Origin of the sequence: Bowmanella yangjiangensis (assembly GCF_017255015.1) — a bacterium.
Taxonomy (GTDB): domain Bacteria; phylum Pseudomonadota; class Gammaproteobacteria; order Enterobacterales; family Alteromonadaceae; genus Bowmanella; species Bowmanella yangjiangensis.
Genome location: NZ_JAFKCS010000005.1, coordinates 122859 through 180529, shown reverse-complemented (window position 1 = coordinate 180529; position 57671 = coordinate 122859). Strand labels below are relative to the sequence as shown.

The 57671-nt window shown below is 47.4% G+C and carries 49 protein-coding genes, 1 tRNA gene and 1 pseudogene (1 of these 51 only partly in view); 30 read left to right on the top strand and 21 right to left on the bottom strand.

The annotated features are described in order from the left end of the window. From J0A65_RS07725 to J0A65_RS07700, 6 genes are all read left to right on the top strand, one after another. Positions 1–372, top strand: the final stretch of a protein-coding gene (locus J0A65_RS07725; protein WP_206593573.1) for an NAD(P)/FAD-dependent oxidoreductase. Its footprint begins 870 nt before the window's first position; 372 of the gene's 1242 nt are visible here — the last part of the coding sequence; its start codon lies off the left edge, out of view; its stop codon occupies positions 370–372. Between the two features lie 12 nt (positions 373–384). Further along, a complete protein-coding gene (locus J0A65_RS07720; protein ID WP_206593571.1) occupies positions 385–1608 on the top strand; it encodes a M24 family metallopeptidase in 1224 nt (407 codons plus the stop codon). Between the two features lie 588 nt (positions 1609–2196). Further along, the gene (locus J0A65_RS07715) at positions 2197–3348 is read left to right on the top strand and encodes a hypothetical protein (protein ID WP_206593566.1); all 1152 of its coding nucleotides are present in this window, start codon (positions 2197–2199) and stop codon (positions 3346–3348) included. Positions 3349–3361: 13 nt separating this feature from the next. Next, positions 3362–5152 (top strand): hypothetical protein, encoded by a 1791-nt coding sequence (locus tag J0A65_RS07710; RefSeq protein ID WP_206593564.1) that lies wholly within the window; start codon positions 3362–3364, stop codon positions 5150–5152. A gap of 18 nt (positions 5153–5170) precedes the next feature. Continuing rightward, positions 5171–6013 carry a hypothetical protein gene (locus J0A65_RS07705; protein ID WP_206593563.1) on the top strand — a complete coding sequence of 281 codons (843 nt, stop codon included), beginning with the start codon at positions 5171–5173 and terminating at the stop codon, positions 6011–6013. A 717-nt stretch (positions 6014–6730) separates the two neighbouring features. After that, complete coding sequence (locus J0A65_RS07700; protein ID WP_206593562.1) at positions 6731–12730, top strand: nSTAND1 domain-containing NTPase; 6000 nt, start codon at positions 6731–6733, stop codon at positions 12728–12730. A 233-nt stretch (positions 12731–12963) separates the two neighbouring features. Here J0A65_RS07700 and J0A65_RS27310 read toward each other — a convergent pair. Continuing rightward, a pseudogene (locus J0A65_RS27310) lies at positions 12964–13394 on the bottom strand (DDE-type integrase/transposase/recombinase); the annotation flags it as partial. Positions 13395–13760: 366 nt separating this feature from the next. On the opposite strand from J0A65_RS27310, the gene J0A65_RS07690 reads away from it, so the two are divergent. The 4 genes from J0A65_RS07690 (at position 13761) to J0A65_RS07675 (ending at position 17346) form a co-directional block, all read left to right on the top strand. Next, complete coding sequence (locus tag J0A65_RS07690) at positions 13761–14387, top strand: NAD(P)H-dependent oxidoreductase (protein ID WP_206593558.1); 627 nt, start codon at positions 13761–13763, stop codon at positions 14385–14387. Between the two features lie 225 nt (positions 14388–14612). Further along, positions 14613–15485 (top strand): LysR family transcriptional regulator, encoded by an 873-nt coding sequence (locus tag J0A65_RS07685; protein ID WP_206593557.1) that lies wholly within the window; start codon positions 14613–14615, stop codon positions 15483–15485. After that, a complete protein-coding gene (gene yjeH, locus J0A65_RS07680) occupies positions 15482–16717 on the top strand; it encodes an L-methionine/branched-chain amino acid transporter (protein WP_206593555.1) in 1236 nt (411 codons plus the stop codon). The genes J0A65_RS07685 and yjeH overlap by 4 nt, the downstream gene beginning before the upstream one ends. After that, positions 16714–17346: a flavodoxin family protein gene (locus J0A65_RS07675; RefSeq protein WP_206593551.1), complete on the top strand. Its 633-nt coding sequence runs from the start codon at positions 16714–16716 to the stop codon at positions 17344–17346. The genes yjeH and J0A65_RS07675 overlap by 4 nt, the downstream gene beginning before the upstream one ends. A gap of 58 nt (positions 17347–17404) precedes the next feature. On the opposite strand, the gene J0A65_RS07670 is transcribed toward J0A65_RS07675, so the two are convergent. From J0A65_RS07670 to J0A65_RS07655, 4 genes are read right to left on the bottom strand one after another with little or no spacing between them, the layout of a single operon-like run. After that, a complete protein-coding gene (locus J0A65_RS07670; RefSeq protein WP_206593550.1) occupies positions 17405–18292 on the bottom strand; it encodes an MBL fold metallo-hydrolase in 888 nt (295 codons plus the stop codon). A gap of 37 nt (positions 18293–18329) precedes the next feature. Continuing rightward, positions 18330–19355, bottom strand: a complete 1026-nt coding sequence (locus J0A65_RS07665; RefSeq protein ID WP_206593548.1) for an alpha/beta hydrolase-fold protein — start codon at positions 19353–19355, stop codon at positions 18330–18332. 1 nt (position 19356) lies between these two features. Next, complete coding sequence (locus J0A65_RS07660; RefSeq protein ID WP_206593546.1) at positions 19357–20187, bottom strand: PhzF family phenazine biosynthesis protein; 831 nt, start codon at positions 20185–20187, stop codon at positions 19357–19359. After that, positions 20147–21010: a DMT family transporter gene (locus J0A65_RS07655; protein WP_206593545.1), complete on the bottom strand. Its 864-nt coding sequence runs from the start codon at positions 21008–21010 to the stop codon at positions 20147–20149. The genes J0A65_RS07660 and J0A65_RS07655 overlap by 41 nt, the downstream gene beginning before the upstream one ends. 144 nt (positions 21011–21154) lie before the next feature. Here J0A65_RS07655 and J0A65_RS07650 point away from each other — a divergent pair, with 144 nt between their 5' ends. Beyond that, positions 21155–22030, top strand: coding sequence for a LysR family transcriptional regulator (locus J0A65_RS07650; protein WP_206593543.1), 876 nt, complete (start codon positions 21155–21157; stop codon positions 22028–22030). A gap of 12 nt (positions 22031–22042) precedes the next feature. Here the strand turns inward: J0A65_RS07650 and J0A65_RS07645 are convergent, their stop codons facing one another. The 5 genes from J0A65_RS07645 to J0A65_RS07625 are packed head-to-tail and all read right to left on the bottom strand — an operon-like array spanning position 22043 to position 26204. Then, entirely contained in the window at positions 22043–22603 is a 561-nt protein-coding gene (locus tag J0A65_RS07645) for a hypothetical protein (protein ID WP_206593541.1), read from the bottom strand. 1 nt (position 22604) lies between these two features. Continuing rightward, positions 22605–24098, bottom strand: coding sequence for a methyl-accepting chemotaxis protein (locus J0A65_RS07640; RefSeq protein ID WP_206593539.1), 1494 nt, complete (start codon positions 24096–24098; stop codon positions 22605–22607). 24 nt (positions 24099–24122) lie between these two features. Next, entirely contained in the window at positions 24123–24860 is a 738-nt protein-coding gene (locus tag J0A65_RS07635) for a substrate-binding periplasmic protein (RefSeq protein WP_206593538.1), read from the bottom strand. A gap of 13 nt (positions 24861–24873) precedes the next feature. Next, positions 24874–25671: a nucleoside-binding protein gene (locus J0A65_RS07630; protein WP_206593535.1), complete on the bottom strand. Its 798-nt coding sequence runs from the start codon at positions 25669–25671 to the stop codon at positions 24874–24876. Positions 25672–25703: 32 nt separating this feature from the next. Then, the gene (locus tag J0A65_RS07625) at positions 25704–26204 is read right to left on the bottom strand and encodes a hypothetical protein (RefSeq protein WP_206593534.1); all 501 of its coding nucleotides are present in this window, start codon (positions 26202–26204) and stop codon (positions 25704–25706) included. Positions 26205–27248: 1044 nt separating this feature from the next. On the opposite strand from J0A65_RS07625, the gene J0A65_RS07620 reads away from it, so the two are divergent. Both J0A65_RS07620 and J0A65_RS07615 read left to right on the top strand, forming a co-directional pair. Beyond that, positions 27249–27992: a substrate-binding periplasmic protein gene (locus tag J0A65_RS07620; protein ID WP_206593533.1), complete on the top strand. Its 744-nt coding sequence runs from the start codon at positions 27249–27251 to the stop codon at positions 27990–27992. A 24-nt stretch (positions 27993–28016) separates the two neighbouring features. After that, positions 28017–28883, top strand: coding sequence for a DMT family transporter (locus tag J0A65_RS07615; protein WP_206593532.1), 867 nt, complete (start codon positions 28017–28019; stop codon positions 28881–28883). A gap of 287 nt (positions 28884–29170) precedes the next feature. Here J0A65_RS07615 and J0A65_RS07610 read toward each other — a convergent pair. After that, a tRNA-Leu gene (locus J0A65_RS07610) sits at positions 29171–29257 on the bottom strand. A 486-nt stretch (positions 29258–29743) separates the two neighbouring features. Between J0A65_RS07610 and J0A65_RS07605 the strand changes: the two genes are divergently transcribed. From J0A65_RS07605 to J0A65_RS07595, 3 genes are all read left to right on the top strand, one after another. Then, positions 29744–30664: an SMP-30/gluconolactonase/LRE family protein gene (locus J0A65_RS07605; protein WP_206593531.1), complete on the top strand. Its 921-nt coding sequence runs from the start codon at positions 29744–29746 to the stop codon at positions 30662–30664. A 90-nt stretch (positions 30665–30754) separates the two neighbouring features. Continuing rightward, positions 30755–31261, top strand: coding sequence for an RDD family protein (locus J0A65_RS07600; RefSeq protein WP_206593530.1), 507 nt, complete (start codon positions 30755–30757; stop codon positions 31259–31261). A gap of 84 nt (positions 31262–31345) precedes the next feature. After that, entirely contained in the window at positions 31346–31795 is a 450-nt protein-coding gene (locus J0A65_RS07595) for a c-type cytochrome (protein ID WP_206593529.1), read from the top strand. A gap of 35 nt (positions 31796–31830) precedes the next feature. On the opposite strand, the gene lptG is transcribed toward J0A65_RS07595, so the two are convergent. Both lptG and lptF read right to left on the bottom strand, forming a co-directional pair. Then, entirely contained in the window at positions 31831–32892 is a 1062-nt protein-coding gene (gene lptG, locus J0A65_RS07590) for an LPS export ABC transporter permease LptG (RefSeq protein ID WP_206593528.1), read from the bottom strand. Continuing rightward, on the bottom strand, positions 32889–34001 hold the full coding sequence (gene lptF, locus J0A65_RS07585) for an LPS export ABC transporter permease LptF (RefSeq protein ID WP_206593527.1): 1113 nt from the start codon (positions 33999–34001) through the stop codon (positions 32889–32891). Before lptF ends, lptG begins: the two co-directional genes overlap by 4 nt. 242 nt (positions 34002–34243) lie before the next feature. On the opposite strand from lptF, the gene pepA reads away from it, so the two are divergent. The 6 genes from pepA (at position 34244) to J0A65_RS07555 (ending at position 42363) form a co-directional block, all read left to right on the top strand. After that, positions 34244–35752: a leucyl aminopeptidase gene (gene pepA, locus J0A65_RS07580; RefSeq protein WP_206593526.1), complete on the top strand. Its 1509-nt coding sequence runs from the start codon at positions 34244–34246 to the stop codon at positions 35750–35752. A gap of 4 nt (positions 35753–35756) precedes the next feature. Next, positions 35757–36209, top strand: a complete 453-nt coding sequence (locus J0A65_RS07575; RefSeq protein WP_206593525.1) for a DNA polymerase III subunit chi — start codon at positions 35757–35759, stop codon at positions 36207–36209. A 1-nt stretch (position 36210) separates the two neighbouring features. Beyond that, on the top strand, positions 36211–38985 hold the full coding sequence (locus J0A65_RS07570) for a valine--tRNA ligase (protein WP_206593524.1): 2775 nt from the start codon (positions 36211–36213) through the stop codon (positions 38983–38985). A 196-nt stretch (positions 38986–39181) separates the two neighbouring features. Further along, positions 39182–41590 (top strand): S9 family peptidase, encoded by a 2409-nt coding sequence (locus J0A65_RS07565; RefSeq protein WP_332874312.1) that lies wholly within the window; start codon positions 39182–39184, stop codon positions 41588–41590. Positions 41591–41683: 93 nt separating this feature from the next. Further along, positions 41684–42013, top strand: coding sequence for a hypothetical protein (locus tag J0A65_RS07560; RefSeq protein WP_206593523.1), 330 nt, complete (start codon positions 41684–41686; stop codon positions 42011–42013). After that, complete coding sequence (locus tag J0A65_RS07555; protein ID WP_206593522.1) at positions 42010–42363, top strand: RidA family protein; 354 nt, start codon at positions 42010–42012, stop codon at positions 42361–42363. Before J0A65_RS07560 ends, J0A65_RS07555 begins: the two co-directional genes overlap by 4 nt. A 41-nt stretch (positions 42364–42404) precedes the next feature. Here J0A65_RS07555 and J0A65_RS07550 read toward each other — a convergent pair whose 3' ends face one another. After that, on the bottom strand, positions 42405–43631 hold the full coding sequence (locus J0A65_RS07550; protein WP_206593521.1) for a threonine/serine exporter family protein: 1227 nt from the start codon (positions 43629–43631) through the stop codon (positions 42405–42407). 48 nt (positions 43632–43679) lie between these two features. Between J0A65_RS07550 and J0A65_RS07545 the strand changes: the two genes are divergently transcribed. The 3 genes from J0A65_RS07545 to J0A65_RS07535 all read left to right on the top strand — a co-directional run bounded on the left by J0A65_RS07545 (position 43680) and on the right by J0A65_RS07535 (position 46935). Further along, a complete protein-coding gene (locus tag J0A65_RS07545; RefSeq protein WP_206593520.1) occupies positions 43680–43991 on the top strand; it encodes a hypothetical protein in 312 nt (103 codons plus the stop codon). A gap of 285 nt (positions 43992–44276) precedes the next feature. Further along, positions 44277–45455, top strand: coding sequence for an outer membrane protein assembly factor BamB family protein (locus tag J0A65_RS07540; protein ID WP_206593519.1), 1179 nt, complete (start codon positions 44277–44279; stop codon positions 45453–45455). 4 nt (positions 45456–45459) lie between these two features. Then, the gene (locus J0A65_RS07535; RefSeq protein ID WP_206593518.1) at positions 45460–46935 is read left to right on the top strand and encodes a GGDEF domain-containing protein; all 1476 of its coding nucleotides are present in this window, start codon (positions 45460–45462) and stop codon (positions 46933–46935) included. A gap of 8 nt (positions 46936–46943) precedes the next feature. Here J0A65_RS07535 and J0A65_RS07530 read toward each other — a convergent pair whose 3' ends face one another. Continuing rightward, complete coding sequence (locus tag J0A65_RS07530; RefSeq protein ID WP_206593629.1) at positions 46944–47501, bottom strand: lipid-binding SYLF domain-containing protein; 558 nt, start codon at positions 47499–47501, stop codon at positions 46944–46946. 123 nt (positions 47502–47624) lie between these two features. On the opposite strand from J0A65_RS07530, the gene J0A65_RS07525 reads away from it, so the two are divergent. The 3 genes from J0A65_RS07525 to J0A65_RS07515 all read left to right on the top strand — a co-directional run bounded on the left by J0A65_RS07525 (position 47625) and on the right by J0A65_RS07515 (position 49169). Then, on the top strand, positions 47625–48476 hold the full coding sequence (locus J0A65_RS07525) for an SPFH domain-containing protein (protein ID WP_206593628.1): 852 nt from the start codon (positions 47625–47627) through the stop codon (positions 48474–48476). 251 nt (positions 48477–48727) lie between these two features. Then, on the top strand, positions 48728–48883 hold the full coding sequence (locus J0A65_RS07520; protein WP_463451314.1) for a type II toxin-antitoxin system antitoxin: 156 nt from the start codon (positions 48728–48730) through the stop codon (positions 48881–48883). A 94-nt stretch (positions 48884–48977) separates the two neighbouring features. After that, positions 48978–49169: a hypothetical protein gene (locus J0A65_RS07515; protein ID WP_206593516.1), complete on the top strand. Its 192-nt coding sequence runs from the start codon at positions 48978–48980 to the stop codon at positions 49167–49169. A gap of 23 nt (positions 49170–49192) precedes the next feature. Here J0A65_RS07515 and rraB read toward each other — a convergent pair whose 3' ends face one another. Both rraB and J0A65_RS07505 read right to left on the bottom strand, forming a co-directional pair. Continuing rightward, positions 49193–49540 (bottom strand): ribonuclease E inhibitor RraB, encoded by a 348-nt coding sequence (gene rraB / locus J0A65_RS07510; RefSeq protein WP_206593515.1) that lies wholly within the window; start codon positions 49538–49540, stop codon positions 49193–49195. 66 nt (positions 49541–49606) lie between these two features. Further along, positions 49607–50332, bottom strand: a complete 726-nt coding sequence (locus tag J0A65_RS07505; protein WP_206593514.1) for a 1-acylglycerol-3-phosphate O-acyltransferase — start codon at positions 50330–50332, stop codon at positions 49607–49609. Positions 50333–50537: 205 nt separating this feature from the next. Here J0A65_RS07505 and J0A65_RS07500 point away from each other — a divergent pair, with 205 nt between their 5' ends. Then, positions 50538–51686, top strand: coding sequence for an HD domain-containing phosphohydrolase (locus tag J0A65_RS07500; protein ID WP_206593513.1), 1149 nt, complete (start codon positions 50538–50540; stop codon positions 51684–51686). Positions 51687–51718: 32 nt separating this feature from the next. On the opposite strand, the gene J0A65_RS07495 is transcribed toward J0A65_RS07500, so the two are convergent. From J0A65_RS07495 to J0A65_RS07485, 3 genes are all read right to left on the bottom strand, one after another. Then, positions 51719–53008, bottom strand: coding sequence for an amidohydrolase family protein (locus J0A65_RS07495; RefSeq protein ID WP_206593512.1), 1290 nt, complete (start codon positions 53006–53008; stop codon positions 51719–51721). A 119-nt stretch (positions 53009–53127) separates the two neighbouring features. Next, on the bottom strand, positions 53128–53475 hold the full coding sequence (locus J0A65_RS07490) for a hypothetical protein (protein WP_206593511.1): 348 nt from the start codon (positions 53473–53475) through the stop codon (positions 53128–53130). Between the two features lie 182 nt (positions 53476–53657). Beyond that, positions 53658–54545 carry a LysR family transcriptional regulator gene (locus J0A65_RS07485; RefSeq protein WP_206593510.1) on the bottom strand — a complete coding sequence of 296 codons (888 nt, stop codon included), beginning with the start codon at positions 54543–54545 and terminating at the stop codon, positions 53658–53660. A 92-nt stretch (positions 54546–54637) separates the two neighbouring features. Between J0A65_RS07485 and J0A65_RS07480 the strand changes: the two genes are divergently transcribed. Then, complete coding sequence (locus tag J0A65_RS07480) at positions 54638–55636, top strand: YeiH family protein (RefSeq protein WP_206593509.1); 999 nt, start codon at positions 54638–54640, stop codon at positions 55634–55636. Here J0A65_RS07480 and parC read toward each other — a convergent pair. Further along, positions 55628–57671: DNA topoisomerase IV subunit A (gene parC, locus J0A65_RS07475; RefSeq protein WP_232849799.1), on the bottom strand; the 2044-nt coding region annotated here is incomplete at its 5' end. The two genes, J0A65_RS07480 and parC, sit on opposite strands and share 9 nt — an antisense overlap.

Sequence of the window (57671 nt, the reverse complement as noted above, 5' to 3'; positions counted from 1 at the left end):
GCGGAGCGTAAATTTATTATGACTCCCATGAGCGGCGGTTTGCGTCTGGCCGGCACGGTAGAATTTGCCGGTTTGGAGCGGGAAATGGATAATCGGCGGGCCGATTGCCTACTGCCGCACGCCAAGGCGCTATTGAAGGACTTGCCCGATACCCAGATGGGCAGCCGCTGGATGGGTATGCGTCCGTCGCTGCCGGACTCCTTGCCGGTGCTGGGTCAGGCACCCAACCACCCGCATTTGTACCTGGCCTTTGGTCACCAGCATTTAGGACTAACCCAGGGCGCCGTTACGGCCAGGTTACTCACGCAACTGGTGGCAGGCCAACAGCCCGACATTAATATGCAGCCTTATTGCATCAGTCGTTTTAACTGACAGGAGAAAAACATGTTTAATACACCAGGTATCGGTGGAAAAACGCCGGAACAAGCGCTGGCCACCTTATCGGATATGACCACCGACCTGCAGCCTATCGGCATCCAGGAATTTCATGCCCGTATCGCCAAGGCTCAGGCTTATATGCAGGCCAATGACATAGATGCCATTTATCTGAATGCCGGTACCAATCTGATGTATTTCACTGGCCTGCGCTGGTACGCCAGCGAACGCATGGTGGGCGCTATCCTGCCAGCCAAGGGCGAGCTGGAATTTATTGCCCCCTACTTTGAAATTGGCAGCCTGAATGACTTTATGCAGATACCCGGCAAGATTAACCCCTGGCATGAACATGAATCGCCTTATGCACTGTTTCTTCAGGTATTGGAGAACATGGGTATTCAGGCCCAAGCTACCATCAGTATCGATGAAAGCGCGCAGTTTTTTATTTTTGATGGTATCAACCAGTTACAGCAGGGCTTAACTCTGATCAACGCCAAAGCGGTGACGGCTCACTGTAGAATGCGTAAATCCCCGGCCGAGATTGCCCTGATGCAACGCGCCATGGATATGACACTTGCAGTGCATAAGGCCGCAGCCAGTATTCTGTGCGAAGGTATCAGTACCACAGAAGTCGAGCAGTTTATTCATCAGGCGCATAAGCAGGTTGGCGCGCCGGGCTCGTATTTCTGTATTGTGCTGTTTGGTGTGGCCACCTCCTTTCCTCATGGGGTAAAGCATGCCCAGCATCTGAAACAAGGCGATATGGTGCTAATTGATACCGGCTGTAAGGTGCATGACTACCTGTCGGACATTACCCGCACTTATGTGTTTGGCGAGGCCAGTGCCCGTCAGCGCGAGCTATGGCTTGCCGAGCAGCAGGCCCAGGCCGCCGCGTTTAACGCCGCCAAACTGGGCGTGGCTTGTGAAGAGGTAGACAAAGCAGCCAGACAGGCGCTGGCACAAAGTGGTCTGGGCCCGGACTACCAGTTGCCGGGTTTGCCCCATCGTACCGGCCATGGCATTGGCATGGATATTCATGAATGGCCTTATCTGGTCGGTGGTAACACCCTGCCGCTAGCACCGGGCATGTGCTTTTCCAATGAACCAATGATTGTCGCCCCCAATGAATTTGGAGTGCGCCTGGAAGATCATTTCTATATGACAGAACAAGGCCCACGCTGGTTTACAAAGCCCAGCCACAGCATAGATGACCCGTTTGGCCTGAATGGCTAATAGAGCCTCTGTACAGACGAAGATATCAGCAGGAGCAATGTATTCATGTGTTTAACGAATGTTGAGAAAAGAAACTAATTTCTTGCATGCAGGACAGAGCGGGAACTGGCCTTAATGCATGCCATTAGCAAACATTTTTCACACCCTGAACATGATGCCCAGTTAATATTGCAGTCACTTGAACAGGGTCGGTTAGAAAGGGCTAACGCGGCGTATGCGCAATTTATTGAACGCTCTCCAGAGCATAACTATGATAGCGAATTGAAAGGTAAATTAACCGAGTAAATCTGCTACCAAAGCAATTCTGCTGAACAAGACAAGTTAGGCAACTCGCTGGCCTTACAATGCCGGGCAAAAGATAACACTCAGGGACGGCGGTGATGCTTCTCGGCGCGACTTGTCTGTTCGCGCTGTGAAGATTTTCTACATCTTTTTCAGGTCGTTGCAAAAGGCACTTTACCTACGATAAACCGACACCGCTTTTGATAAACAGATCATCGGCAAACTCATCTCTTTCACTTCGCTTGCCCTGTGCAAAAAACACACTACCCTATTACTTTCGAGCAAAAAAGCAGGCTGAGATTGCACATGAGAGAAATGGAAGTCGCCCTGGCGATCGCCCTGTGTTTTCTGATTTTTTCTACTATCTCATCCATGATTCTGGAAGTGCTCTATCGGTTTAAGAAGACCCGATACAGAGGGCTCAAATTGATGTTGAAGGACTTTTATGAGTCTGAACTCACACCGTTACTGCACCACAAATTGACCAAAGCCGCTGATTTTTCAGACGATTTTGTCAAACATATACTTAGGTTGAACAAAGAAAACCACGCCTTATCTACCAGTCAGTTTATTCAGAGACTGGCTACCAGCGAGATCGCCGCACAAATAGCCAATAGAACCACCGCGGAAGTGCACATACTGATCAACGACATCGTCCGACGTTACGAGGATTACGGAAGCGCCTTTTCTCACAGATTCAAACAGTTCGCCGAGCGGGACAATCTGATTATCGGAGTAGCTGCCGCCATCTTGCTGAATGTCAATGTGATAGCCATGACTAAGACCTTTCTGGACAACAGAGGCCTCACAGAATCGCTGGTATCTCGATCTGAAGCGATTCTGGAAAGTGCTCAGGCCCAGCAAGAGAGAATGCAGCACCTCGATAAAGATGCAGAAGATGCAGAGGCATTCCAAGCAGCAGTGGAAAGGCTCAAACAAACCGTTGAGGAGTCAAAAGGATTGGACTTGCCTGTAGGCTGGTCAAGAAATGTCCTGCAATACTTTGAACAAACCGCGGCTGGATTGATGTGCTCGACACCAGACACAGAATCCCAAACGCCACCAACGCAACAACCTTCAGCCAATCCACCAGGCGATCGCTTAGCAGCTCCCCAGCCCTATACCAATTGCAAGTCTAGCGCACAAAAAGTCGGTTTTTGGGGATTTGCCGGGATGGCCTGGCTATTTTCAACAGTAATCACGGGGTTGCTTGTCGGCCTGGGCGGCCCGTTCTGGTTTGATGTGGTTAAACGCATCAGTCTGTTTCGCAACACACTCAGCAATTTTGCCACAGGAAAAAACACCACGACTGACAGCAAAACCGACGAGCAAGTTGCAAAGGACTACCTGGCATTGTTTACCAACGCCAATCTTGCGGCGAATATGATAAAAGACCCACCAACCACAGTTAAGCCACCCGCCCCAAGCAGTATCAGGTTAGGCAAAATCGTCAGATAAAGGGAGACAAAAAATGGATATCTTGTTAGTCACGTCGGGCATCAAAGCAGCACTTCGGGCTGCGCAGGTCGGTATCGACTTGTACGTGGAACGCGCCGAAGACAAGCCTATATTTCTGCCGAACATCAGATTGCCACGAGCGACCATCGCAGATGAAATCACGTCGTGGCTAAATGCCAACCAACAGTTCCGAACCACGCCCCCTTTCAGCCAGGGCTGGGATCCCGTTGATTTTGTCTGGAACTCACCATCTGAAGTGAACAAACAGGCCTGTATTGCCAGGATGATTGAGATTCGCTCAGCACAAGATTTCATAGACATCACGGAGGATGAGAAGCAACAGTTAGTTGGTGGCCGAATGATAGAGCAGTGGCGACATGACAACCAGCCACCAACGGCTTGGGCCCGTATTGCCCTGACCATTACCGATATTGGCCTGGAATTCGTTGCCGCCAATCCATCCATCATGGGGGAAAACAGTAGAGGGGAAGCCCTTATTTTGGCGTTTGCCACCAACTTAACCTTACTGATCCCAGATGATGTTAGTGATCTGGGTCGTCGCCATGATTTTGAAAGCCGCCTACTCGGCATGTTTCTAAGGGCTGGCCTCACTACCTTGCTTGAAGACGACGGCACTATCATTGAAGACGATAATGTTGAAGCGTTAGTGAAAGGCATAATCAAGCCAGTGAACGATAGCCTTCCTGACAGCTTTCAAGCGCAGATTGAATATAGAAAACTTACCGAAGCCTTGATGGGGCCATCCGCCGTGGCGGCACTCAGCATGCTTTCGTCGAATACCCAGGACTTTCTTGGCAACAAGTTTGCGAATGGTACCGCCTTGCAGGCAGTAACACAGGCTTTGCTGAATGCCAGTGTGAATACCACCGCAAGTTCAAGTATTGCCGCGGTATTTAGCAAACATGGGGTAACGGCGTTATTTAACTCAGCCTTAACGGTCGCAATAGAAAAACCCCAACTCTTCATTGATGAGCAGGGAAACCCCAAATCCGCCTTGCTGACGAGTTTATTGGTAAATACCGCCACAGCAGTGAAAACGGCAAACAACCAAGGCTTTGATAAGAATCTCGGCGTTACCCTTTGCGCCATGGTTATCGGTACTTTAGGCGAACAAGCCGAACTTCTGCTGGCCTTGGATCCGGACAAACCCTGGGAGAATGTCGCGCTGGAGGTCATTCAGCATATGACCACAGATCTAAGTGAAGCAATTTCCGAGAACCGCCGACTGCAATTGTTTAACCAGAAACAGCAGTTTGAATACGCGCGCATCATCCTGCAGCAAGTCGCCAACACTCCCGCGATGCTGGGAACAAACCACCCTGAGTATCAACGAATTATCAAAGGCATCGCGGAGGTCATGGCAAATGACAACAACTTGTTGCTTTCCAACGATGAATGGCTCCAGATCGCAGCCAGCGCAGCCGAGCTGGCCGCCGTCAATCCGCAGCGCTTATTCGGTTTAGACAACAGCAGCATACCCAACCAGCTGGCCACAACAGCATTAAAACAGCTACTCATACTCACCAACAATGCGCTGAGCGAGGCACCACAACTACCGCTGCGTGGTTACACCCTCTATTCAGCCATGCAATTGCTGCTGGAGGCCTTGTCTGGTGACATTAGTGAGCTGGTTCAAGACCCCACATTACTCGATAGCTATTTTGCCGAGTTAATTGCAGACATTAATGACTCACCCGCTAAATGGGGCAGCGAAACTATAGTTGCCTATATCCGGGCGACAGTCTTTGACGTTGTCGCCAATGGCTTACCTTTGGCAGACTGATATAAGGACGTTTTATCCATGAACATACTGTTAAAAAGCGCTGCAATAGCAGCCTCACTGTTAGTTATGCAGGGGTGTCTGTCCACTGAACGCTATGAGATGGCGAGTGACCTAAATACCACCGACAGTGAATTAGAAAGGCTGTTAATTGAGGCCAACGCCAAGGATGACAGAACGCCCAAGCCTGCCATAGAACTGCTCGCCATTTATGCATATGACGCCGCCACTGCCGCCGTGAAAAGTAACGAAGCCAAACTGGCACTGGGTTACTATCGCATTGCTGCCATTGGTTTCTGGCGGGATGACATAGCGGCCAATAACCAGAAATTATTTGATGTGGTCAATGCCGCTGAGCCTGTGTGTGATGCGATGACCGAAAAAGCGCCGGATCGGGATTGTTTTGTTATACGTTTCACACCATTACTGGCAAGCCTTGAAGAAGCGCTATCAGCACAACCACCTATTGAATTTTCTACCGCCACGACCGCACAGATTCAAAGCGGCTTAGCTACGCTGTTCAAGCTGGGCGGTGAAAGTACAGGCGGGATTGATTTTAACAATGGCGCTTTGCCCAACTTAATCAATCAGGCAATTGCCCAACAAAGCTTTCTCAGCCATCACACTACATTGAATCAGTATATATGCGACAACCTCTCCGCAGCCTTTGCTAAGTATGTCAGCGTCATCTCACCTTATCGCGACAATGCTAAGGGCACTGAGGCGGAAGCCCAACTGCTCGCAGACCATCCCCTATATAAGGCGTACAGGACAATCCCAGGTGATCTGGTCAATTCGCAGCAAGAGCGTGTTGAATACCTGATTGGCAGCAAAGTCGCCAGTTGCAAATCAAGGGGAGAGTAAAGATTCAAGTACGGCTGAATAAGACCTTAATTCACAGGCGTGTATACCCGAATCTTGGGAAAGTTATGGTGCTTGGGGGCGGACTCGAACTGACACAATGTTGCCATCGACGGATTTTGCCAACTTGGGCTAAAACTACGGTTTCACGTTTGAACTGTGGGAATACATTCTTCGCTTGGTCATAGACGCTCCCCTAAGACACAGTATGCCCCTTTGTAGATGTATCCACTGAATTTTGGTAGAAGCCGAGCTTATGAAACACCCATTTTTATTCTTAATAAATCCACTTGCGCTGGAATGGTTGATTTTTGTACCGCAAACTCATATAAGTGAACAAATAACAACCAGAAAGATTCCTGATTACCCACAATGCTTAGTCATGCTACCGATAACGTCCTGAAAGTAGCTATTTTTCTGGCATTGGAGGAAAGTTGTCTGTCCTTCGATTGCACGAACAATAAATGCAGATTCGCTACAAGCCTTAAGTGATAAGGCTTTCAGATTCGTTATCTAAGCGCTAACTGAGCATTGTGGGTAATCAGAAAAGGATTTAGCGTGATTCATCAACTACTCATATATTTCGCAAAAGTAACTCTCCCATCAGGCCTTCCAGCTAAATATGTATGTAATTTTTAATGGCGAGTAAGCTTACAGCACCCAGACATTTACTAGCGTTTCTCTATATAACTCCTGAGCTCAAAAACAAAAGGAATTGGCATGCAGATTGTAAGGATTTTCATCTCATCCCCAAGTGATGTAGCAGAGGAGAGAGAGAGAGCCAAAGAGGTCGTCCGTCGTTTACAAAGACGATACACCCACAAGCTAGAACTCGTACCTGTAATGTGGGAGGACATGTTTCTTGATGCTGAAGTTTCATTTCAGGAGGGAATTGAACAGATAATTGACAGTGACTGCAGCATAGATATCGCTGTGTTTATTTTGTGGTCGCGCCTTGGTTCACCGCTGGGTAGTAAGATATTGAGACCGGACGGGGGCCAATATAAATCAGGCACGGAGCGAGAGTTTGACCTCATGCTTCAGGCTAGAGAAAAAGCCAAAGAAAGAGGGCTTGGCAGCCGGCCATCAATCCTCGCCTATCGTCGGGAAGACGACAAAGCGTTCAATCGTCGTTTGCTCGAACAATCACACAACCAAATTGAAGAGGCGATTATTCAAAATCGTCTCGCTGAAGAATTTATACAAGAATATTTTTATGATGAGGTGGATGGTAGCAATAAAAGGGCATATACCAGCTATGATGGGCCCAGCAGCTTCGCCGCCAGGCTGCGGGTGCATTTGCAAACCAAACTGGATGAACTGCTTCAAAACGACCATTTACTAAAAGAAGGCTGGGATATTGCCGAACAAGGCTCTCCCTATCGAGGTTTGGAAAGCTTTGATGTTGAACATGAGCAGATATTTTTTGGTCGCGAGCAAGAAATTGCCGAGGTTCAAATACTCTTCGAAAAACAAAATGAAGCAGGATCTGCATTTGTTTTGCTCGTCGGCGCCAGCGGTAGCGGTAAGTCCTCCTTAGCAAAAGCCGGTATTATCCCGGCGATAAGACATTACGATTCGAACATAGCGCAGTGTCGCTATATGGTAATGACGCCGGGCGAATACGCCGATGACTTGATAACAGGTTTAGTTAAAACTCTTGCCTCAGCTACTGCCTTGCCAGAATTGTTCGACAGTGCGAACAACAGAATTACTCAGAATGACCTCATAGAGGCCCTGCGCGAGAATCCCACTACAGCCGTCAAACTCACCTTACTCCCTGAATTAAGGAGAATAGCTGAGACTGTCGGCGGTGCTGTTCGTCTGGTTGTACTTATCGATCAGCTGGAGGAATTGCTAAGCAATCCAACCATCACTGAAGATGAAATAAACGCATTTGCCCAGGTTATCAGCGTATTAGCAAGCAGTGGTTCAGTTTGGGTAATGGCAACGCTACGAAGCGATTTCTATGGAGACCTACAAAACTATGCCAAGTGGATGGCGCTAAAAGGACAAGGGAGTCAGTACGATGTTCTGCCACTTGGCGCTGCATACATGCATCGGGTGATTACCGAACCCGCCTGGCTGTCCGGCCTGCAATTTGAAAAACACCCCCAATCCGACGAGAGACTCGACCAATATCTGCTTAGCGATGCTCTCGAAGAGCCAGATGCGCTGCCGTTACTACAGTACACCTTACGGGAACTATATGAAAAAAGGGGCGATAGCCGTGTTTTGACGTTTGACTCATACCGAAATATTGGTGGTGTTACAGGTGCGTTGGGAAAACGTGCAGAGGCCGTATGGGAATCTTTGCCAACCACATCGCGAGATATCCTTGTCCCCAGGTTATTTCGTTCTCTGGTAACCATTGATCATGAGAGAAAACTTGGCGCCAAGGTATTAACCGTTGGTGTAGCTCAAGATGAAAGGATTCATGAAGCGTTCGTTCAAGCCAGGTTACTTGTCAAATCTCGCAGTGACAATGATTCAGGTACAATTATTCGGCTCGCACATGAAGCCATCATTCGATGTTGGCCCAGGTTGCAGCAATGGCTAGACGATTCACAAGAATTTCTGCAAGCCCGTTTTCGAATGGAAAACGCCTACAACCGATGGAACGAAGAGCGACAAAAAGAAGGTGATAAGAAAAAGGCCGACGATTATCTGCTCCCAGAGGGTAAACCTCTGGCAGAAGCTCAAGATATGTTGGTACATTGGCGAGCAGAGCTTCAACCTGAACTGCAAGAATACATCACTTTATCTGATGCGCACCACCAGTCACGCCGCCGAAAAAGACTGCGTCAATATCAGTTTGCAATTGGCCTCTTATTGGTGCTGTCTACACTTGCCATATTTAGCGGCGGCATTGCCTTTAATCAATCGGACAAAGCCTCTTCAGCATTAGATCTATCACTTAAATCGGTTGATAAACTCGCCATCGAAGTGATAGACCAACTCAAAGATACGTGGGACACCCCCGCTCCAGAAAAAATGGCACTAGCCGCCACAATTGACCATCGCTTAGGTACTTTGGCGACTGACATTACCGGGTCGAATTATCTTACGAGCAGCTATGGGCGTTTGCTCACCTCGACGTCTGAAATGGCGTTAGAACTTGGCCTGACAGACAAGGCTCATGCCTACGCAAAAAAATCCACCCAACTATACGCTAATCAACCCCAATTGGATGGCATTAGCAGCCTTATTGAATCGGCCGAAGCACAAATTACTATGGCTGAATCAGCCAGGATCTTTTTTGACAAGCCGCTGGCAATGATGAGTATTGAAAATGCTCAGTTAATTATTAGCCAAGTTAATTTCGACAGGCTTGATGATTTATTGCAACAAAAGACTCGCTTGCTGAATGCTCGAATTAAGCGTGTACAAGTTGATCTTGCTGCAGACAAGGGCAATCTTACCCAAGCATTAGATCTAAACCAGTCGCTATTAAATGAATTAAAAACACTACAAAACACTACAAATAACCCAGAAACAGGCAACAAAGTAACGCAGCTTTTAGTTACCGCCTATGAAAGAGAGAAATATCTAAGAGAGCGTATTGGTGAAAATTCATCTCTGAACCCAGAATGGAAAAATGGCATTGAGAAAGTTCAACAATATTTCAATGAAGCTGACCTGGGAAATTCTCCCCACTTAGCGAATCGGATTAAAGCTCTACGCGCAGCAATTTTGCAACAAGAAGACAACTTAGGCGCTGGTATTACGTTACTTGATGAGGTCATCGCTTACTACGATCAATTGCTTATCAGTGACCCTGACAATCGAGCTTGGAAAAAAAGTCTTATTGATAATCTGGCCAATCACCAACTGATTGCCGATCAAATTGGCTTAAAAGAAGTCACTGAAATAGACGCCCTCACACGAGGCGCCTTATTTGCTCGCCTGCGCGAAGACGGACCGATAGATGAACAGACATTGCTGGAGCAGTTCGCCTATCACTGGGCTGTTACTAAGCAAAAAATCAATGACGCCAAGCAAAAAAAGGAAAATGAGCAAGATCAAAAAGTTACACTGTTCAAAGAAGCTCAGGAGCAACTACTGCAACAGCAAATGTTAATTGACCTAGCCGCAGCATTAGGTGCGGAAAGTGAGCAATTGAATCGATTGCGTTTCTTGCATTCCAACGGTCGAATTGATTTTTATCGGGCCAACCAGCAATGGAAAGAGGCGGAGGCAGTGCTTCAACGTGCGTCCTTAACACTAGGTACACCTAAAAATGATTCAGAAAAAATACAAAACTTTTGGCTGCTTATTGATCAAGTGTCACTTATGTCCAGCCAAAGTAAAAACGTGCCTGACGCACTCTTTGATAACATTTTTGGTGCAGAAAAAACGCTTCAAACCTTAGGTATTAAGAACTATCACGCGAGTTTCAATTATCTGCATAGGGTTAGAGCAAACTTCTATCATAAGCTAGAAGATGGGAACAGAACTTTTGAGGAAACTTTACGTTCGTTAAATGTCATCGAACAAGCCTCTATTGAACGCCCCTTAACCTGTAATGACGTGCAAAACACCTTGTGGAGCTTAGAGTCAGCAATTTGGTTTCAGAAGAAATATAGCGGATGGAACAATCTACCCATTATCGAGCGTGCCAAAACTATCGTTCAGAAAATTCCAGACGGACTTCCATGCGCGAAACAAGAAACATTAATAAACGACTGGCGTTCAATGAGCAATATATTGGCCAGCAAATCCAACACCTGTGTGGGAGCGTCGGCAGCAAAAGCTGAACAGCAGTTATGCGCGGAGTATTCGCATTTGGAGCAAGCACTACGAGACGGCTTAACTCGTATGCGCAACTTCGACACAACGGTCAGCCGCTATACCACACCCAATATTGCACCTTTTCCGCAAGTTAGCGAAAAACAAGCCAGAGATATTCGCAATAGAATCGCGGCGCTAAAGCAAGACGGTTGGATAGGAAAACCATTGATGAGCGGTAATTGGCAAGACCTACACGGTGATGCCCTGAAAGATGCCATTAAGTATTTTGCCTCGTTAGAACAGTTCAAAAATACAAAATTGGAAGACAGCATTGCACACATTCGACAAACCAATCTGACCTCATTCCCTGAAGCTAAATTACTGGAAGCCGAATATGCCAGTGCCACAGGTTTAACCCCGATAGTGGCCATACTGGTTACCCCAAATAAGGTATATGAGCTAAACGATCACTATTCGAGTATTAGAGCCGCCGCCGACGAGCTGTCAATTCGAAACAAGGACACTGCGACAGACTACATTCGATTTTATTTTGCCTATATTATGGGCCGCCATGGTCGCTTTATCATCGTCGAAAATGAAGCGGACATAAACTGGTTGAATACAGCTAATAAAAGCCAGCGCGATAACATTCTCAAATTGTTGCGCCCCATTGAAATGACGCACAATCCAGCACGGGAAGGTTATTGGACGGGATCGGCGACAATGCTCCTTAACGATACTCTGTTCACCGTCACAATAGATCTTCTCCCGAGTGGAAGTGTAATTATGAGCGATCAGATTATATTGGCAGAGGTTATTCCGGTTGCAGAAGACTATCTGCGCTATACGTCGGCGGGTTATGTAGTTCAACAGGATTCGCATGATAAGCTCCCAAGCTTTTTGAATAGTGCTGAACCGAGTCTTACCAGTATGACTAGCTCAGTACCGAACATGAAGGGAGCCTGGCGAACACTCGTAGGTGATGAATATCGCCAAGCGCTGCGGCGTTTCTTCCAAGCGGCCACAGACGGCTTACCACCTGCACTTTTTGTATCATCTGAGGTTCAAATAAAAGCGTTAAACCTGCCGTTTTACCAAGACGGTCAGCTTCTAGAAGCAACTTATATGGATGGCTTAGGGGAAAGGGCCTTGGTTACCATTGTAACCCTACCCAATGGTGTAACTTTCTTAAATGGTACAAGCCCGCCCATTCATCATATCAACAAGGAACAAAAACTTTCTTTGAACAGTTCTGAATTTGTCGATATTTACATTCGTTTTTTTTGTTTATATGTACAAGGCGATGAAGGACCTTTTCGGCTTGTCGAATCTTTAGAAGAATTGCCCTGGGCTGAAAGTGTGAAAGCAGAGGACAGGTTGCAAGTCGAGGGTAAGATACGTCCGTTGACAGTAACGCCAGATCCTAAAAATAGCGGGCATTGGCTAGCAAAAGCAACCGTTCAGTATTCCAATACCTTGTTTGAAGCGAACTTTAGTATTGCACCATCAGGCATGGTAGAAATGCTAAGCGATGAACCATTAGCTGAAAATCTATTAATTAACCCGCCTAAGATGACCAAACGAGGACTAGTTAACGTAAAAGGAGTAAAACGCCTTCAGTCAATCATTCTGCAGTCGAATAAAGATATTTATCGAGAAACCATCAACATAACGCTGCAAAAACCTGAAACAGAGAGACCGTCGCATTGGCGCGAATTAATGGCGGAAAGTTTGTTCTACGAGATGCGTAATTTAAAGGCAGATGACAATGCCCCGGCTGTGTTAAATAAGGTGATCGATACCGCTATTAACTGGTGGCAGAGCACGACGCAAACTGCCGATGTTCAGGCACCATCAAATGTTAATAATAGCAGAACAGCTAAGCTAGCAATTGGCCTGCTGACGGTTGCACTGGAGATAGCAAAAGAACTGGCCCCAGAGCTAAATGAGAAGATAGAAACAGAGCGAGAGAAAATGCAAAAAGGATGAAAAAACGTTGTTACCCGTGAACTTTCCCAGAGATTAATAACAATGCCTCAATGAGATTTTCCAGCTTGTGACCTGCCCCCATTTTTAGTGCCTCTTGCTCGATGAGCTGAGCCGTCTAATTTTTAATGGATGCCGCGAACTGTATAGGCGACAAGTTGTTTAAAGCCTGGAGGGGTCGACAGACTCTTGTTGCAGTCCTCCCTCCAAGTTTCAATTTAGCATCTGGTAGCGATAAGACATTCGTTCCTGAATTTACTATTCAGGCTCTCTACGAAGGCATTTTTTTGTTGGTTTGCCAGGCTGGATAAAGCCTGAGGTGACACCCGCTTCCTTACTCCAGAAGAATAGACCTTGCTGGTAAATTCTGTACTGTTGTGGCAAACAACCTTGTTGGGATTTCCTCTGTGTTCAGTCAATTGGTCCAGGAATCTCTCTACCTGTCTGCCGCTGATGGAAACAGAAACCAACTGGCCAATCATTTCCTGAGAATAATCATCCACCACATTGAGCACACGAACACGCCTACCACTGCTGAACTGGTCAGACACAAAGTCCTTTGACCAGCATTGGGCTGTTGGCACCACCATTGGCTGCCATGGCAGCGTCAGCTTATAGCGTTTCTTGGTTCTGTGACCTGCAAACCACCCTCAATGTAGAGAGGATAGGCATGTATTCGGTCAATATGCGAGCTCATAAGCGACTACACAAATTCCTTAAGTAGGCATACATAAATATATGACCCATAACTTATCCAAATAAGATATTTTCTGTCGCCTGGCTCTTACAGTCGATCTACCGCGCTCTGAGCATGTCTTTTTCGTGTTTCAGTATCGGTTTTAATCATTTTTTGATAGCAGACATAGGGTCAAGCTTGTTGATGCAAGACTGAACGAATGGGGTTAGCGTTCACCGAATCCCTTCACTCGTTATTAACGGCCAGCTGGCCATATCCCAGACTTTATCACTCGAGCAGCTAGAACAGCTCGTTATCACTCATATAAAGCCGGAACATGCAAAAGAGGACTACATGATGGCAATTTTAGAAGCATTAAACTGGCGCTATGCCGTCCGTGAGTTTAGCAACACGAAACTATCTGATGATGTCATCGCAGAACTTGTAGAGGCCACACGCTTAAGTCCGTCTGCTTATGGCTTACAACCATACAAGCTAATCGTAATTAAGTCTCCCGAAATAAAAGCGTTGCTGCTTCCATATGCGATGGGGCAAAAAAAGGTAGGTGATTGCTCACACTTGTTTGTTCTGACAGTAAACACCCGGATTGATGCGAAGTTCATTGAACAACACTTTGCCCACGTTGAATATGAGCGAGGTCTTGCAGCCGGGACACTGGCAGGCTTCGAGCAGCACGTGAAAGAAGTGATGCTGTCGCTTTCGACGGAACAGCTTCACCAGTGGGCCGAGAATCAGGTACATATCGCGCTGGGAAATTTGTTAACAGCCGCTGCAATCAAGGGCGTGGACGCTTGCCCCATGGCCGGCTTCGAAAACCAAGGTTTTGACGAGGTGTTAGGACTTGCAGAGAAACAGCTTAGAACCTCTGTTATCTGTGCACTGGGAGAGCGCGCAAAAACTGATGCAAGTGCCGGACAACGCAAAGTACGCCTGCCTGTCAGCGACTTTAGCGTAGAAATATAAAATGTGTTGTTGCTAATGGCGACATCTTTTGGGGTACTACAAACGCCATTGAATAATCAGTTGAGAGGGCTGCCCCCTTGTTGTGAAGGGGTTAGCTTTTTCGTTGAACCTGTTAGCCATTAGATTTCCCATTTCTGGCCTAAATTAAGCGTCATTGAAGAACCTGAATTTACACCGATGTTTATGCTTTCAAGGAGTTGGCGCAATAACCTACTGGGGGAAGCAATGCACCGCATATCCTTAGAACAATGGAGCATGTTTATTGCGGTAGTCGATAACGGGGGATTCGCTCAAGCCGGTGACGCCCTGTTTAAGACGCAGTCGACCATCAGCCATAGTATAAAAAAGTTGGAAAGCACTGTAGGGAAGCAACTGTTTGAAGTAGTTGGGCGTAAAGCGGCACTCACACCCTACGGCGACAGCCTGCTCACGGCAGCAAGGACCTTAATTGGTCACGCTGACGCCCTTGAACATGATGCTATTTCACAACACCGAGAAATTCGTACGACCTTTAACCTGGCAGTGGATATTCTATTTCCCACCGCTCAGCTGTGGTCGGCTCTCTCCCGACTTAGCACAGACTTTCCGGAACTCAATATTCAATTACATGAAACAGTATTGTCACGCTGTGGTGAGCTATTAGATGACGGCACGGTAGATGTTGGCATTGCCAGCTCAATTCCCAAAGGCTACGTATCGCAATTGGTGACAACCGTTGATCTTTTCGCTGTTGCGCACGAGTCGCATTCAGTTATGAAGGATAAAGCGCATACACTCAACAAACTTGAGCAACATAGGCAGTTTGTCATTCGGGATGCTGGCTTGCGTAACAACGTAAATTCCGGCTGGCTGGGTTCAGCGAGTCGTTTGACAGTCAGTAATTTAGAACAAGCTTGGCAGGGTATCCAGCAACAAATTGGCTTTGCCTGGCTCCCCCTCTGGTTTCTAAGGCAAAAAAGTACCTCAGATGTGGTGAGACTCAAGCTAGAAAACGGTCATATGCGCACCGTTGCACTGCAGCTTGCTGTTCGCCCCGAGCTGGCCTCAAATCAGGTTGTGAGAAAGTTTGTTAACTATCTGATGGAATCGCAGGAATGAGTAGTAAAATTTCCCGTTGGCAAGGCGCGGGGCTGGTCGCGACGACACTATTAGGGACCGGTGTTTTTATCCTGCCGCAGCTAACGCTTAATAGTTCGGGGGTTGATAGCGTAGCTGTATGGTTGCTGCTCACATTGATGATCATCCCGGTGGCACTTGTCATGGGCAAGTTGGCCGCAAACTATCCTCATGCGGGGGGCCCCGCACACTTTGTCGAGCAGGCGTTTGGTGTCAGGTTAGGGCAGAGTTTAGGGCTATTATTTATTTGTGTTGTTCCCTTCGGCGCACCTGCCGCCATGTTGATTACGTTTACCTTTTTCAGTGATTTAACGGGCATATCGGGGATATGGCTATTGGTATGTGAGCTACTCACCCTGGCATTATTGTTCCTGATAAATCAACGCGGACTGAAACTATCTGCGGTTGTACAACTAGGGATCACTTTGGCTGTGGTAGCGCTAATTGTGGTTTTGCTTGCAGTGCCGACAGCGCAAGTAAGCGCCACATGGCAGCCCTCGGTGCCTGAGCTTGAAACTCTACTCAAAGGTATCGGAATTGCCTTTTGGAGCTTCCTTGGCTTAGAAGCCATCACGCATCTGGCCGAAGACTTTCGTCATCCACAGCGAGATGTAATGCCTGCAATGGTTTATGGGTGTTTGCTAGTCGGCGGTATCTATGTGGCGACAACATTAATGCTGGTGTTGTATCCCACCGCGGCAAAAGTCGCAATTATGGGGATTGCCAAACTCAAGCTCGGCAAAGCTGGAGTAATGTTAATTGGGGTTTTGGGGGTGGCTGGTGGTTTAGCAACGGTAAATGTTTACCTTGCCAGCTTGTCGCGCTTAGTGGCAAGTTTTGCGGATAAAAAGGTACTTCCGGCTGCCCTCGGCCAACGTAATAAACATAGCATGCCAACGACGGCAATGACCTTTATCTTGGCGATTAACGCCTTAATGCTTCTCCTCACCTTTGTTTCGAATCTTGATTTGGAAGCGCTAATTACCGCAGCCAATGGGGTATTCGTGCTCATTTATATGGCAACGATGTTTGCTGCATGGCGCTTATTAGCGATGAAATATCGCTTACTTATCGGCATCGGCTTACTACTACTTACAGGAATTATGTGGAGTATCGGTTTGCAGATGATTTATGCCGTGCTTTGCTTCTTCAGCATCTACATCGGATTAGAGTTCAAAGCGCACCGCACTTCTGCAGTTAAGGAGAGGCCATGACTAAACTCGGTATCGTCTATTTTAGCGCGACCGGCGCGACCGAAACGCTAGCTCAAGCAATTGAGCAAGGTGCTCTTGCAACCGAAGCAGTCGAAGTTCTGCGTTTTCGCATTGACAAAAATCAACTCGTTGAGGGTCGTTTTGTCGACCAAGAGGTACTTACGCAGTTGGGTTCATGCGACGCAATTATCTTTGGTTCTCCGACCTATATGGGTGGGGTTGCCAGCCAGTTTAAAGCCTTCGCCGATGCCACCAGCGAATTGTGGTGCGAGCAGTTATGGGCGAATAAGCTTGCGGCCGGCTTTACTTGCGGAAGCGCACCGAATGGCGATCAATCAGGCACCTTGCACTACTTTTTTACCCTCGCCTGCCAGCAGGGCATGTTGTGGGTCAGCATTGACGCAGCGCATGGCTACACCAAGCAGAACGTTAACCGATTAGGAAGTCAGCTTGGTGTGGTGGCACATGTGAATGACCAGGGTGTACATAAAGTAGACAAGGCTACAGCACAGTATCTAGGTCAGCGCGTTGCTGTGTTGGCCAAGAAATTGAATCTAAATGAAAACGTTATCGACAATAATACTGTTGACCGTGCCTTATGTGGCTTCAGCGCAGACGTCAATAATTGAGGTCGGCGGCCTTAGATATGAGTAAGCGACTTCCCTTAAAGTTATCATTTAAAGTCCTCTACAATGTGTCATGTTTTTTCAGCACGTCTTCGACATGGTGAACGGTGTAAGTTGAGAATTCGTCGTAACGCTCCAATCTTTGCAATAGAGTTTGGATTTCTTGATGATTGGCGGTCTCTTCAGCAGATAAACCCTCGCTTGCCAGCCTCTGAGACAATTTGCTGAAGCCTTCATAGATACCAATTATCTCGTTGAGCTCAGCGGCCGAGCTGCTGACCTTTTGCCCTCTGTTGCCAGGGACATACATTGTTGAGTCAGGCCGCTCAGCGACAATGCCTCGCAAGGCACTAATATGGGCAGGCCAGCCATTGGGTCCAGCGTAAATAAGCCAGTCGTTGCGTAGAGCATCTCCGGCGAAGACCAGGTTGCTTGACTCCAACGTAACGAACACATGGTCGAGCGTATGAGCTGCTGAATGGGTCATTCGAATGGTCTCGGTGCCAACATCGATCAGAAGCTCATCGGAAAAGCTAATATCTATCTTGACGCCCTGCGCAATGAGATTTTCATGCCCAATGATCGTGGCGCCGCGGTCACGAAAATAGGAGCTGCCATGATGATGGAAAGGATCTGAATCAATTACCAAAACTTTCTTGATTGGCTTGCCGCTGACATGTCGAACTAACTTTTCAACACTCTGCGTATTACGCCGCATCATAGATGAAATCAACACCACCTCATCCGAACCCACAACGATACCGAAATTGATCCGTGTTGTACCAAACGACTGGCTGGCAATGAGTACATGTTGATTAACGCGATTGACTTCGAATAACTCACCGTCGATTTCGATTTCTGCGCCAAGCGCAGGTGCTTGGAATGATAGCAAAAAGACAAATACAGTAGACGCTGCCTTCAACGATCTTAATAATCTACATATGCTCATTATTAATCCTCATAAATTAGCTTTCTACGATATAAAGCTATAAACCTAGTTTTTGACGCAGAGCGCGAGCTTTTTGAGCCAATTCAACTTGCTGACCACGTTCAAGCTCATCAATAATTTGCGCTATAAAGTACGACTTGTGTTCCGACTCAGTGAAGCGCCAGTGTTGCTCGGCCAATTCAAACTTGCCCATTTGGGTGTAGACCTTTGCTGCCTCGAGGAATAAGTCTGAAAGTGCCGAGGGTTCAGGTGCAACACCGTAGGCTACCGTTCGGTGTTTAAATAACTCCATTAACGTTTGGGGTGTATAGTCATGTTCAAGGAAGGACGAATAGCTCGGTAACTGGTAATCCGAAAAAGTGCGTAACAGTGATGCCCGTAACCCAGGAACCAAGACGGACTGATGGTTCTCTTGTGGCAGCGAGATAATGGATAACTCAGCCGTATCTGAGGACTTCAGCAGGGGTTGGTAGAATTGTATGAGTCGATGATTTTCATTACCAAACACAGCCAAGTTGCGTGGCACTAAGTCGACGTTAGATAGTGCTGCAGGTACATCACGGACCGACTCAAAAACCGGAGACAAACTGATAACCGTGCTAAATGAATTCTTCCGCAATGCAACGGAGTTCATCAGGCCGCCAGCAGTATATGAGAAGCCAACGATGACATTGCGCGTCTGAGTTCGGTACTGTTTCGCAATGAGAGGGCTAAGTTCCATACCGAGCCAATCGCTCAAGGTGTTTCGCTCACGTGTGACATATCGATACAGCTGTTTTACCTCCACCTCAACAATGATCGTTTCGGGGAAGTCGTGAAACTTCTCAAGGCGCCGAATCGTTTCAGTAGTTTCACCAAAGTAATCGCCTTTATAAAAAGGACTGCTATCGATGAGGAAAATAACAGGATAAGTCCGTGTTGACTCGTTATAGGATTGTGGGAGATTTACTGAGTAGTGAAAGGGATCATCTGCCGATTTTTCCCCGGCTGCACCTGGGTTTGATATTACGCTTAACACCAATAGAACCAAGGAATACATAAAACAGCTAACTGTATTTTTCATTTTAGTGTTTCTCGACTGGATGGGTAATTGAGGCAGACATTTCAATATTGTTGGTTCCTGTCTCAGCAATGCAACAGTTGGCTTTGACGAGAGCGTTATCTTTTTCGATAGTGATCTCGACACTACATTGGTGAGCTTGGCGCACCTTCAAGTCTTCCAAACCTTTAGTTCTCGCCTTCAAAATAGAAGCTAGCGCGATACAAGAATTGCCATTAACAGGATCTTCAGCGATGCCTAGCTGCGGTGCAAACATCCGCCCGACGTAGGTATTGGGTTCAGTTGTTAAGGCATAGACAAAGAATGATTCAACTTCGGGGAAAAAATGGGCGATGTTCGCAAAAGAGGAAGCATGAATCGCGTTTACTGCCTGCTCATCCGAGTATTCGATCATCAAACGCAATTTGTGACTGGCAGTTGCTACGGCCCAAAGCGATAAAGCGTTGGCGAATTGAATACGTAACCCGAGGCCAATCGCTTTCCCGGTGGCAGCGTCCGGTAGCAGTGGGACTCTAAGAGCCAACGCACCATTGACGTACTGCGGAGCAACCAGGTGCTCGTTAAAATACAGGTCGTAGGAAGGCGCCTCGTGTTGCATGACATAACAAGCCGCAAGGGTTGCGTGTAAGCAAGAGGTCATTTCACGCAACGGCGAAAAAATCCGCAGGATTGCTTTGTTATCCTGCAAGCATAAAAACGCCGTTTCAGACAGGCCGGCAGATGCAGCCATTGATTGCATTTCGTCAGTCGTGAGCTCGTCGCTTACAAGGTAGACAAGGCAATGATTCCCCCTGTTAGGGGCGCGTGAAAATACGGCGATACGATAACTTTTCAATATCTTTGTCTCTCAATAGCGAGGTAAATAAAATCAGAGCAGCGCCAATGTATGTACTCAAGGTCATCGATTGCCCCAAAAACAAAAGCCCTAAAACGCTTGAAAAAATGATTCTCGAATAGTCGACAGGTAGAACCTTTGCAGCGGGTGCTAATGAGAAAGCTTTGGCCATAAAAATTTGCGCCAGATAGAAAGCAGTGCCGATGGCGAGCAGCCAGAAGAGTTCTTGATAAGACGGGGTTGCCCATCCATCAACCGCCAACAATGCAGAAACAGGCAGCATAACGAGATATGAAATATATAAGATCGTCTGTGGTGACTCAGTGTCAGATAAGCTCTTGACTGAGACATAGGCCACACCTGTCATAAAGGCTCCAAATAATGCCGCCGCGTAACCAATGGCGTCACCGTCAGCGCTGAAACCTGTAATAATGAGCACGCCGGAAATGCCACCAACTAACTTAATAAGAGTTGAAGCTGTAAGTTTTTCTTTAAGGTAGCTGATGCTCAACAGCGTACCGAAAATTGGCGCAAGAAACGTTATGGCGACAGAATCTGCGACGGGTATCTTGGTAACTGAGTAAAATATACTCAGCCCGCCGAGAAGTGTTGCGCTTGCACGCACTAAATGTGCCCTCCAGCGGCGGAAGGATGCAAGTGGAACCCTTTTATTCGGAGCAAGAAGGAAGGTTAGGACAAAGCCGACTAGGTTACGAGCAAGGAACATGACCGTGACTGCAACTGACTGACTGAGGTATGACACCAAGATCCAAACAATGGTTTGGGAGAGCCCATAACCGATCATGAATAAATATGCTTTCATTTTATGGCCTGACTACGATATTTCGTCCGGTAACGACATGAATCCCATAATACCTGCGTGACATAGAACCATTCATTTTTTTGTGGTATCGGCCTGCTATACAGAAATGTATACTGGAGAGATGTTTTCATACAAAGAGATAACATGGACTTCGACTGGGATGATGCAAAAGCCTTTCTTTTAACCGCCGAAACCGGTTCGTTAACCGCTGCAGCAAAGCAACTGCGTACAAGCCAACCGACCATTGGTCGCCGTGTCGCGGCCTTAGAAGAAAGTCTAGGTATTGTTTTATTTGAGCGCAGCAAAAACAGCTTATTCCTAACACCGCAAGGTGAGCGTATCTTCCAAGCTTTGCAAGGTATGGAGCAGGTTGCTAACGATACTATCCTGGTTGCAAAAGGGGCGACGGAATCGCTTCCAGGAGTGGTGACAATAGCATCAAGTCAGATTGATGCAGTTTTCAGACTACCTGCACTAATTGCAGAACTTAAGAAGCTTGAACCTACACTTCAGATTAAGTTGGAGGTGTCTAACGACAGCGCAGATCTCATTCATCGCAATGCAGATATCGCTATTCGAAACTTTAGGCCTACTGAAGAAAACTTAATTATTCGCAAGCTGGGTGACGCACAAGTGAGTTTATTTGGTACGCCGCAATTATGCACCTCACTCAATTTGCAAAAGAAAACAATACCAACATTTCCAATCATTGGTTTTATCGGGACGGACTATCTTACACAGGTCTTAATTGATGGGGGCATAGCAAAAGATCAGATCAACTACGTTTGTTTAAGTGACTTTCAACTCACCCATATCGAGCTAGCGAAGCGAGGATTAGGCCTTGCGATACTACCAACGAACCTTGGCAAAGAAATTCCAGAGCTTGAATGCGCCCTGCCGGAAGAACATTCAGTTTATGATTATAGCACTTGGCTAGTCTGTCACTCAGAGCTTCGCCACAACCGCCGAATAAGGTTCGTCTACGAATTTTTAGCGGAGCGTTTGGCTAGAACAGTCTAGCCAATTTTGCGCCTAATCTATACGTTCTACTATGGTTCTGCAGTTCTCTGTAAACTTGACCAGGTAAGGTTTGGGGTAATTGACTTTAAGTTTTTCACAAAGGGAAGATACATAATTATCCATACTAATCAAACCTGTGGCTTCAGCTAATGAAAATGAAGAACTAATGAGATGAACAAATGCATCATGATTAAGATTAAAATATACCGTCATATACTCATTTGACTTTATACTAACCTCCACTTTTTCACTGACTAATGCGATGTAGTTTGATAATGAACCATCTTCTGTGGATAAAAAATGGAAGAAGTATGGCCATAAATCACTTAACTTCTTAATATACGAAGTTAATTTATAATCGCATGTTAAACTATCGATATCTTCACCGAAGTCAGAAAGATCAAGCGACATATTTCCTGCATACAATTCACATCTAGCTTCGGTGTCAGACTTTTTTGAAAGTTGTTCAAATATATTTGACATTTCATGTTTTTCAACGTCAATTTTATTTATTCTAATAGTCTGAACACGGCTATCCTGAAAAAATCTTTTGGTAGATATTGCTTTTTTCATTTTAGAAAACAAATTGGGACACTGTAGAGTTTAACTGTTCTGAGCTCTTCATTAATTTTTCGGCACTATTAAGCATCTCAGAAACTTTATCAAGACTACCTTGCCCAGAAATAAGTATCTTACTTACATTGTCATTGAGTGATTCAGAGACAGAGCTTTGCTCTGAAACTGCGGATTCAATCTGGGCCGCCATATCATTTATTCTAGCGGTCGAGGACAATATATTTGTTATGCTGGAACCTGATGTAGAAGCGTACTCCACAGACTTTCTGCATTTTTCCTGACATCCAACCATAGCCTGGACCGCAGATTTAGTGCCAACCTGTAATGATTCAATCGTTCTCTGTATTTCTGTCGTACTGACTTTTGTTCTACTTGCTAGTGCTCTGACCTCGTCAGCTACGACAGCAAAGCCGCGTCCTTGCTCACCGGCCCGAGCAGCCTCAATTGCAGCATTAAGAGCAAGTAAGTTCGTCTGCTCGGCTATTCCAACTATTACATCGAGAACCGAATAAATGTCTTCCACTTTCTTCTCCAAATGACTGATAGCAGTAGCGGCATTTTGCAATTCTTCTGTTAGCTGACTAATAGATTCTACTGACTTGCCGACAATACCTGATACCTCCTCTGTATCTCTTCTTACAACATTAGAGACGTTAACAGTCTCCTTAACATGCAATACTATCTCCTTGGCTGACTGGGACATTTCAGCAATAGCAGTTGCAACCATATCCGTTTCTTGCTGCAGACTAGATAAGTGCTCCTTACTCGTAATAGCGTCCTCTCTGACATTTGTTGCCGCGCTGTTAGTTTCACCAACGACACCATTCATTGACTTTACAAGCGCTTGAATCTTCTCCACAAACACATTGAACTCCTCAGACATCATTCCTATCTCATCATGACTTCTAACTTCAAGTCTTCGCGTTAAGTCACCCTCGCCACTTGCGATATCCGAGAAAGCGTCAACAGCCTTTTTAAGCGGTTTACTTACAATTTTAGAGATTATTAATTGAATGAATACAGAGAGAGCGACTAAGAGCACAAGATCCTGCACTAATATATCTACCAGCGTATCTGACAAAACTTCAATTATCTTTGAATCATCCACATATACTCTTGCGATGCCGACATTTTCTGCCTCTTCACCTTCGCCATAATTCAGCTCAACCTCACGATAAGCAGGTGTTGCATCCCCGTTTGATTCAAAAATAAGATCACCCGCAGCAGAATAAACCTCAATTTTTGCCACATTATCCAAAGTGGTTTCGGAGTTTAGAATCCTTAACACCTGATTTTCCTCAAAGTTCCAAATTGAGGCTGGTAAATTTATTGATAACCTACCTTCCAATAGCGCAAGTCCATTTTCGCTTTGTTCAAAGAGACCTCTCTTGGCATTTGAATAATTGATAATACCCAATACCACTACAATTAAAGCAACAATAGAAATCACTGATAAGACAGTTTTAAGGTAAACAGTTTTAGCAAAAAACAAACCAACCTCCAATTTGATTGGAACTTATTCTACATACTTACTAATTATTTGCTCGTAAGACTTCGTTTCTTTTATTTTCTTTAACCCCAAATCGAAATCGTTTCGCAAATTTTCATCTCTGAAAGCTACTCTCATATCATTTCTTGGGAATAGCTCATGAACGACTATATCCGCAGAGGTATCTACACGGCTTTCTTGCTTCCTTAAACTTTTAAAGATATTGATATCCAAAACAATTACATCCACCTTACCAGAGAACAACATTGCAATTTGTACATCTTGGTTAGCTTTTTCACTGTACTTTGACTTATCACTTGCAACTAAATCAAACTCTTTCCCCAGATACTTAGTTGCATTCTGGAACGCCATTACAGTTTTTCCTTTTAGGTCAGAAACGCTATCAATTTTAAAATCGTTTTTCTGCAAGGAAATAGCTACATTCTGGTAAGATATGTGCGACTCAGAGAAATAAAGATCTGAATGTTCATCTGACTTCATCAGTGTCATTCCTGCATCGACTTTTCCCTCTCGAATGGATTCATATACACGCTTTAATGGAACAAAGCTTAGCTCCATAGAATGTGAAGATTGAAGCAAAGCTTCCCTTACTATCTCGACTTCCATACCTGATTTACTCTCTGCTAAAATGTATGGAGGTATCGTCAGACTTGCAGCGATCTTAATCTCAGCTGCATTTGCTTCATTCAGGCCAACAAAAACAAATATTAGTGAAATGAAATTTCTAAGAAAATAATTATTCATGATAGTTCTCTAATTATAAACGCCATACAACTAAAAATTGTGCCAATTTATCTGATTCCCCATTTACACCAAGCTTATTCTTCCAATATTGAAACTCAAATCCCATAAATAATTTATCTTTCTTAGAAAGCAGTATATTTCCTACATCCCATCTAAGCTGGGGTTGAAGTAGCAGCCAATCTGATGCATACCCGCCTGTTTCATCCGTCCGCCCGGTTATATATTCCACATGACCTTCTAAGCTAAATAGCTGTTCCCCAATTGAAAACGGATACGCCCAGCTAATATCAAAATATTTGCTATTTTTCTGTTTAGGAGCGCCACCTTTATTTACTCCCTTACTATCATCAATGTAGAACCCAGCATCAGTATTGATAAACAGAAATCCTGGAACATCCCAAGACACCCTTAAACCAGGTAAATACTTAACAACATTTGCATCCGCCGATATATTTATTCCTGCGAATACACCGATATCCTTTACAGCACCAGTCCCATAATCAACCCCAAGTATTTTCTTTGAACTAAAATTAAAATATGATTCATGATATATTTCATTATCATTAAATCCATCATTGTCGCCGTCGAATATGTAATCAAACATTACAAAGCTATCACCAAAATCCCAGTCATTAACATACTGAAATGTAACAATGTTAGTGCTAGATTTATCTACAGAATTAGAGAATGGATTAGTAAGATTCCCATTTGTAAAATGAATTTCTGTCATACTCCAGTTTTCAGCAAGCGCACTAATTGGACCTAAGCTAATAAATAACATTAGCAATATCATTTTGGATTTAATTTTCATTTAGACCTCAATAATAGTTCTTTCATTCCCTATCAATTTTTTACAATCTTTAAAAAAGACTGCTTCATTTCAACTTCACTGTCCAATCCCATCCATTTATATATTGTATTTTTAGCCAAATCACTCATAACATATTCTGTATCACCTAGTTGCCCAGCTAGCCAAAATTCAATATCTGGTAAAGAATTAGCAAAAATGTGGGAGACATTTGAGCGGTTCAATACACCAGAAAACTGAGCTTTTACGACATTTACACCAGGCACTTCCCTGGTCAGAACTGCAATCATATTCAGACCTTGAATTTTTAGTTCTTGAATTTTCTCCACGATCAATGCCTCTGCATCAGGCGTCAGTAAAGCTAAGCCATCCAACACCAACACCTTGGCGACTACTTTTTTATTTTCACTTTTAAAATCTAGAATTTTCTTGAAATATTCGACTATACCCTCACGATTAAAGGGACCTGTTGCGCGAATTAGCAATGTTTTCTCGACGGATAGTATCTCTGTATCACCATGAGGGAAAAACTTCATTAAATTATCACTCTAAAATTATAATTATTATAAACAATAAATTAATTACAAAATAAACAGGCAATTCTTTAATTAAAGGGTGTTTGTTACACCAAAAAATAAAGAAGTAAATACCCTATTAAAGATTTCAGAAGACAGCTATTCTTGTTATGCCACCAATAATTTACATTTGTATCCAGTAAGGTTGGAAGATATAGAAATCAAATTAGAAACATCTTCGACGTTGAATGATAATTTCTTAGCAATAGTTTTTTTGCTAACAATTTCTCAGTCTGACCATTCCCTGTCGAACACAGCTAACTTCTAGGAACTAGCGGGGTAACGTTGATGTTTGCCATGCTAAAACTTAGCGATGACCAGGCAGTTGTTGAGCCGGTGAAGAATCTAGCAGCAAGCAGGTCTGAAATCTCCCACCTAACGTGTTGCCTGACCATTCAAAAATGTATAGCGCTCGAACTGCCCAGATACGTGAGAGAACATTCTGAGTGGAGTGGCGTAACTCCTTTTCATTTTGATGACTAGTGCAGATTTGTGTAACCCTTATCATCAATCACTGGACTTCCTGTATGATTGAGAAATCACAGAAATACCTTCAAATTGGGCAATGGTCAGGTCCTCAGCAGGTTTTAAATAACTTGTCGTCCATACTGTTCGCGGCATCCATAAAAAACTAGACTGCTCAGCTCATCGAGCAAATGGCACTAAAAATGGCGGCCGGTCGCCTCTACATGATACGTTCAATAACAATCGAATCGGTGGATTAACAGAGATATACGACAATCTAAAAGGAAAAATGACTTTTTTAAGATGTTACATTGCCCTTAACGGTTTATGGCTCTTACCTTCGAACATTTCTCAACCTCAAATTGAAATCATGAATTAATTGAATAAATAACCATTAATTTATTCATAAGATAAATTCCCCCGCATACAAGAGAATTTTTGGTCTGCAGAGATCTGAATTGACATACGCAGCATCATTCAGATTATCCTAGCCATTATCAACAAATCTATAGATCTTATCTTAAGAGGAAGGGCTACATAATGATCAAAGTGTCCAAAAGGCTATGTAATATTTTCATATTGACAGCTGCTACGTATACACCAATTAGTATCGCATCATCGGAAATCATTAGTGTCGCAGCAGTTTATGCATTGCCTCCGTATGTAATGGAAGATGGTCATTCTGGAATTGAGATTGAAATATTAAGAAGTGCGTTATCACAAAGTAGAAATATAGTATTAAGACTAGATTACATTCCAGCGGACAGAATGCATGAAGAGATACAAAGCGGACACTTCATGGCGGGATTAACTGCAGTAGAGGATGAAACAAAGACAGACCTTTTTTTCTCGGACGTTCATGTAGAGTATCAGAATGTTCTCGTAGCTCTGAAAGATAGTAAAATTTCCGTAAAAAATTTATCCGATCTAAATAAAATAAAAGTTGTAGGATTTAAGAATGCTCGAAAATATTTAGGAAGAGAGTTTTCAAATGCCATTCTAAATAACAAAAACTATAGCGAAAGGACTAGCATGGAGAGCTCTGTGAAACAACTTTTTTCACAACGTACTGAGGCAATAATTATAGATCGCTATATTTTCGAGTTTATCAGCAAACAAATGGGATTAGATAAGAACAAAGCTGAGTACTTCGAAATTTTCGATAAAAATCCAATGAGAGTTGCCTTCAAGACAGAGGCTATGAGAGATGAATTCAATAAAGGGCTTTATAGTATAAGAAAATCTGGAATCTATAATGAAATCCTAAAAAAGTACACTCAATGAATTACCTGGATTGCTAATTTTCAGATGAAGTATTTAAAAGATATTGTCCTTACAGCGCTAGCTCCCTTTGTGTGGGGTAGCACCTATTATGTTACAACGCAGTTTATTCCAGATGGCCATCCTTTGGCGATCTCTCTGTTACGTATCGTCCCCGCTGGATTGCTGTTATTTCTGTTAGTGAAAGAGTTTCCCAGTCGTAGCCTATGGGTGAAGCTCTTAATTCTCGGGACTCTAAATTTTGCACTGTTTTGGTGGTTACTTTTTGAAGCTGCATATAGATTACCCGGAGGTATAGCTGCCACACTCGGAGCGACTCAAGTTATCTTAGTAATTGTACTTTCAAAATTTGTATTGCAATCAAAAGTAACGTTTTCAGCGGTTTTGTTTGCCGGTCTCGGCGCATTAGGTGTTGGACTCATGCTGTTTACACCGATTGACAAGCTGGATCTAATGGGAGTTTTGGCAGGATTTGCCAGCGCATTATCTATGGCTCTCGGTACTGTCCTATCAAAGCACTGGAAACCCCCTGTCCCGACACTAACTTTCACCTGTTGGCAATTATGTGCCGGTGGAATTGTCCTTAGCCCCTTCGTCATTTTTCTCGAAGTGGAATTTCCTTCTGTCACTGTGGCCTCTATTTGCGCAATATCTTACTTGTCCTTGATTGGTGCAGCATTCACTTATTTGTTGTGGTTTAGAGGTATAAGCAAGTTGAGCCCAAATCTAATTTCACCTCTTGGCTTATTTAGTCCTATCAGTGCCGTATTGCTTGGATGGATAATGCTTGACGAGAGCCTCAACGCAATACAAATCCTTGGGTTTATATCGGCCTTGATTAGTATTGTTTTTTGCCAACACACTCAACGACCAAAACGCTCTCGTCTTAACTGACCGTTATTCAAATGTAATCAATTTACTAAAGATAGTATTTGCACTGATGCAGATGCACCCTTACCGAGCTAATTCAATTACCTAAATTTGTTGTATGGAAAATATGGCATCGTTCTGATGGGTAGCTGGGTGCTATTATTTGATAGAAGTTCGGGCAGTACTAACCATGTAAGGCTAAAACACCGTCTTCAAGATTGATGAGAAATTATAGTGCTGCGGTTGGGCCTGTTTAATCTGGACAGTATTGGACAGTATTGGACAGTATTGGACAGTATAAAACTAGGATATGGTGCCTGGGGTCGGACTCGAACCGACACAGTGTTACCACCGGCGGATTTTGAATCCGCTGCGTCTACCAATTTCGCCACCCAGGCAAGGGAGGTCTTTCTTCTGATAATGATGCCAAGAGCTTGGCTATCAGAGTGGCACGCATTATAGCGACTGGCTTTAGCCATGCAAGTACTTTGTGTGCAACAGCGTCACAAATGCTTAATAAACAACCACCTCAGTTCACGTGGCTATTGCAATGATGTCAATCAGTTGGCAACTCTCGCACATCAAAGTGCTTCTGCTATCGTATTGTGCTTTATCAGAGCTTCGATCCAATTTAGTTTGAAACCATCAGAGCTTCGATGAAGCCCTGTTTATTAAAAGGCGCAAGAAACAGGTAGCCCCAGGTAAGGTAATCTCACCAAGATAAGGCACTTGAAGACAGTTGAATTTTTAGTAAGGCTTAGACATCATGTGAATAATTAACAATCTAAACTGGCAGTTTGGTTAATTACCCACGTATTCAAAGTCATTGCTGTGCGCTTTGAGGATCACAGGTAATTTGTCTTTGCCCCGACTGGATACAATAAATGAATTACCGCACCTCTTTTTATACTGCGGCATTACTAGTGCCATTGTTTGCCTGCGCCCAGGATGGCACGCAATCAGACAGTACCGATTACATCACTGACGGCGTTTTTACCACAGGTGTAGAAGGCCCGGTGGTTGATGCTAATGGGGTACTTTACGCCGTGAATTTTGCTGAGCAGGGCACTATCGGTCGTATTACAGCTAAAGACGAGGCGAGCTTGCTGGTTAAGCTCCCTGACAATTCTATTGGCAATGGCCTGCGTTTTAACAGCAAAGGGCAACTGCTGGTTGCGGACTATGTGAATCACAATGTGCTGGCCGTTGATATGCAAAGTGGTGATGTCAGTGTCTTTGCCCATGAACCTGCCATGAACCAGCCCAATGATATCGCTATTAGCGCGAGCGATACGGTTTATGCCAGTGACCCTAACTGGTCAAAAAGCACCGGCCAATTATGGATGATTACTGCAGATGGTAAAGTGCAACTGGTGGAAGCGGAGATGGGCACCACCAATGGCGTGGAAGTCAGCCCTGACGAGCAGTTTTTGTATGTGAATGAATCTGTGCAGCGCAAAGTATGGCGCTATGAACTGGATGGCAAAGGAAAACCTGTTAACAAAACCCTGTTTTATCAATTCAGCGACCATGGCTTGGACGGAATGCGCACCGATACCCAGGGAAATCTGTATATCGCGCGTTACGGCGCGGGTACGATAGCGGTGTTATCTCCCAAGGGGGAATTAGTTCGGGAGTATCGCCTTAAAGGTCGGCACCCCACTAACGTGGCATTTGGTGGCAGCGATGGCAAAACCTTATACGTTACTATGCAGCAACGGGGCGCTGTTGAAACTTTGCAAGTAGAGCACCCAGGCCGCGCCTTCATGCTCCGCGAGCAGGCGAAAGATCAGCCCTATCCTTAACTAGCCATGGGGCCGAATGGCCCTCCCCGGCTACCCCATCAGCGTCAGTGCTGGTAGACTCCGCACTGATTTGACTAGCCGGGTTTTCCTATGACCGAACAAGCCGCTTTCCCCCGCGCCGGATTTTTACGCCGTTTAGCCGCCATTATTTATGATGCCTTAGTGGCGCTGGCAGTTTTTATGGTGGCCGGTATTCTGATCACGGTATTGCTGATTATCTTGCTGGAAAACGGCGTGCTGGACAAAAACGGCTATCAACACAGCATGGAAGTGATTGGCCATTCACGCGCGCTTTCCACACTGATTTTCAGTTGGGGCGTAATCTGGACAGTGGGCTTCTTCCTGTGGTTCTGGCGCAATGGTGGACAAACCATAGGTATGCGCGCCTGGCGACTAAGGCTATTCAGCACCAATGATAAACCCATGGGCTACGGCAGAGCCTTGCTAAGGCTTGTATGTTCCTTAGGCGGCCTGGGAACCTTACTGGTACTGGTAGATATTAAGAACAAACAGTCATTGCAGGACCGCTTGGCACAAACAGAGATGTTAGTGCTGACTAAGGATGCCAATCACCACAAGTCCTGGAAGAATCTCTGACAAGAGGTTCTTTGTTCTTGGTCAAAACTTAATCAAACTCAGGTGCTTATGCTAACCTTGCTGGAAAACACAAGGGAGCGAACCATGAAAGCACTAATACCAATAGCTGTAGTTCTGACACTTGTAGGCTGTAACAAGGGGGCCGACTCACCACGAGGTTTTAGCCTGCCCGAGGGCGATGTGAGCAAAGGGGAGCAGGTATTTATGAAGTACCAATGTCTTTCCTGCCATAGCCTTAAAGGTTACGACACGGACGGCATCAAACCCGAGGTACCAACCAGAGTCTTACTTGGCGGTAATGTCAGCCAGATTAAAACCTATGCTGAGCTCGTCACCTCGGTTATCAACCCTTCACATAAAATTGCGCAAAATTATGTGCCATCCCAGGTATCGGATGAACAGGGCCATTCGAAAATGCGAAATTATAATGATGTGATGACGATAAATGAGTTAGTTGATCTGGTTGCCTTCCTGCAACCCCAGTATCAGTTGGTGCCCTATAAACGTACGGACTACCCAACCTATATTCCCTGATTAAGGTTAAGGCATGAATATCATGCCTTAATAATTCAGCGGCGTAACAAATGTGCTGCCAGTAAGGCAAACAACAGACTGGGCAGCAGCGCACCCACCGCGGCGGGCAATTGATATACCAGGCTCAGAGGGCCGAAAACTTCATTGGCAATAAAGAAACCAAAACCGGTTAATACGCCCATAATCACCCGCGCGCCCATGGTTACGCTGCGCAGTGGGCCAAAGATAAAGGACAGCGCCACCAGCAGCATCACACCCACAGTCACAGGTTGAATCACTTTGCGCCATAAGGCCAGCTCATAGCGGGCGGCGTCCTGACTGTTATTTTCCAAGTAGGTGACGTAATCAATCAGCCCCCGTACTGACAGGGCCTCGGGTTTGATTTTCACCACTTCCAGTTTATCCGGGGTCAGACTCGACTCCCATTTACCTTGTTTTTCCGTGCTTTTACTCACCCGGTTTTCGGAAAACTCTGTGGTCGAAACCTTGTTTAGACGCCAGCTTTGGCCAACAAAGTTGGCCTGCGCCGCATACACGATACGAGTCAGGTGCAACTGCTCATCAAATTCGTAAATACTGACATCCAGTAACTGATCTTTAGTGACCACTTCACCAATACTGACAAAGTTTCTGCCGTCTTTGGCCCATTCCAGGCGCTCAGAGGAAAACAGGCTACCGCCTGATATAGCTTGGGTTCTGATAGCCTTGGCATGAGCCTCGGTAGCCGGTGCCACCCACTCGCCCAGTGCCATTACAAACACCACCATCAATAAGGCTGATTTCATCGCCGAGGCAATAATATTCCAGCGGCTCATACCGGCTGCCTGCATCACCACCAGCTCGCTGTTACTGGCCAGCATCCCCATGCCTATCAGCCCCCCAATCAGGGTGGCCATAGGGAAAAACTGTTCTATCTCCCGTGGCATACTCAGTAGCACATAGATACCGGCCACCATCATGTCGTAGTTGCCGCGATCCAGGTACTTAAGCTGCTCGACAAACTTAATCAGGCTGGACAGCCCTACCAATACCAGCAAGGTAATGAAGATGGTGCTAATCAGGGTTCTGGCCAGATACAGATCCAGGGTTTTAATCATGCCGGCCTCCCCTGGCCTTTAAGCCTGGCCCGCAATTTCACGCCAAACGAACGCCCCCGTACAATTAGCAGTACGCCAATGCAGAAAATCACCGCATGCACCCACCAGAGGCCTAATTCTGGTGGGACCTTACCGTTCTCCAGCACCTTACGACCGGCCATCAGCAACAGGTAGTACCCTAAATACAGTAACAAGGCCGGGAATATCCGGCCAAAACGTCCCTGACGCGGGTTTACCGCACTCAAAGGAACGGCAATCAATACTAAAAAAGGCAATGACAAAGGAATAGCCAGACGCCACTGCATTTCGGCAATGGCATCTAAATCCTTATCACCCCATAGCTGACTGGTTGGGTAAGCGGCCAATTTACGTGCCTTATGTTCGGGGGTGCGTTCAGCAATTTGCACTTGGTATTCGTCGAATTTCACCACGTGATAATCCAGCTTGTCCCGTTCACCTTCGTATTGCACACCACCACGTAGGACTAACTTCTCGGAGCCGTCAGGCGCTTGCTGAACAGAGCCGTTACTGGCGTAGATAACCCTAAACGCGTTTTCGCCTTTGGTAGCATCCTGTTGAGCTAAGAAAATACGCTCAAGCTGGTTGTCACCCGAGCCGATGTCATGCACAAAAATCACCGCCTTTTGATTGGCAGTCTGCTGGAATCGCCCTGGGATCAAACTGGTCAGCCCTGACTCAGCACTGATTTGTTCTTCAAGCTGGTATTCCACCTCCATGGAAAGTGGTGCCAACCACAAGGTTAATGCCCCGGAAACCATAGCCACCATAACGGCCAGTACCAGCATTACCCGAGTGACATACCATTCACTAATACCGCAGGCACGCATAACCGCCATCTCGTTGTCCACATAGAAACGACCATGGGCGAGCATAATGCCAAGGAACAAACTAAGGGGCAGGATCAAAGACGCCAACACCGGCATATTCAGGGCTAAAAAACCCAAAACCAGTCCGGCCGGGATATCGCCATCTGTGGCTTCTGCCAGCACACGGACAAATTTCTGGATCACGAAAATCGCCATCAACACCAGAAAAACCGCGACCTGGGACTTAAGGGTTTCTTTGAGTAAATAGCGGAAAATCAGCACGTCCGGTCCAATAGAAAAGCGGGATTTTTAGTGGAATGCTGTAAATTTTTAAGTAAACTTAATGTTTTCACAAGTTTAATTTGCGATTCCGGCCTTTTTTAGCGGTTTTGGCAACGGGATATCTAAAAAATTCCCTGCCATATCAAGTAGCCCGGCAACTTCCTTCTTTTCTTGCCCGGGCGGACATCAACAAAAAGGCTAACGCACCAGATGGTTGAACACCAGTGTTAATGGGGTGAAGGATGGAATTTAGTGTAAAAAGTGGCAGTCCGGAAAAACAGCGCAGTGCTTGTATTGTAGTGGGTGTGTTTGAACCACGCAGGCTGAGCTCGGTCGCCGAACAACTGGATGAAATCAGCGGTGGTTATATCAGTAACCTGCTGCGTCGCGGGGATTTGGAAGGCAAGGCCGGCCAAATGCTGTTACTACATCATGTGCCGAACATTCTCAGTGAAAGGGTATTGTTGGTTGGCTGTGGTAAAGAGCGGGAGCTGGATGAACGCCAGTATAAGCAGATTATTGCCCGTACCATCAGTACCTTGAATGAAACCGGCTCCATGGAAGCCGTCTGCTTCCTTACTGAATTGCACGTTAAAGGCCGCGATACCTATTGGAAAGTCCGCCAGGCGGTGGAAACCACTCAGGATTCGCTGTACAGCTTTACCCAACTGAAGACCAAGAAAGAAGAACCACGCCGCCCACTGCGTAAGATTGTGTTTAACGTACCAACCCGACGAGAATTGCCCGTTGGTGAGCGTGCTATCAATCACGGTCTGGCGGTGGCCACTGGTGTAAAAATATGTAAAGACGTGGCCAACATGCCACCCAATATCTGTAACCCTGCCTATTTGCTGGAGCAAGCCAAAGAGCTGGCCGAACAGCATAGTAAGCTGTCGGTGGAAGGCATTGGCGAAGCGCAGATGGCTGAGCTTGGTATGCACACCTACCTGGCGGTTGGTCGTGGTTCACACAATGAATCTATCATGACCGTCATGCACTATCAGGGCGGTAATAACAGCCAGGCCCCTATTGTACTGGTTGGTAAAGGCTTGACCTTCGACTCTGGCGGTATCTCTATCAAACCAGGCGAAGCCATGGACGAAATGAAATACGACATGGGTGGTGCCGCCTCTGTGCTGGGTGTAATGGCTTCTTTGGCACAATTGGACTTGCCAATAAACGTCATAGGTGTGCTGGCTGGCTGTGAAAACATGCCGGATGCCAATGCCTATCGCCCCGGTGATATTCTCACCACTATGTCGGGTCAAACCGTTGAGGTACTAAATACCGATGCCGAGGGCCGCTTGGTATTGTGCGATGCGCTGACCTATGTAGAGCGCTTTAACCCTGATACCGTGGTGGATGTGGCTACCCTGACCGGTGCTTGTGTGATTGCGCTGGGTAAACACGCTTCTGGCATTATGAGTACCCATAACCCACTGGCGCATGAACTGATTAATGCATCAGAGCAAAGCAGTGACAGAGCCTGGCGCCTGCCGCTGTGGGATGAGTACCAGGAACAGATCGAAAGCCCCTTTGCCGATATGTCTAATTTGGGTGGGCGCCCGGCAGGTACTATTACCGCCGCCTGCTTCTTGTCGCGCTTTACCAAGAAGTACAATTGGGCGCATATGGACATCGCCGGTACAGCCTGGGTAAGTGGTGGTAAAACCAAAGGCGCTACAGGCCGCCCGGTACCTATGCTGACTCAGTTTCTGATGAACCGCGCCGGCGTGGAAATGGAAGACTGATGCTTTGGCAGAAGTAATATTCTACCTGCTGGAGCAGGATAAACTCGACAATCAGCCAGCGCCCCTTGCGCTGGCTTGTCAATTAGCGGCCCAGGCATTTCGCAATAAGCAGTCCTGCCTGTTGTGGTGCCAGGATCAACAGATGGCTGAAGCCCTGGATGAACTGCTGTGGCAGCGGCCCAGCAATGCCTTTATTCCGCATAACCTTAGCGGAGAAGGCCCGTCTAAAGGAACGCCTGTGGAGATCAGTTGGGTTGGACAACAGGCCAATGCCCGCCCGGTACTGATTAACCTTGCCGAACTGTTGCCACCGCAACATCAACGAGCCAGAAAGATTTATGACTTTGTGCCGGCATCAGAGCAGCAAAAGCCGCAGGCCAGAGAGCGATACAAACAATACCGAGGTCAGGGCCACCAGTTGGATACCCGGGCCGCTTCAAGTTTAAATGAGAGCTGAGATGGATAAGACTTTTAATCCACAGAACATCGAACAAAGCCGTTACCAGCAATGGGAACAGAGCAATTATTTCAAAGCCAGCGGTAAAGGTGAGCCTTACTGTATTTTGTTGCCACCGCCAAATGTAACCGGCAGCCTGCATATGGGCCACGGCTTCCAGCAAACCATTATGGATGCGCTGACCCGCTACCATCGTATGAAAGGTAACAACACCTTATGGCAAACAGGTACCGACCACGCCGGTATAGCCACCCAGATGGTCGTCGAGCGTCAGTTGGCAGCCCAGGGTAAAAGCCGTCACGATTTAGGTCGCGACGCCTTTATCGAGAAGATCTGGGAATGGAAAGAACACTCCGGTGGCACTATCACTTCGCAAATGCGTCGCATAGGTGCTTCATGTGACTGGACTCGTGAAGCCTTCACCATGGACGACGACTTGTCCAATGCGGTACAGGAGGTCTTTGTACAACTGCATGAAGAAGGTCTGATCTATCGCGGTAAGCGCCTGGTTAACTGGGATCCTGTGCTGCACACCGCCGTATCCGATCTGGAAGTGGTCAGTGAAGAAGAAGCCGGCCATATGTGGCATATGCGCTACGCACTGGCCGATGGCAGCGGCGAGTTGGTGGTTGCCACCACGCGTCCGGAAACCATGCTCGGCGATACCGCCGTGGCCGTGCATCCTGACGACGAGCGTTACCAGGCCTTTATTGGCAAGGACATCCTTCTGCCGCTTTCCGGCCGTTTGATCAAAGTCATCGCCGACGATTATGTTGACCCTGAATTTGGCACCGGCTGCGTGAAGATCACACCAGCCCACGACTTCAATGACTATGAAATTGGCAAACGTCACAACCTGGACATGATCAACATTTTCACCAGCGACGCCAAGGTCAATAACAACGCGCCTGAAGCCTATCAGGGGCTGGACCGCTTTGCTGCCCGTGAAAAAGTGGTACAGGATCTGGATGCATTAGGTCTGCTGGTCAAGATTGAAGATCACAAGCTCAAAGTGCCGCGCGGTGATCGCACCGGCGCGGTTATCGAGCCCTATCTGACCGACCAATGGTACGTAGCCGTAGAATCACTGGCAAAACCTGCCATTGATGCGGTGGAGTCCGGTGAGATCCGTTTTATCCCAGAGAACTGGAACAAAACCTACTACCAGTGGATGTACAACATTCAGGATTGGTGTATCTCTCGTCAATTGTGGTGGGGACACCGTATTCCTGCCTGGTATGACGACAAGGAAAATGTCTATGTAGGTCGCAGCGAAGCTGAAGTACGCGCCAAGCACGGCCTGGCTGAGGATGTGGTACTGCGTCAGGACGAAGACGTACTGGATACCTGGTTCTCCTCGGCGCTATGGCCATTCGCTACGATGGGCTGGCCAGAGAAAACCCCGGAACTGGATACCTTTGTGCCCTCTTCCGTGTTGGTTACCGGTTTTGACATCATCTTCTTCTGGGTGGCCAGAATGATCATGATGACCAAGAAATTCACCGGCCGTATTCCGTTTAAAGAAATCTACATTACCGGCCTTATCCGCGACGAGCAGGGCAACAAGATGTCCAAGTCCAAGGGTAACGTATTGGATCCTATCGACCTGATAGACGGTATCGACTTAGAATCCTTGGTCGCCAAACGCACCGCTGGCATGATGCAGCCTCAACTGGCCGAGAAGATTGCCAAGCGCACCCGCGCCCAGTTCCCGGACGGTATTGCCGCTTACGGTACCGATGCACTGCGCTTTACCTTTACCGCCATGGCGTCCACCAGCCGTGATATCAACTTCGATATGGGCCGGGTAGAAGGCTATCGTAACTTCTGCAACAAGCTGTGGAACGCCTCGCGCTTTGTGCTGATGAATACCGAAGAGCAGGATACCGGCGTTAATGGTGGCGAGCTGGAACTAAGCCTGGCTGATAAGTGGATATGGGCGCGCTTCCAGCAAACCCTGACGGCTTTCGAAGCGGCACTTAAAGATTACCGCTTTGACCTGGCCTCACAGGCTATTTATGAGTTTACCTGGAACCAGTTCTGCGACTGGTATCTGGAGCTGTCCAAGCCAGTACTGAATGCCGACACCAGTAGCGAAGCACAAAAACGTGGCACCCGCCATACGCTAGTAAACGTGCTGGAGAGCCTGCTGCGTTTGATGCACCCCATCATGCCTTTTATCACTGAAGAAATTTGGCAGCGCGCAGCACCACTTTGTAAGGCAGATTACCAGGATAGCGACAGCATCATGCTGCAAGCCTTTCCGGTGCAAGACACCAGTCTGATTGATGAACAAGTACTAAGCGACATCGAATGGGTAAAACAGGTGATTGTTGGTGTACGTAATATCCGTGGTGAAATGGATATCAGCCCCAGCAAGCCACTGTCGGTGTTGTTGCGTAACGCAGGTAGTGAAGACAAGCGCCGTCTGGCCGATACCGAGCTGCTACTGAGCAAAATGGCGCGCCTGGAAAGCATCACAGTATTGCCCGAAGGTGACAAAGGCCCAGCGTCTGCCACCGCCATTGTTGGTGAAATGGAAGTGATGATCCCCATGGCTGGCCTGATTGACAAAGACGCCGAGCTGGCGCGTATTGGTAAAGCGCTGGAAAAACTGCAGGCGGATATGGCGCGTACTCAGGGCAAGCTGAGCAATGACAGCTTTGTCAGCAAAGCCCCACCTGCGGTAATCGAAAAAGAGCAGGCCAAGCTAGCGGAGTTCCAGACTCAGGTAGATAAGCTGTTGGAACAAAAACAAACCATCGAAAACCTGTAACGCATTGTGTTAGTTACCTAAAAGCCCTGCTCTGTGCAGGGCTTTTTTATCTCACGGCTTAGTATCAGTATTCGCTCGCATCCGGCCAGATTTCCGTCTCACCGCAGTTTCAATCTATCGAAAATCCTCCCCCAGCAAGAGGAGAATTGCGCTACTATCGAAGCGGATACAATAGCAATTATAAAAAGGACAAAGCGTGAAACGATTACTATGCATTCTGCTGGCGATACCGCTAAGCCTGCAGGCTACGACCGAACAGGATGAAGGCTACCGTTCCCCTCCGCAAATCATCGCCGATCTGGTGGATGCGCCCCGCGCTCCCGGCGTTACCGTTTCAGATGACAAGAAGTGGCTGGCCTTTATGGAAAGGCCAAGCACCCAAACGCTGGCCGAGTTGGCGCAGCCAGAAGAGAAGCTGGCCGGTCTGAAAATTAACCCTACCATCTTCGCCCCTAGCCGGGCACAAGGTTATAAGGGCATTCGTATTAAAAGTGTGGATGGCAGCGTAGATACCACCTTAAGTAATCTGCCCCAAGGTAAGATTATGGATGTGAGTTTTGCCCCAGACTCACAAAAATTAGCCTTCGTGTTAGAAAATGAGCAGGGGCTAACGCTTTGGATTTACCACTTAGCCAACAAACGTCTGCACAAGGCCAGTGACCGCTTCATTAGTGCGTCACTGCGGGGTGAAAAATACCTATGGCTCGACGATGCAAGCGGCCTATATACCAGATTAACTGTGGCCTCCGCAGATGCCCGCCCTAGACAGACACTGGCAGCCACTAAGCCAGTGATTCAGACCACAGACGGCAAAAAAGCCGCAGTACGTACCTATTCTGACTTACTTAAATCCCCATACGATGAAGCATTGTTTGAGTTTCTTACACGCTCACAACTGGCCAGAATTGACCTGAGCGGCAAAGTTACGCTGCTCGGTGAAGCAGGAATGATTAGTGAATATGCCCCGTCCCCCGATGGTCAATATTTGTTAGTTTCACAGTTGCAAAAGCCCTTCTCATATATGGTGCCTTATAGCCGTTTCCCTGAGCTGATTGAAGTCTGGAATACCAGCGGCAAGGTGGTTAGAACCCTGGCCAAGCTGCCATCAGGTGAAACTATTCCGAAAGGCTTCGACTCGGTGCGTGAAGGCCCCAGGGATGTTCACTGGCGTGCCGATGTGGCAGCCACCCTGGTCTGGGCTGAAGCATTGGATGGCGGCGATATGAGCAAAGAAATGGCCCATCATGACGCGGTATACAGTTTGGCAGCCCCCTTCTCCGCTGAGCCAAGTGAAATGTTGCACCTGGAGCGTCGCTATAGCGGCATTCAATGGGGAAATCAGAGTCTGGCCGTGGTCAGCGAATGGCGCTTCAGCGATCGCATGCTGCGTAGCTGGAAATTCCAGCCCGCCGATCCTAAAGCACAGTGGGTATTGTTCCAGGAGCGTTCCTATAACGACAGATACAAAGATCCTGGCAGTTTTGTTCGCCAGCGCAATCAATATGGCCAGTCGGTGATCAAAATAGACAATGCCAGCCAGGTTTATCTTAGCGGACGCGGTGCCTCTCCTCAGGGCAATGTGCCGTTTCTCGAGCGCTATGATTTTAGTAATGCCAATAAAGAACGCCTCTGGCAATCTGAAGCACCTTATTATGAGCAGGTTATGCTGGTGCTGGACGATAAGGTCAGCAAGTTGCTGACCATGCGTGAATCACAAACAGAGCAGCCTAATTTCTTTGTGCGCGATCTGAGCTCAGGTAAGTTGGATAAATTCAGTGATTTTCCACATCCTAGCCCAGGGTTTGTAGGGATAAGCAAAGAGCGCATTCAATACCAACGTGCCGATGGCGTCGCTTTAAATGGCACACTGTATCTGCCGCCTGGCTATGATAAATCTCAGGGGCCATTGCCGGTGTTGATGTGGGCCTACCCGCGCGAGTTCAAAGATAAAGACGTAGCCAGTCAGGTGAAAGACTCCCCATATGAGTTTGTGCGGGTCAGCTACTGGGGCCCAATGCCTCACCTGGCACAGGGCTTTGCGGTATTTGACGATCCGACTATGGCCATTGTGGGTGACGGGGATGCAGAGCCCAACGACAGCTTCCGCACCCAACTGGTGCAAAGCGCCGAAGCAGCAGTGAAAACTCTGGTGGACAAAGGCATTGCCGACCCAAATCGCATCGCCATAGGCGGGCATTCTTACGGCGCCTTTATGGTGGCAAATTTATTGGCACACAGTGACCTGTTTAAAGCTGGCATCGCCAGAAGCGGTGCGTATAATCGCAGCCTGACGCCGTTTGGATTCCAGGGCGAAGAACGTAGTTTCTGGGAAGCGCAGGATGTTTATTCCACCATGTCGCCGTTTTTCCACGCTGAGAAAATCAACGAACCTATGTTGATGTTGCATGGCGAGGATGATCCTAACTCGGGCACCTACCCCATGCAGTCTGAACGTATGTTTGCAGCCTTAAAAGGCCTGGGCGGAAAAGCGCGGCTGGTGATGCTGCCACATGAGCAGCATGGCTACCGGGCACGAGAGTCATTGCTGCATATGCTGTGGGAGCAACATCAGTGGCTCGAAACACACGTTAAAACAGCGAAATAGCTTATCTGGGGGGCTTATGCTCTCCTTTTCATGACTGCTCAAAATAAGTCATAGAAGGTAACACACTGATATTTATAGAGTTTTGAGGTATCTGTGAAAATCAGTCATATATTCTGCGCCAACCTGGCGTTTACTTGTTTGTTTTTGGTGTACTTTGAGCTGAATATTCCTTTTCTATTCAGCGCCATGATGCTGTTGTTTATCCCATTACGCTACTTTCGAATGAGTCGTAATGGTTTCACCAACGCCATTTGGTTTCTATTTTACAGCGCTACACCAGCCTTTATAGACTTTACCATGTTGGCTATTAGTCCCATGGAGGAGTTAGTGGCAATTGCCCTGATTATATTGGCCATAACCTATTTGTATTTTTTCTTTGGCCGCTTCGGCGTACACAGAATTAAATTGGAGCACGCAAAATGAGTATCCAGCGCATTAATCCTGGAAAACGCATGTCGGATATTTGTATTCACAATCAGACTGCCTACTGGGCAGAGGTGCCGGAGAATCTGCAAGCAGATATCGAAGTACAAGCCCAAGACCTATTAAAGCTGGCGGAAGGTACTTTGGCACAAGTGGGTAGCAGCAAAGCCGGGCTTATCAGTGCCACCATCTATTTGAAGGACAGAAGCCTGTTTGATGGCTTCAATAAGATATGGGATGCCTGGCTACCTGAGGGCAAAGCGCCGGTAAGGGCCTGTATTATTGCCGAGCTGGTGAACCCGGACATGCTGGTTGAGATAGTCTTTACCGCCGCGGCTGGCGACCAATAATTCCCATCGGGCCGGGCATCCGCTCGGCTTGAACACTTTCACTAGAGTGCCTTTTTGGTTGGCATCACCACGTTGGCAAAAATCAAGCCTGCCACCAAAGACATAAAGATCAGGAAGGTTTCCTGACCTACATGCTCGGCGTGCACGAAGTCCTGCCCTGAAACAAAGGAATTCAAGCCTATATAGGTCTTTGAGCCAGGCACCAATACAATCAACCCCTGCATCACCACGATACTCGCCGGCGCATTGGCCAGGCGGGTAAAGAGGTTAGAATATACCCCCACCGCAAAAGCCCCCACAAAGGTAGCCAGCCCGTGTTCCAAATATGGAGCACTGAAAATACTCGCACCATAGGCGATAAACCCCGACAGTAAAGCCCAGGGTGCGTGCTTAAGACGGATGCGGAAGATCACAATCAAAGATGTGCAAAGCAGTAAGATAGCCAGCCAGGCCATCCAACGCGGTAAAGGCTCAGCAGGTACAAACTCGGCTTGGCCAAACATACCGAAGCCAAAAGCAATGCCGAGAAACGCCCCAAAGTACAATTTAAACAGCAGCATAATGGCATCCATCACCCTGGCGGTACCTGATACCAAATGCCGGGAAGAAAGCTCGGCCAATCCTAATGCCAAGGCCAGGCCGGGTATAAATACGATAATGGAAGACAACACCACCAAACGGATATTGATACTAGCATCCAGATAACTGCTAATGGCACAAGCCAGCAGACCCGCTGTCATCGCAACCATAGGCTCCAACATGTGGGTGACACGACGTGACTTACTAGCCCACAGCACCCAGCAGTAGACCACTAAGCCAATCAGGCTGGACCATAAGACATCATGCCAGCCGGAGCCCAGCAACATAGCAAAGGCGCCACTGGATAAACAGAATGCACCACCAGTAGCCAAAAGGTTGTAAGGGTTAGGCAGGGCGTCAATTTCATCCAGAAGCTTATCAGCCTCTGTCAGCGTCAACTTGCCGTCCAGCAACTGTGTCACCAACTCATCGGTACGCGACAGGGAGCCCAGGTCCAGCTCACCTGGCTGTACTCTGGCGGCATGCGTGTACTCATCCTCATGCTTATCGCTCCAGATCACAAAGGTCAGCGACGTCGGCGTGGAGATAAATGATGCATGTACGCCCAGATAAGTAGCAACTTCGGTAAGGTGCGCTTCCTGACGAAAGGCTGGCGTACCGTATTTATGCAGCATTTTGCCAAGCTTAACGATAAAACGTCTTATCTGAATAAAATCGGCCTTATGCACCTTGCCTGTTCCTCAATAACTAACTGTCTTGCCTGCCTCGGATAGGCTTTGTTAGCTGATATCCGAGGAATGGGGGCTAAATCGGGCGCGGATTGTAATGTCAGTGCCCCGCACATACAACGCATATTTTTTATACAATTCGCATTAGCCTGGCTAATTCTAGGTGCTGCCAAACAAAAAACGCCTGATCGATATCAGTATTCCCGTATATTCAAGCGAATTCCACTATCTATTTCTGCAGACACTTCAAAGAATAACTTAGACAATCAAAGGCTTGGCTGCGAATTCAATTATTTAGCAAAAGGAACAAATATGCCCTTCGGTGAAAGGATAAAGCAACTACCTAATGAAGCCGCCTGAGTCGGCTGCAACTGATTTCAGCGGCAGATACTGAACCATCATACTTATCCGAGGGATGTGGCAAATGGTTTGCCATAAATAGGGACGAATAAGCATTATAGGCAGCCGCTTTTTTAAGCTATTTCCAAGCTCCAAACCAACACAAGTAAAGCTGAAAATCTACGGCTGACAGCGCTCAAATTGACCCAATGCCGGAATGCTGGTTCAATCAAATTAACCCGCAGTGCAAGTGCAGTTCTAAGCGGCTTCAGTAATACATGTATCAATGGAAGAAGGGGTATACGAATGGGAATCTCATCACAACCGGTCTGGACCACAGAGCCGCAAGCAAGCTATCAAATTAACTCAACCGCCATCAGTGCTAACGGCCAAGTATGTGTGCTTGGCACTTCTCAGGAATACGGTAATGGTGACTTCTCGGTGTTTTGCTATAACCAAAGCGGTACGCTGCTCTGGCAAGATAAGATCGGCGAAGATATCTACCAGGGTGTGTACTGGGTTGCAGTAAGCGGCAATGGTCAGTTCGCGGCAGCAGGCGGCACCCTTAGCCAGCAAGGTACGGATACCGGCTTTCTGTATGCTTACGACAGCGCTACTGGCAAGCGCTTGCTGGATTTGCAAACCCAAAGCAGGGTGAATCAGGTTGCACTATCTGAAACCGGCGAAACACTGATCGCCGTGGCTGGTAATCGATTGCTACTCTGCGTACTGAAAAATGGCCAGTATCAGCTAACAGACCAATATATTTATACTGACCAGTATTGCCAAAGCTGCCAGCTAAGCGCAGATGGTTGCACTGCCGTTGTGGCAACTACTCGCAGTTATGATGTTACCGAAGGTGCGGCGGGCACAGTCGGCCACTTTCCCATCTATGGGGACAAACTGCAATCTCCCGCCCTTTACCAGGCTGGGGCCGGATTGCAGCGTGTGGCTATAAGTTATGATGGAACCTGGTGGGCAGCGGCCAGTCATGACGGTAAGGCATTGGCATTTTGCCTTGAACTTCCCACACACCCTGCCTGGTGCTATCAACCCGAGGACTTTACGCTTTCCGTTGCTTACGCTATTGCCATTCAAAAAGGTGTCGATGGCGCGGTTTACCTGGTGTATGGCGTCAACCTTGCAGAGGAAAGCCACGGTTGTTTATTCGCGGTGAAGTCAGCCCCCAGTATTCCATGCACACCAATGGCTATATGGCAAAAAAACACTCAGTATGATCCAAACCCTGGCGTAAACATGGATAGTCAGGCAATCTATGCAACGGCAACGGATGGTCAGCCTGAAAAATCAGGGCAGGAAACGCCGGGGAATTTTTACCTGATCGACGTGCAAAGTGGTGAAACCTGTTGGCAGCTTCCCACATCTCTGATGAATTGGCCCATGGCCATTAGTGCTGATGCCAGTGCCATATTTGGCGCCAGTGACAACGGTCGCGCCTATTATTGGTCGTCATCTGAAGGGTAATCTATTGCGTGAATCTCCTGCCTCGGGCAAGTTTCATCTGAAGTCAGTTACCAGCCACCATCTACTGGATAGCCGGGAGATGCTGCGCAGCCTTGCACTAGGCGGAGCCTGGCTTTTGTTGTGGCGGCTTGCTGTTCTGATGGAATATGCCCCACATGCCAGTATCTGGTTTCCTCCGGCCGGCCTGAGCTTTGCTGCCTTTCTGATTTTAGGCTTACGGGCCTTACCCGTTGTCATGTTGTGCAGCTTGATTGCCACCTTCTGGGTTGACGACCTTTATCAGATGCAACAATCCTGGGTGCAACTTGCGTACACTGGAGTATTATTCGGTGCCGCCCATAGCTTTTCCTACTACTGCGGAGCTGCACTGCTAAAGCAGTTGATACGCCGCTCATTTAGCGATGCCCTACCGAAGATCATCCTCAGTTTCCTGATTCTTGGCACCCTCTCATCTTTGCTGGCAGCCTTAACGGGTACACAAGTACTGGCAGGCAGCGGACTGATTGAGCCACAGGACGCCGGTGCCATTTGGCTCCCTTGGTGGATTGGCGATATGGCCGGTACCATTGTTTTGACACCGTTATTTATTGGTTTACTGAGCTGGCGTTACCCTTTGATTGAAAGCTGGTTAGGCGGCTTAGATTTCCAACGCAGCGGCGAAGGTATGTATGGTTTTTTAAGCAAGCTATTGATAAGTACATCCCTACTTACCTTAACCATGTTGCTGGCTGCCAAGTTCCGTTATTCAGAAGTGTCCTTCGCCGTGTTCTTTTTGATCATTCCACAAATGTGGATTGTCTACACAGAATCTGCCTTTCGTGCAGCACTAAGTCTGGCAGTATTCAGCATATTAATGGCAATTTGGGTAGCCGCCCTGTCTTTGATGGATTTCGCACTGGTGTACCAGTTTGCCATTTGTGTCATTTCAGCTAGCGCCTATTTCGGGCTGGCGGTGCCTGTTCTAACCGCACACAACAAACAACTGCGGGAGCTGGCCCTCAATGACAGTCTGACTAAAGTCGCCAGCCGCCTGTACTTCTTCGAACAAGCAAAGCAGGAATTAGCAAGAGCGAAACGCTACGGACACCCCATCTCTTTGCTGGTATTCGATATAGATCACTTCAAACAGATTAACGATGAGTTTGGTCACACAGCAGGAGACAAAGCATTAATTGCTGTCGCAGATACCATCAGTAAAGGACTGCGTCAGTCCGATATACTGGGCCGCTTTGGTGGCGATGAATTTTTACTTTTATTGCCTGGAACCGCCCTTGATAAAGCCACTGAAACAGCAGAGAGACTGCGCCAGGCACTGCAGGCAGTTAAAGTGGATGGTACCCGACATTTTCTGTCAGGCAGCTTTGGTATTGTGCAAATCGAACCCAACGAAGATTGTCAGGAAGCCTTTGAACGCGCAGATGAATGCCTGTTGAAGGCAAAGAAAGCTGGCCGCAATCAGATATTCAGCGACCAGCGCTAAAGAAAACCTTAATTCAAAGAATCATCCTGCCAATACTTGGTGCCTTTAATGGTCGCTTGCAGGGCTAACCCCGCTTCTGTTAGTTGATAAATTTCAACATCGTCGGCGACAATTTCCGCCGCTGCAGCGCCGCCCTTATCATCGGCCTTGGCTGCAGCATCTGCATGGGCTCCGACCATCCAGCCGCTTTCCACAAAACGGTCAAAGGCTTTACGGGTTTTAAAAATATACACCGCCCGAAAATCCTTCACACCCAGTCCTAAACCAATCCCTGCCTCCCCCATTTTCATATAGGTGTCTTTGCCACTGGCATTGTCATGCGCCAACCCATAACCACCAGAAAAGCTGGCAAGGATGACATTCACATTGGCGTTACTAAACACCGCATAACCAGGTGCACTAGCCATCTTCTGACGGATATTGGACTGATGCTTTTGCACCGATGACACGGTTTCCTGAACCATTTTTTGTACTTCTGCACGACGCTGGCCAACAGTTTCTTGCGATGTCGATGCGCAAGCGACAAGCAGCAGAGCCATAACAACTGAGGCAACAAGTCTAATCATTGTTGGTTTTCTCTCTTTCGTTGAATACAGAGTAAACAGCATAAGCAGCAGAAAAAAACTTGCAAGTAAGCTTTTTAACACCTAAAGTGATATCACATTGATATCATATAGAGTCAAAAAATGATTAAAGAGAAAACTGGATTTTCACTCAATGGTTATGTGGTAATCGCCATTTTGCTTGCCGTACTCGTCATTGCTCTACCCCAAATAGGTAAGCTAACAGATGTCACTTCCATCATTAGCCTCGTGCTGCTGGGTTTGAATACAGCTGCCCTGGCTGGCTTTATGATGGTGCAACCTAACCAAGCCAAAGTTATGACCTTGTTCGGTGCCTATGTAGGTACGGTTAAAAAGAATGGACTGCGCTGGACTATCCCGCTATTTAACCGCCGCACGGTGTCACTGCGTATCCGCAACTTCGAGAGCGGCAAGATCAAGGTAAATGACAATCAGGGTAACCCCATCGAAATCGCCACCATAGTGGTATGGTCGGTCAGCGACAGCGCAGAAGCGGTATTTGAAGTCGATGATTACGAAAGTTTTGTCAACATCCAGAGCGAATCGGCTCTGCGTAATATGGCCAGTTCTTACCCATACGATCCACAAGAGGAAGATGCCATTGCCCTTCGCAGTCACCCTCAAACCATTTCTGACAGCCTGAAAAAAGAAATTCAGGATCGATTGGATAAGGCCGGCGTAACAGTGCATGAAGCCAGAATCAGCCACCTGGCTTACGCCCCGGAGATTGCCAGCGCTATGTTGCAACGCCAGCAAGCCAGTGCCATCGTTGCGGCGCGCACGCGCATTGTGGAAGGGGCTGTCGGCATGGTGGAAATGGCATTGGATAAACTGCGTGAAAAAGACGTTGTGGAGCTGGATGAAGAGCGTAAAGCAGTGATGGTTAGCAACTTATTGGTAGTGCTGTGTGGCGATAAGCATACTCAGCCAGTGATCAATGCTGGCAGCCTTTACTAGCCTGAGCTTACTGGCGGTGGTAAGCACCCTTACCGCCGCTGAATCAGCGTATAATAAAATGAAACCAGCAGTGGAGACATCTTGCGAGGTCGTTGTTCTAATGGCCCCACACCAGCTTGCACATATCGACAACATAGTCACCACTGACCGCTATGGCATTTGTTACCCATCCGTTACGACCCAATTTTTAAGGTATAAGTTTGTCTAAGAAAGCCTATCCACTTCGCATTAATGCCGACGTCCTTGCCGCTATGCAGCGCTGGGCAGACGATGAACTGCGTAGCCTGAATGCGCAAATAGAGTATGTACTTCGCGACGCGTTAGTGCGCCAGGGCAGGGTCAAGCTAGTGCAAAAAGTCGTTACAGAAGTGGAAGAAAAATCGCCGGATAGCCCACAGGACGAGTAAAAAGAAGAAAGCACAAAAACAAAATCATCTGGCATGGCTTTTGAATTAATAACGTCATTCAGCCTCGAGCAACAGAATTTTGACGGAGTGTCCGATGACCACTAAAGCCTTGATCAATAACATTGAAAAGTTATCAGTAACCTTGAATGAAGGTCAGCTTATTCAGTTTTTGGATATTATGGATGCTATGGCTGCCCTACTGGCGGAAGCACAAGGGCAGGATATTGCTAAGCAGGTTCAGAGTCAGGCCGAGTTCTCAGCAATACTCCCAGTGGGAATTCACTAGCGCAAGAACACGGCCAGGGGGAGTTACTCGACGAAGTACGTACCCCAACCGTCATAGTGCACATCATGCTTATCGGCAATAGCCAACAAGGTGTCAGTGTCTTTGTTGATAACGTCCAGCTCCAGCGGACGCTCTATTACCGCGTCAAAGCAGAACAAGGTACCGCCGTCGTCCAGCACCAACTCTTCGGCATCACCCACTTCAAAGCCCGCCTTAAAAGCGTCAACCGCGGCCTTTTCCAGGCGGTCAAAGTTATCGCTGGCAAAATGATACTCAATGGAATGCGGCAATTCGGCATTGCTGCCGTCATTTAATAGCGCGTCAATGGTTTCCTGATTGAATTCATACCATTCGTTAAGTTCGGCACTCATTGTTGTGTCCCATCTGTAGTAAATTGCCCGCAGTCTAGCCTGCTTTTGCGCTATCGCCAATTAACATCAAGCCTTCGCTTCCAGTTCGGCAACTTCTTTGTTCAGCTGTTCAAGCTTGTCCTGCATTTGCTGATAAAAATACTGCGTCCATTCTTTCAATTCTCGACTGTCATCCAGTACCACAGGCCCGGTAACATCGACCAGTACCACACCATTGTTCCAGCGGTTCCACTTAATTTTATTGTGTAGTTCGCTGGCACAGATCATACACACAGGTTCGTTAGTTTCCCGGGCAATTCGGAATGCCCCGGTTTTAAACGGCAGTAGCCCACGTCCATTACTGCGTGTACCTTCAGGAAAGATCCACACAGATATACGACGTTGTTTAATTTTACGAATGGTTTGTTTAAGGGTACTGCTGGCTTTGCTGCTATTTAGCCTGTCAATCAGGATGTTACCCGACAACCAATACACCTGACCCATTAAAGGCACCCACACCAGGCTCTTTTTACCAACAGTCACAGTGCCTGGCTGAGTGGCAGCGCAGATAGTAATTAAGTCATAACTGTTCTGGTGATTACCAATAAACACATATGGACCACCGGCTTTTACTTCCTCTGCAACCCGCACCACAACCCGCACGCCCAATAAACGTGAAATACCCGCATATAGTCGGGCGCCGTGATGCACATTGTCACGATGAAACGGCCTGACCAGACAGATCAATAACAACAACAGATTAACGACGACGAAATAGAGCAAAACCAGCGGGATACGAATCAGAGCAAGCACAGCAACACCCAAGAATCAATCAGGTCGCAGAGTATACCCTTTTTCATCCTTGAGGATATCTGATCAGTAATATCCATCTTGGTATCAGCGGGATGCTCAGCCATTAAGGCAAAGCGCGTCAAAGGTGATGAAACTATCTCGCAGTCCGATTACACTCTGTGACACAAGATAGTTTCGCTGATGATGCGAAGAATAAGGCAGCAGCATGCAGACATTCCGACATGATGATTTGGACAACGATATCCTTAATGACCTGTTAGAGGAGATCAACGAGCTCTATGAGGCCAGCGAACAAACGCTGATGGAATTAGAGCTGCAACCTCAGGATAACGAACTGCAACGTGCACTGTTTCGCTCTATTCACACTATCAAAGGGGATTTGGGCTTAGTCAATTTCACCCCCATGATCCCCTTACTTCAGCATGTTGAAGATTTGCTGGATTACCTGCGTAAAGGGCAAATTCGCTACACCAGCACCATGAGTGACCTGGTATTGCTAACCATGGACAGGGTAAAACTCTTTGTACAAAGTTGCATTCAGTCTGGTAGCGCCCAATACGACGAAGGCCTTTATCAGCTACTGGTTAAACAAATCGCCCGCATTAAACCAGATAACCCCCAAGAGCATGAGAAGCTGCTGGCCGAGTCAGTGTTGTTGCTGGACCCAACTCTGGATGCCCATCCTTCGGCTTCACAAGCACCTGTGGCAACAACAGAGAAAAGCAGCGGCGATGCACTGGATGACATTGGTCTGCATGGCGACCATGATGACGATGAACATAGAGATATTATCTTCTTCCGGGAATTGATGGAGCCGGTGGAGCGCCGCTCTCAGTATTGGCGTGGACGCGGTGACCGTATTGCCCGGTTGGCGCTCTATCTGAATAAACTCAAAGGCAACCCAGTTGAACCCAACCAGTTAGCGGTGGCTTGTTATGTTCATGACTTTGGCATGGCTTTTATGCCATTAAAAGTACTGCACAAGAATACCCCGTTGGAGCAAGCTGAATTTAATCTGATGCGCTCTCACGTTTATAAAAGTGCACGGCTACTTGAACACCTTGATCAGTGGAATGAGGCACGTAAAATCGTTATCCAACACCATGAACGCATTGATGGTTCTGGTTACCCTTTGGGTCTAAAAGATGCGGATATTTGCGAAGGTGCCAAGCTTCTGGCGATTGTTGACACCTTTGATGCCCTGACCCACGCCCGCGCCCATGACACTCACACAAAGCGCCCGAAAAAGCGTGCGGTGATGGAGATCAACCGCGTTGCCCCCGGTCAATTCTGTCCCAACTGGATAATGGTATTTAATCAAGCCATGGCCAGTCTGTTGCTCAGACAGGAATAAGGTAAGCATCAATGACCGTAGCTCTTTACCTTCTATTGAGGGCCAAACTTGCCTTCCAAGCCAGCTAGCAATTTAGCGGGAGAGTATAGTTCGCCCCCCTTTATTACCAGTTTTACATTACGAATAACGCCAGGGTCAGCAGATAAGTCACCTTCAAGTATAACCAGATCTGCCAAGTATCCCTCGCTTATACGGCCAACCTTCTCCCCTATGCCAAGGGCTTCCGCTCCATTTGCAGTAGCAATTTCTAACGCTTCATGCACACTAAAGCCAGCTTCGACCAGCAGTTCAAATCCTCTTTGGTTGCCATAGCCGGGCAGCACATGTCGTCCGGGATCCGGCCCCATTACAAGCCGCCCTCCGGCCTTAGAGAATTGCACTTCAAAGGCCATTAGTTTACCTAAAACAGAGGGAGGTAATTGACCGCCGGTTTGTCTAAGGCGATGCTGACGTGTTTCGTATTGCTCCCGCCAGGTCTCAGACAGAAGCACCAGACTGCGCTCATCTGCCTGTGGGCGATGAGCAAAATGGGATTCAATAATCGCCAAAGTTGAAGTTAAGGTGACCTGCTTTGCGACTAGCAGGTCGATTAGCAGTTTTATTCTTGGATCATCCATTTCCAATCCGGCCAATGTAGAACGGTTCGAGATACATTGGCCTGTAGTCTTCTCCGCAATAAAGTCTGAAGCAGAGATTAAACCATGTTCGATACTGTCTATACCTAACCGAGCTGCTTCACTAAATGTGAGAGAACATAAATGGCCGGTTACCTTACGTCCTAGCTTATGAGCCTCATCGATCACTGCCTCGGCAATATGAGGTTGAATATGGCGATATAGCTTAAACCATGTTGCCCCAGACGCGGACCAATCACGAACCAGCTGTCTGGCCTCATCCGGTGTCTTCGGTTTGGCCATTGGCCCGTTACCATCTGGCCCAGTAAGATAGGGGGCCGTTGGGAAAATTCTGGGGCCTGCAACGTCCCCCGCTCTAATGGCTTCAGTTAACGCCAGTTCTGACGAAAAATCAGCACTTCCGGCGGTCTGCACTGTAGTTACGCCGCTGGCCAACCACAATCTGGAAGCGCTTGCCCCCATAAAGGTCTGTCCTGGCATATGGGTATGGTCATGCATCCCAACAAGACCAGGAATAACGGTATGGTTTGGCAAGTTCAGTGTCTTTACATGTTCGGGCACAGATACATCAGGACCAGGGCCAATCTTTGAGATTCGGCCATCCTCTAACAGAATGGTTTGCGCCCGCAGGACACCCTTGCTGCTCAGGACGTCGACACCTATTAACGCAACAGACTGACGAGGCATGACCAAGTACTCTTCCGCTTTGTGCGCAGCTAAAGCAAATGTCGCGCAGCACCAAAATAGCGCAAGTCTAATTCCAGATCTTATCAATCTCCCTGGCAATTTCCCCCCTGATACATTCATCAATATAGGCACTGGCAGCTTAGCGGTTTCAAATTGACCAAGCTGCCAGATCTAATCCCTTTTTTCTTATTCAGCTCGCGGTCATAGCTAAGGCGTTTAGCCGCATCCAATGTCAGCATCTGCATAAACACCTTGGCCTCAGCATCACTGCCAGTAGGTGCGCCGGATTCACCACCACCGAAAACATAGGTCGGTACCTGGCGGCGGGCGAAGGCGTCGGCCCAGAGCTGCTGTATCTTCACTTCGGCGTCCAGTTTTTGTGCCAAGGCATTGTCGGCCTGCAATATAACCTTTTTTTGGTAAGCTTCGGCTTCCGCTAAGGTACGTACCGTTTCAGCTTCTATCATGGCTTTCTCCAGCTCAATCTGCGCTGTTTCCTTACTGATAGCGGCTTGATCTCGCTAGGAAAAACGAATTTATTGGCAAGCTCAGACATAGACCCTTCCCTGATGTAAATTTAATAGTCTGCCTCCGCAATCCAGCGGCTTTGTGCATGGAAGACAGCAGTACCTATCGGCTTTCTTCAATATTAATTTGTGCTTAACATGAATTTGAATGCCTGAGCCAAAGGAGACAAGGGGCGCTGCTGAAGCTGTAACAAAAACAAGGGACGATACAGACTCTTGCTCCAGGCTGTATCCAACACTTGCAAACGCCCCAGGGTAAGTAACTCCTCACAAACTTTCAATGGCAGAATAGACAATCCCAGCCCCGCGGCCACAGCGCGCGCGATCCCCTCATTACTGCCAATCTCCAGGCTTGATTCAGGCACTATGCCAGCATCCTGCAGGTGTTGCTCCATCCAGCTTCGGGTACCTGAGCCAGGTTCCCGCCACAGCCAACGCAACCTATTCAGATTTTTACCATTTACTTGCCAATCTGCCGGGCAAACCAGTTTCAGCGGCTCATCATACCAATGGCTGACGGCAATCCGAGGATCGCTGACTTGCCCCTCAACCAGTGCCAAATCTAACCTGCAATCCAACAGTGCCTGGCAGATTTCCTCGGTATTGCCCGACATGGCGCTCACCTGAACATCTGGATACTGGGCACAAAATCTCGTAAAAACGTCCGCTAACCAATATCCGGCAATGGTACTGCTCGCCCCCAGATGAAGATGGCCGCGCTGGCAATCAAGTCGGGCCTGCAAGTCATCAATAGCAGCGCGCTCCAACGCAAAGATACCTTTGGCATGTTCCAGCAAAGCCCGGCCATGCTCAGTTAGCTGCCATTGACGTCGTCCTCTCAGAGAGGCACTGGTGCGCTCCAGTAAGGCCAGGCTCAATTGGCTTTCCAGCTCCGCTACGCCTTTTGATACGGCGGGTTGGGTGATAGCCAATTGCTCAGCGGCGCGGGAAAAGCTCCCGAGTTCCGCCACATGCATAAAGATCCTGAGTAGATGCAGATTTAAATACATAACTACAACTCATATTTTTATGAAATTAATACATTATTCTTATATAAAATACCGTTCTAAGATATACCAATGTTCTCCAAAGGAGATGTTGTATGTCGCTTTCTCTGCCTATTTCTCGCCTCAGCCATATTGCCGCCCTCCTGTTACTTGGACTACTCAGTTGGGCATGCATTACTGCTAATCAACTTGGCTGGGTGACGGCATCACCGCTTATGCTGGCAATATTGCTGGGTATGGTGCTAGGACACTTTGGCTATCAGCACCTGGAAACCCGATTCAGTAACACAGTGCAGTGGGCTAAAGGGCCCTTGCTGCGCCTCGCCATCGCTCTATACGGCTTTCGTTTAAGCCTGGACCAGATTCAGCAGGTCGGGATCAGTGGCGTGCTCTTAGCAGCCTTGATTCTAACCATCACCATCAGCACAGCGCTATGGCTGGGTAAGAAGCTGGGACTGGATAAGCAAACCAGTCTGCTGGTGGGGGCAGGTAGTGCTATCTGCGGCGCAGCGGCGGTGCTGGCCTGTCAGTCACAGCTCAAAGCCAGTGACGAAAAAGTCTCAGTTGCCATAGGCTGTGTGGTGTTGTTTGGCAGCCTGGCCATGCTGTTCTATCCCTTGGCGTATGCCTTACTACCTGTCACTGAGCACCAGTTGGGTTTGCTGATTGGCGCTACCGTGCATGAAGTCGCTCAAGTCGCGGCCGCTTCCGGTGCCATCAATGAACCTGTGCAACAGGTGGCCGTTATCGAAAAGATGCTACGGGTGATGCTACTCGCCCCCTTTTTACTGTGGCTTGGCTGGTTTCATCAAAGTGAGCCGCGCGAAGAGGGTACAAGGCTGCATATCCCCTGGTTTGCGCTGGGCTTTCTGGCTTGTAGTTTAATTAGCTCCGCGGATTGGCTGTCAGGTGATAACCTCGCGGCGATTAGGTACGCCGACGAGCTGATGCTGACTATGTCTATGCTGGCATTGGGGCTAAACACCCGCATTACTGATGTCGTAAAAGCAGGGCGCCGCCCCTTGCTGATGGCGGCGGCGCTATTTGTGTTGCTGATTGGCGGTGGACTAATCCTGACCCTGGCTTTAACTTAAATCCAGGGTCGGAGCGTCATTGCCCGGCTCTTCGGCCTCTACGGCGGTTGCTTTACCGTCGGGCAATATCACCTCAATCCCATCTACACGTTGCAAGCCACGGGGTAGTTTATGCCCTCTACGGCCTCGTTCTCCCTGGAAGTGACTAAGATCTTCCGCACTTAAGGTCATGCCGCGTTTGCCTGCCAGCACCTTAACCTGAGCACCGTCCGGCACCACGGCCAGCACCTTTACGTACTCTTCACGGGCCTGAGCTTTGGCAGAAGGAATACTGATGATCTTATTTCCCTTCCCTTTACCCAACTCAGGTAAATCCTTGAGCGGGAACATCAGCATCCGCCCCTCATTGGAGATAGCCAGGCAGTAATCGCTTTGTAAGTTGCGTACACGCTGCGGCGTAATCACTTTGGCTGCCATAGGCAGACTCAGGTAGGCCTTACCAGCCTTGTTCTTACTGACCATGTCAGCGAACTTGCCAATGAAGCCATAGCCAGCGTCTGACGCCAGTAAATACTGGTCGTCATCATTGCCCATCACCACATGTTCAAAGCTCTCACCGCCAACAATATTAAAGCGACCGGTTAATGGTTCGCCCTGACTACGAGCGGATGGCAAGGTATGGGCATCACAGGCAAAAGTTCGCCCTGAAGAATCCAGGAACACGGCCTGTTGATTGCTACGCCCTTTCGCTGAGGCCAGGTACTGGTCACCTGCCTTATAGCTAAGACCAGGGGCATCCACATCATGGCCTTTGGCACAGCGTGCCCAGCCTTTTTCGGACAGAACGATGGTTACCGCTTCCGAAGGCACCAGTTCTTTTTCCGACAGCGCCTTGGCTTCAACCCGCTCAATGATAGGTGAACGGCGGTCGTCACCATAATGTTCGGCGTCTGCCAGGATTTCTTTCTTAATCAGATTTTTAAGCTTGGTGTTAGAGCCAAGAATAGCCTGCAGCTTGTCACGTTCAACGGCTAATTCATCCTGCTCACCGCGGATCTTCATTTCTTCCAGCTTAGCCAAGTGACGTAACTTCAACTCAAGAATAGCTTCGGCTTGTTTATCACTTAGCCCAAATCTGGCCATCAATACAGCTTTAGGCTCCTCTTCGGTGCGGATGATGTGAATGACTTCATCGATATTCAAAAAGGCAATCAGTAAACCTTCCAGAATATGCAGTCGGGCCAACACCTTTTCCAAGCGATACTGCAAACGACGGGTCACTGTATCGCGACGAAACTCCAGCCATTCACTGAGAATAGTGCTCAGGTCTTTGACTTTGGGCCGGTTGTCCAGACCAATCATATTCAGATTGACCCGATAACTTTTTTCCAAATCCGTCGTCGCGAACAAATGCTGCATCAGCTGTTCTACGTCAACTCGGTTAGAGCGCGGTGTAATTACCAAACGAGTGGGGTTTTCATGGTCGGATTCATCGCGTAAATCACTCACCATGGGCAGCTTTTTGGCCTGCATCTGAGCGGCGATCTGTTCAAGAATCTTGCCGCCTGACGCCTGATGCGGCAACGCGGTAATCACTACTTCGCCATTTTCTTCACCGTATACAGCGCGGGCCTTGATGGAGCCCCGACCAGACTCGTAGATCTTCTGGATCTCATCCCTTGGCGTAATAATCTCGGCTTCAGTAGGATAATCCGGGCCATGCACAAATTGCATCAGCTCTTCAACCTGGGCCTTGCCGTTATCCAGCAAGTAGGCACAAGCCTGCGCCAGCTCGCGTAAGTTGTGCGGTGGAATATCGGTGGCCATACCTACCGCAATGCCTGTTACGCCGTTCATCAGAATATGCGGCAAACGGGCTGGCAGCACTTTAGGCTCTTTAAGGGTGCCGTCAAAGTTGGGTACCCAATCTACCGTGCCTTGTCCGAGTTCACTTAACAGCAACTCACTGTAGCGGGATAAGCGCGCCTCGGTATAACGCATGGCGGCAAAAGATTTGGGATCATCTGGCGCTCCCCAGTTGCCCTGAACATCCACCAGAGGATAGCTGTAGGAAAATGGCTGGGCCATCAGCACC

Coding starts and splice junctions, on each gene's coding strand:
- yjeH (WP_206593555.1), top strand. CDS start 15,482: ATGAGTAGTAAAATTTCCCGTTGGCAAGGCGCGGGGCTGGTCGCGACG.
- J0A65_RS07720 (WP_206593571.1), top strand. CDS start 385: ATGTTTAATACACCAGGTATCGGTGGAAAAACGCCGGAACAAGCGCTG.
- J0A65_RS07600 (WP_206593530.1), top strand. CDS start 30,755: ATGACCGAACAAGCCGCTTTCCCCCGCGCCGGATTTTTACGCCGTTTA.
- J0A65_RS07705 (WP_206593563.1), top strand. CDS start 5,171: ATGAACATACTGTTAAAAAGCGCTGCAATAGCAGCCTCACTGTTAGTT.
- J0A65_RS07710 (WP_206593564.1), top strand. CDS start 3,362: ATGGATATCTTGTTAGTCACGTCGGGCATCAAAGCAGCACTTCGGGCT.
- J0A65_RS07515 (WP_206593516.1), top strand. CDS start 48,978: ATGACCACTAAAGCCTTGATCAATAACATTGAAAAGTTATCAGTAACC.
- J0A65_RS07625 (WP_206593534.1), bottom strand. CDS start 26,204: ATGAAGTTTTTCCCTCATGGTGATACAGAGATACTATCCGTCGAGAAA.
- J0A65_RS07655 (WP_206593545.1), bottom strand. CDS start 21,010: ATGAAAGCATATTTATTCATGATCGGTTATGGGCTCTCCCAAACCATT.
- J0A65_RS07620 (WP_206593533.1), top strand. CDS start 27,249: ATGATCAAAGTGTCCAAAAGGCTATGTAATATTTTCATATTGACAGCT.
- J0A65_RS07480 (WP_206593509.1), top strand. CDS start 54,638: ATGTCGCTTTCTCTGCCTATTTCTCGCCTCAGCCATATTGCCGCCCTC.
- J0A65_RS07700 (WP_206593562.1), top strand. CDS start 6,731: ATGCAGATTGTAAGGATTTTCATCTCATCCCCAAGTGATGTAGCAGAG.
- J0A65_RS07690 (WP_206593558.1), top strand. CDS start 13,761: ATGGCAATTTTAGAAGCATTAAACTGGCGCTATGCCGTCCGTGAGTTT.
- J0A65_RS07520 (WP_463451314.1), top strand. CDS start 48,728: ATGCAGCGCTGGGCAGACGATGAACTGCGTAGCCTGAATGCGCAAATA.
- J0A65_RS07650 (WP_206593543.1), top strand. CDS start 21,155: ATGGACTTCGACTGGGATGATGCAAAAGCCTTTCTTTTAACCGCCGAA.
- J0A65_RS07670 (WP_206593550.1), bottom strand. CDS start 18,292: ATGAGCATATGTAGATTATTAAGATCGTTGAAGGCAGCGTCTACTGTA.
- J0A65_RS07595 (WP_206593529.1), top strand. CDS start 31,346: ATGAAAGCACTAATACCAATAGCTGTAGTTCTGACACTTGTAGGCTGT.
- J0A65_RS07635 (WP_206593538.1), bottom strand. CDS start 24,860: ATGAATAATTATTTTCTTAGAAATTTCATTTCACTAATATTTGTTTTT.
- J0A65_RS07630 (WP_206593535.1), bottom strand. CDS start 25,671: ATGAAAATTAAATCCAAAATGATATTGCTAATGTTATTTATTAGCTTA.
- J0A65_RS07485 (WP_206593510.1), bottom strand. CDS start 54,545: ATGTATTTAAATCTGCATCTACTCAGGATCTTTATGCATGTGGCGGAA.
- lptG (WP_206593528.1), bottom strand. CDS start 32,892: ATGATTAAAACCCTGGATCTGTATCTGGCCAGAACCCTGATTAGCACC.
- pepA (WP_206593526.1), top strand. CDS start 34,244: ATGGAATTTAGTGTAAAAAGTGGCAGTCCGGAAAAACAGCGCAGTGCT.
- J0A65_RS07605 (WP_206593531.1), top strand. CDS start 29,744: ATGAATTACCGCACCTCTTTTTATACTGCGGCATTACTAGTGCCATTG.
- J0A65_RS07615 (WP_206593532.1), top strand. CDS start 28,017: ATGAAGTATTTAAAAGATATTGTCCTTACAGCGCTAGCTCCCTTTGTG.
- J0A65_RS07490 (WP_206593511.1), bottom strand. CDS start 53,475: ATGATAGAAGCTGAAACGGTACGTACCTTAGCGGAAGCCGAAGCTTAC.
- J0A65_RS07500 (WP_206593513.1), top strand. CDS start 50,538: ATGCAGACATTCCGACATGATGATTTGGACAACGATATCCTTAATGAC.
- J0A65_RS07715 (WP_206593566.1), top strand. CDS start 2,197: ATGAGAGAAATGGAAGTCGCCCTGGCGATCGCCCTGTGTTTTCTGATT.
- J0A65_RS07495 (WP_206593512.1), bottom strand. CDS start 53,008: ATGCCTCGTCAGTCTGTTGCGTTAATAGGTGTCGACGTCCTGAGCAGC.
- J0A65_RS07685 (WP_206593557.1), top strand. CDS start 14,613: ATGCACCGCATATCCTTAGAACAATGGAGCATGTTTATTGCGGTAGTC.
- rraB (WP_206593515.1), bottom strand. CDS start 49,540: ATGAGTGCCGAACTTAACGAATGGTATGAATTCAATCAGGAAACCATT.
- J0A65_RS07665 (WP_206593548.1), bottom strand. CDS start 19,355: ATGAAAAATACAGTTAGCTGTTTTATGTATTCCTTGGTTCTATTGGTG.
- J0A65_RS07530 (WP_206593629.1), bottom strand. CDS start 47,501: ATGATTAGACTTGTTGCCTCAGTTGTTATGGCTCTGCTGCTTGTCGCT.
- J0A65_RS07570 (WP_206593524.1), top strand. CDS start 36,211: ATGGATAAGACTTTTAATCCACAGAACATCGAACAAAGCCGTTACCAG.
- J0A65_RS07555 (WP_206593522.1), top strand. CDS start 42,010: ATGAGTATCCAGCGCATTAATCCTGGAAAACGCATGTCGGATATTTGT.
- J0A65_RS07540 (WP_206593519.1), top strand. CDS start 44,277: ATGGGAATCTCATCACAACCGGTCTGGACCACAGAGCCGCAAGCAAGC.
- J0A65_RS07675 (WP_206593551.1), top strand. CDS start 16,714: ATGACTAAACTCGGTATCGTCTATTTTAGCGCGACCGGCGCGACCGAA.
- J0A65_RS07645 (WP_206593541.1), bottom strand. CDS start 22,603: ATGAAAAAAGCAATATCTACCAAAAGATTTTTTCAGGATAGCCGTGTT.